This is a genomic window from Bradyrhizobium sp. (assembly GCF_052389815.1).
Lineage (GTDB): Bacteria > Pseudomonadota > Alphaproteobacteria > Rhizobiales > Xanthobacteraceae > Bradyrhizobium.
The window spans coordinates 55,185-109,740 of the sequence record NZ_JBQTHN010000030.1 but is presented as its reverse complement, the minus strand read 5'-3'; the positions used below and the strand labels follow the sequence as shown (position 1 = coordinate 109,740).

At 64.9% G+C, this 54,556-nt stretch carries 59 protein-coding genes (2 of these 59 only partly in view); 21 read left to right on the top strand and 38 right to left on the bottom strand.

Annotation, left to right across the window (positions count from 1 at the left end):
- Positions 1-18, bottom strand: partial view of an ABC transporter substrate-binding protein gene (locus tag ACT4OC_RS07085; protein ID WP_444838254.1) — the 5' end (the start) only. It extends 1,410 nt beyond the left edge of the window; 18 of the gene's 1,428 nt are visible here — the first part of the coding sequence; it begins with the start codon at positions 16-18; the stop codon falls past the left edge of the window.
- A gap of 345 nt (positions 19-363) precedes the next feature.
- On the opposite strand from ACT4OC_RS07085, the gene ACT4OC_RS07080 reads away from it, so the two are divergent.
- The 4 genes from ACT4OC_RS07080 to ACT4OC_RS07065 all read left to right on the top strand — a co-directional run bounded on the left by ACT4OC_RS07080 (position 364) and on the right by ACT4OC_RS07065 (position 4,403).
- On the top strand, positions 364-897 hold the full coding sequence (locus tag ACT4OC_RS07080; RefSeq protein ID WP_444838253.1) for a 2,4'-dihydroxyacetophenone dioxygenase family protein: 534 nt from the start codon (positions 364-366) through the stop codon (positions 895-897).
- Between the two features lie 9 nt (positions 898-906).
- Positions 907-1,956 (top strand): 2,3-butanediol dehydrogenase, encoded by a 1,050-nt coding sequence (locus tag ACT4OC_RS07075; RefSeq protein ID WP_444838252.1) that lies wholly within the window; start codon positions 907-909, stop codon positions 1,954-1,956.
- A 157-nt stretch (positions 1,957-2,113) separates the two neighbouring features.
- Positions 2,114-3,088 (top strand): helix-turn-helix domain-containing protein, encoded by a 975-nt coding sequence (locus ACT4OC_RS07070; RefSeq protein WP_444838251.1) that lies wholly within the window; start codon positions 2,114-2,116, stop codon positions 3,086-3,088.
- A gap of 439 nt (positions 3,089-3,527) precedes the next feature.
- Positions 3,528-4,403 carry a universal stress protein gene (locus ACT4OC_RS07065; protein WP_444838250.1) on the top strand — a complete coding sequence of 292 codons (876 nt, stop codon included), beginning with the start codon at positions 3,528-3,530 and terminating at the stop codon, positions 4,401-4,403.
- A gap of 142 nt (positions 4,404-4,545) precedes the next feature.
- Here the strand turns inward: ACT4OC_RS07065 and phnN are convergent, their stop codons facing one another.
- The 8 genes from phnN to phnG are packed head-to-tail and all read right to left on the bottom strand — an operon-like array spanning position 4,546 to position 10,843.
- The gene (phnN, locus tag ACT4OC_RS07060) at positions 4,546-5,130 is read right to left on the bottom strand and encodes a phosphonate metabolism protein/1,5-bisphosphokinase (PRPP-forming) PhnN (protein ID WP_444838249.1); all 585 of its coding nucleotides are present in this window, start codon (positions 5,128-5,130) and stop codon (positions 4,546-4,548) included.
- Positions 5,127-6,284 (bottom strand): alpha-D-ribose 1-methylphosphonate 5-triphosphate diphosphatase, encoded by a 1,158-nt coding sequence (locus ACT4OC_RS07055; protein WP_444838248.1) that lies wholly within the window; start codon positions 6,282-6,284, stop codon positions 5,127-5,129. The genes phnN and ACT4OC_RS07055 overlap by 4 nt, the downstream gene beginning before the upstream one ends.
- A gap of 12 nt (positions 6,285-6,296) precedes the next feature.
- Positions 6,297-6,995, bottom strand: a complete 699-nt coding sequence (gene phnL, locus ACT4OC_RS07050; protein WP_444838247.1) for a phosphonate C-P lyase system protein PhnL — start codon at positions 6,993-6,995, stop codon at positions 6,297-6,299.
- A gap of 8 nt (positions 6,996-7,003) precedes the next feature.
- Positions 7,004-7,798: a phosphonate C-P lyase system protein PhnK gene (gene phnK / locus ACT4OC_RS07045; RefSeq protein WP_444838246.1), complete on the bottom strand. Its 795-nt coding sequence runs from the start codon at positions 7,796-7,798 to the stop codon at positions 7,004-7,006.
- On the bottom strand, positions 7,791-8,675 hold the full coding sequence (locus tag ACT4OC_RS07040) for an alpha-D-ribose 1-methylphosphonate 5-phosphate C-P-lyase PhnJ (protein WP_444838245.1): 885 nt from the start codon (positions 8,673-8,675) through the stop codon (positions 7,791-7,793). The genes phnK and ACT4OC_RS07040 overlap by 8 nt, the downstream gene beginning before the upstream one ends.
- Positions 8,672-9,772 carry a carbon-phosphorus lyase complex subunit PhnI gene (locus ACT4OC_RS07035; protein ID WP_444838244.1) on the bottom strand — a complete coding sequence of 367 codons (1,101 nt, stop codon included), beginning with the start codon at positions 9,770-9,772 and terminating at the stop codon, positions 8,672-8,674. Before ACT4OC_RS07035 ends, ACT4OC_RS07040 begins: the two co-directional genes overlap by 4 nt.
- A gap of 3 nt (positions 9,773-9,775) precedes the next feature.
- A complete protein-coding gene (gene phnH, locus ACT4OC_RS07030; RefSeq protein WP_444838243.1) occupies positions 9,776-10,381 on the bottom strand; it encodes a phosphonate C-P lyase system protein PhnH in 606 nt (201 codons plus the stop codon).
- Between the two features lie 3 nt (positions 10,382-10,384).
- Positions 10,385-10,843: a phosphonate C-P lyase system protein PhnG gene (gene phnG, locus ACT4OC_RS07025; protein WP_444838242.1), complete on the bottom strand. Its 459-nt coding sequence runs from the start codon at positions 10,841-10,843 to the stop codon at positions 10,385-10,387.
- Between the two features lie 116 nt (positions 10,844-10,959).
- On the opposite strand from phnG, the gene phnF reads away from it, so the two are divergent.
- Complete coding sequence (phnF, locus tag ACT4OC_RS07020; protein WP_444838241.1) at positions 10,960-11,688, top strand: phosphonate metabolism transcriptional regulator PhnF; 729 nt, start codon at positions 10,960-10,962, stop codon at positions 11,686-11,688.
- Positions 11,689-11,712: 24 nt separating this feature from the next.
- On the opposite strand, the gene phnE is transcribed toward phnF, so the two are convergent.
- From phnE to phnC, 3 genes are all read right to left on the bottom strand, one after another.
- Entirely contained in the window at positions 11,713-12,546 is an 834-nt protein-coding gene (gene phnE / locus ACT4OC_RS07015; RefSeq protein WP_444838240.1) for a phosphonate ABC transporter, permease protein PhnE, read from the bottom strand.
- 43 nt (positions 12,547-12,589) lie between these two features.
- On the bottom strand, positions 12,590-13,705 hold the full coding sequence (gene phnD, locus ACT4OC_RS07010) for a phosphonate ABC transporter substrate-binding protein (RefSeq protein ID WP_444838239.1): 1,116 nt from the start codon (positions 13,703-13,705) through the stop codon (positions 12,590-12,592).
- Between the two features lie 65 nt (positions 13,706-13,770).
- A complete protein-coding gene (gene phnC / locus ACT4OC_RS07005; RefSeq protein ID WP_444838238.1) occupies positions 13,771-14,673 on the bottom strand; it encodes a phosphonate ABC transporter ATP-binding protein in 903 nt (300 codons plus the stop codon).
- Positions 14,674-14,998: 325 nt separating this feature from the next.
- Between phnC and ACT4OC_RS07000 the strand changes: the two genes are divergently transcribed.
- The 3 genes from ACT4OC_RS07000 to ACT4OC_RS06990 all read left to right on the top strand — a co-directional run bounded on the left by ACT4OC_RS07000 (position 14,999) and on the right by ACT4OC_RS06990 (position 18,204).
- Complete coding sequence (locus tag ACT4OC_RS07000) at positions 14,999-15,664, top strand: transferase hexapeptide repeat family protein (protein WP_444838237.1); 666 nt, start codon at positions 14,999-15,001, stop codon at positions 15,662-15,664.
- A 137-nt stretch (positions 15,665-15,801) separates the two neighbouring features.
- Positions 15,802-16,527, top strand: a complete 726-nt coding sequence (locus tag ACT4OC_RS06995) for a DUF1045 domain-containing protein (protein WP_444838236.1) — start codon at positions 15,802-15,804, stop codon at positions 16,525-16,527.
- Between the two features lie 102 nt (positions 16,528-16,629).
- Positions 16,630-18,204: an alkaline phosphatase D family protein gene (locus ACT4OC_RS06990; protein WP_444838235.1), complete on the top strand. Its 1,575-nt coding sequence runs from the start codon at positions 16,630-16,632 to the stop codon at positions 18,202-18,204.
- A gap of 42 nt (positions 18,205-18,246) precedes the next feature.
- Here ACT4OC_RS06990 and ACT4OC_RS06985 read toward each other — a convergent pair whose 3' ends face one another.
- Positions 18,247-19,185, bottom strand: a complete 939-nt coding sequence (locus ACT4OC_RS06985) for a LysR family transcriptional regulator (RefSeq protein ID WP_444838234.1) — start codon at positions 19,183-19,185, stop codon at positions 18,247-18,249.
- A 165-nt stretch (positions 19,186-19,350) separates the two neighbouring features.
- Between ACT4OC_RS06985 and ACT4OC_RS06980 the strand changes: the two genes are divergently transcribed.
- The 6 genes from ACT4OC_RS06980 (at position 19,351) to ACT4OC_RS06955 (ending at position 25,299) form a co-directional block, all read left to right on the top strand.
- Positions 19,351-20,502 carry an ABC transporter ATP-binding protein gene (locus ACT4OC_RS06980; protein ID WP_444838233.1) on the top strand — a complete coding sequence of 384 codons (1,152 nt, stop codon included), beginning with the start codon at positions 19,351-19,353 and terminating at the stop codon, positions 20,500-20,502.
- 22 nt (positions 20,503-20,524) lie between these two features.
- A complete protein-coding gene (locus tag ACT4OC_RS06975) occupies positions 20,525-21,439 on the top strand; it encodes a carbohydrate ABC transporter permease (RefSeq protein WP_444838286.1) in 915 nt (304 codons plus the stop codon).
- A complete protein-coding gene (locus ACT4OC_RS06970; RefSeq protein WP_444838232.1) occupies positions 21,436-22,272 on the top strand; it encodes a carbohydrate ABC transporter permease in 837 nt (278 codons plus the stop codon). Before ACT4OC_RS06975 ends, ACT4OC_RS06970 begins: the two co-directional genes overlap by 4 nt.
- A gap of 29 nt (positions 22,273-22,301) precedes the next feature.
- A complete protein-coding gene (locus tag ACT4OC_RS06965) occupies positions 22,302-23,582 on the top strand; it encodes an ABC transporter substrate-binding protein (RefSeq protein WP_444838231.1) in 1,281 nt (426 codons plus the stop codon).
- A 71-nt stretch (positions 23,583-23,653) separates the two neighbouring features.
- The gene (locus ACT4OC_RS06960) at positions 23,654-24,478 is read left to right on the top strand and encodes a phosphodiesterase (RefSeq protein ID WP_444838230.1); all 825 of its coding nucleotides are present in this window, start codon (positions 23,654-23,656) and stop codon (positions 24,476-24,478) included.
- Positions 24,475-25,299, top strand: coding sequence for a phosphodiesterase (locus ACT4OC_RS06955; protein ID WP_444838229.1), 825 nt, complete (start codon positions 24,475-24,477; stop codon positions 25,297-25,299). The genes ACT4OC_RS06960 and ACT4OC_RS06955 overlap by 4 nt, the downstream gene beginning before the upstream one ends.
- A 57-nt stretch (positions 25,300-25,356) precedes the next feature.
- Here the strand turns inward: ACT4OC_RS06955 and ACT4OC_RS06950 are convergent, their stop codons facing one another.
- The 4 genes from ACT4OC_RS06950 to ACT4OC_RS06935 form a co-directional block, all read right to left on the bottom strand.
- Complete coding sequence (locus ACT4OC_RS06950) at positions 25,357-26,589, bottom strand: HlyD family secretion protein (protein ID WP_444838228.1); 1,233 nt, start codon at positions 26,587-26,589, stop codon at positions 25,357-25,359.
- On the bottom strand, positions 26,582-27,037 hold the full coding sequence (locus ACT4OC_RS06945) for a hypothetical protein (protein WP_444838227.1): 456 nt from the start codon (positions 27,035-27,037) through the stop codon (positions 26,582-26,584). The genes ACT4OC_RS06950 and ACT4OC_RS06945 overlap by 8 nt, the downstream gene beginning before the upstream one ends.
- A 217-nt stretch (positions 27,038-27,254) precedes the next feature.
- Positions 27,255-28,385, bottom strand: a complete 1,131-nt coding sequence (locus tag ACT4OC_RS06940; protein WP_444838285.1) for a site-2 protease family protein — start codon at positions 28,383-28,385, stop codon at positions 27,255-27,257.
- 127 nt (positions 28,386-28,512) lie between these two features.
- A complete protein-coding gene (locus ACT4OC_RS06935; RefSeq protein WP_444838226.1) occupies positions 28,513-29,052 on the bottom strand; it encodes a VOC family protein in 540 nt (179 codons plus the stop codon).
- A 400-nt stretch (positions 29,053-29,452) separates the two neighbouring features.
- Between ACT4OC_RS06935 and ACT4OC_RS06930 the strand changes: the two genes are divergently transcribed.
- From ACT4OC_RS06930 to ACT4OC_RS06920, 3 genes are read left to right on the top strand one after another with little or no spacing between them, the layout of a single operon-like run.
- Positions 29,453-29,998, top strand: coding sequence for a TRAP transporter small permease (locus ACT4OC_RS06930; protein ID WP_444838225.1), 546 nt, complete (start codon positions 29,453-29,455; stop codon positions 29,996-29,998).
- Position 29,999: 1 nt separating this feature from the next.
- On the top strand, positions 30,000-31,307 hold the full coding sequence (locus ACT4OC_RS06925; protein WP_444838224.1) for a TRAP transporter large permease: 1,308 nt from the start codon (positions 30,000-30,002) through the stop codon (positions 31,305-31,307).
- Positions 31,308-31,321: 14 nt separating this feature from the next.
- Entirely contained in the window at positions 31,322-32,311 is a 990-nt protein-coding gene (locus ACT4OC_RS06920; RefSeq protein ID WP_444838223.1) for a TRAP transporter substrate-binding protein, read from the top strand.
- A gap of 124 nt (positions 32,312-32,435) precedes the next feature.
- On the opposite strand, the gene ACT4OC_RS06915 is transcribed toward ACT4OC_RS06920, so the two are convergent.
- From ACT4OC_RS06915 to ACT4OC_RS06870, 10 genes are all read right to left on the bottom strand, one after another.
- Positions 32,436-33,167 carry a CbiX/SirB N-terminal domain-containing protein gene (locus ACT4OC_RS06915; protein ID WP_444838222.1) on the bottom strand — a complete coding sequence of 244 codons (732 nt, stop codon included), beginning with the start codon at positions 33,165-33,167 and terminating at the stop codon, positions 32,436-32,438.
- 14 nt (positions 33,168-33,181) lie between these two features.
- The gene (locus tag ACT4OC_RS06910) at positions 33,182-34,741 is read right to left on the bottom strand and encodes a cytochrome D1 domain-containing protein (RefSeq protein ID WP_444838221.1); all 1,560 of its coding nucleotides are present in this window, start codon (positions 34,739-34,741) and stop codon (positions 33,182-33,184) included.
- Positions 34,719-35,927 (bottom strand): heme d1 biosynthesis radical SAM protein NirJ, encoded by a 1,209-nt coding sequence (nirJ, locus tag ACT4OC_RS06905; RefSeq protein WP_444838220.1) that lies wholly within the window; start codon positions 35,925-35,927, stop codon positions 34,719-34,721. The genes ACT4OC_RS06910 and nirJ overlap by 23 nt, the downstream gene beginning before the upstream one ends.
- A gap of 18 nt (positions 35,928-35,945) precedes the next feature.
- Positions 35,946-36,422, bottom strand: coding sequence for a siroheme decarboxylase subunit beta (ahbB, locus tag ACT4OC_RS06900; RefSeq protein WP_444838219.1), 477 nt, complete (start codon positions 36,420-36,422; stop codon positions 35,946-35,948).
- Positions 36,423-36,424: 2 nt separating this feature from the next.
- On the bottom strand, positions 36,425-36,877 hold the full coding sequence (locus tag ACT4OC_RS06895) for an Lrp/AsnC family transcriptional regulator (protein ID WP_444838218.1): 453 nt from the start codon (positions 36,875-36,877) through the stop codon (positions 36,425-36,427).
- On the bottom strand, positions 36,877-37,860 hold the full coding sequence (gene ahbB / locus ACT4OC_RS06890; RefSeq protein ID WP_444838217.1) for a siroheme decarboxylase subunit beta: 984 nt from the start codon (positions 37,858-37,860) through the stop codon (positions 36,877-36,879). The genes ACT4OC_RS06895 and ahbB (ACT4OC_RS06890) overlap by 1 nt, the downstream gene beginning before the upstream one ends.
- The gene (locus tag ACT4OC_RS06885; protein WP_444838216.1) at positions 37,857-39,032 is read right to left on the bottom strand and encodes a cytochrome D1 domain-containing protein; all 1,176 of its coding nucleotides are present in this window, start codon (positions 39,030-39,032) and stop codon (positions 37,857-37,859) included. The genes ahbB (ACT4OC_RS06890) and ACT4OC_RS06885 overlap by 4 nt, the downstream gene beginning before the upstream one ends.
- A complete protein-coding gene (locus tag ACT4OC_RS06880) occupies positions 39,029-39,292 on the bottom strand; it encodes a c-type cytochrome (RefSeq protein WP_444838215.1) in 264 nt (87 codons plus the stop codon). Before ACT4OC_RS06880 ends, ACT4OC_RS06885 begins: the two co-directional genes overlap by 4 nt.
- Positions 39,293-39,329: 37 nt before the next feature.
- Positions 39,330-40,109 carry a uroporphyrinogen-III C-methyltransferase gene (gene cobA / locus ACT4OC_RS06875; RefSeq protein WP_444838214.1) on the bottom strand — a complete coding sequence of 260 codons (780 nt, stop codon included), beginning with the start codon at positions 40,107-40,109 and terminating at the stop codon, positions 39,330-39,332.
- 67 nt (positions 40,110-40,176) lie between these two features.
- Positions 40,177-41,952: a cytochrome D1 domain-containing protein gene (locus ACT4OC_RS06870; protein ID WP_444838213.1), complete on the bottom strand. Its 1,776-nt coding sequence runs from the start codon at positions 41,950-41,952 to the stop codon at positions 40,177-40,179.
- A 131-nt stretch (positions 41,953-42,083) separates the two neighbouring features.
- On the opposite strand from ACT4OC_RS06870, the gene ACT4OC_RS06865 reads away from it, so the two are divergent.
- Positions 42,084-44,183, top strand: coding sequence for a 4Fe-4S binding protein (locus ACT4OC_RS06865; protein WP_444838212.1), 2,100 nt, complete (start codon positions 42,084-42,086; stop codon positions 44,181-44,183).
- The gene (locus tag ACT4OC_RS06860) at positions 44,180-45,178 is read left to right on the top strand and encodes an FAD:protein FMN transferase (RefSeq protein ID WP_444838211.1); all 999 of its coding nucleotides are present in this window, start codon (positions 44,180-44,182) and stop codon (positions 45,176-45,178) included. The genes ACT4OC_RS06865 and ACT4OC_RS06860 overlap by 4 nt, the downstream gene beginning before the upstream one ends.
- 21 nt (positions 45,179-45,199) lie before the next feature.
- Here ACT4OC_RS06860 and ACT4OC_RS06855 read toward each other — a convergent pair whose 3' ends face one another.
- From ACT4OC_RS06855 to ACT4OC_RS06815, 9 genes are read right to left on the bottom strand one after another with little or no spacing between them, the layout of a single operon-like run.
- The gene (locus ACT4OC_RS06855) at positions 45,200-45,583 is read right to left on the bottom strand and encodes a c-type cytochrome (RefSeq protein ID WP_444838210.1); all 384 of its coding nucleotides are present in this window, start codon (positions 45,581-45,583) and stop codon (positions 45,200-45,202) included.
- A 21-nt stretch (positions 45,584-45,604) separates the two neighbouring features.
- On the bottom strand, positions 45,605-46,003 hold the full coding sequence (locus ACT4OC_RS06850; protein WP_444838209.1) for a bacteriohemerythrin: 399 nt from the start codon (positions 46,001-46,003) through the stop codon (positions 45,605-45,607).
- A gap of 10 nt (positions 46,004-46,013) precedes the next feature.
- A complete protein-coding gene (locus ACT4OC_RS06845; protein WP_444838208.1) occupies positions 46,014-46,514 on the bottom strand; it encodes a hypothetical protein in 501 nt (166 codons plus the stop codon).
- On the bottom strand, positions 46,511-48,097 hold the full coding sequence (locus ACT4OC_RS06840) for a cytochrome b N-terminal domain-containing protein (protein ID WP_444838207.1): 1,587 nt from the start codon (positions 48,095-48,097) through the stop codon (positions 46,511-46,513). The genes ACT4OC_RS06845 and ACT4OC_RS06840 overlap by 4 nt, the downstream gene beginning before the upstream one ends.
- 18 nt (positions 48,098-48,115) lie before the next feature.
- Positions 48,116-48,913 (bottom strand): SCO family protein, encoded by a 798-nt coding sequence (locus tag ACT4OC_RS06835; RefSeq protein ID WP_444838206.1) that lies wholly within the window; start codon positions 48,911-48,913, stop codon positions 48,116-48,118.
- A complete protein-coding gene (gene cyoE / locus ACT4OC_RS06830) occupies positions 48,910-49,782 on the bottom strand; it encodes a heme o synthase (RefSeq protein ID WP_444838205.1) in 873 nt (290 codons plus the stop codon). The genes ACT4OC_RS06835 and cyoE overlap by 4 nt, the downstream gene beginning before the upstream one ends.
- 31 nt (positions 49,783-49,813) lie before the next feature.
- Entirely contained in the window at positions 49,814-51,535 is a 1,722-nt protein-coding gene (locus ACT4OC_RS06825; protein WP_444838204.1) for a cbb3-type cytochrome c oxidase subunit I, read from the bottom strand.
- A gap of 2 nt (positions 51,536-51,537) precedes the next feature.
- Positions 51,538-52,113, bottom strand: a complete 576-nt coding sequence (locus ACT4OC_RS06820) for a hypothetical protein (protein ID WP_444838203.1) — start codon at positions 52,111-52,113, stop codon at positions 51,538-51,540.
- A 45-nt stretch (positions 52,114-52,158) separates the two neighbouring features.
- Positions 52,159-52,332 carry a hypothetical protein gene (locus ACT4OC_RS06815; protein ID WP_444838202.1) on the bottom strand — a complete coding sequence of 58 codons (174 nt, stop codon included), beginning with the start codon at positions 52,330-52,332 and terminating at the stop codon, positions 52,159-52,161.
- A 119-nt stretch (positions 52,333-52,451) separates the two neighbouring features.
- On the opposite strand from ACT4OC_RS06815, the gene ACT4OC_RS06810 reads away from it, so the two are divergent.
- Positions 52,452-52,889: a hypothetical protein gene (locus ACT4OC_RS06810; protein ID WP_444838201.1), complete on the top strand. Its 438-nt coding sequence runs from the start codon at positions 52,452-52,454 to the stop codon at positions 52,887-52,889.
- 54 nt (positions 52,890-52,943) lie between these two features.
- On the opposite strand, the gene ACT4OC_RS06805 is transcribed toward ACT4OC_RS06810, so the two are convergent.
- On the bottom strand, positions 52,944-53,708 hold the full coding sequence (locus tag ACT4OC_RS06805; protein WP_444838200.1) for a Crp/Fnr family transcriptional regulator: 765 nt from the start codon (positions 53,706-53,708) through the stop codon (positions 52,944-52,946).
- A 346-nt stretch (positions 53,709-54,054) separates the two neighbouring features.
- Here ACT4OC_RS06805 and ACT4OC_RS06800 point away from each other — a divergent pair, with 346 nt between their 5' ends.
- Positions 54,055-54,447, top strand: coding sequence for a hypothetical protein (locus tag ACT4OC_RS06800; protein WP_444838199.1), 393 nt, complete (start codon positions 54,055-54,057; stop codon positions 54,445-54,447).
- Here the strand turns inward: ACT4OC_RS06800 and ACT4OC_RS06795 are convergent.
- A protein-coding gene (locus ACT4OC_RS06795; RefSeq protein WP_444838198.1) for a crotonase/enoyl-CoA hydratase family protein crosses the window boundary here: on the bottom strand, positions 54,444-54,556 show its final stretch. It continues 784 nt past the right edge of the window; the window shows 113 of its 897 coding nt (coding positions 785-897); its start codon lies off the right edge, out of view; its stop codon occupies positions 54,444-54,446. The two genes, ACT4OC_RS06800 and ACT4OC_RS06795, sit on opposite strands and share 4 nt — an antisense overlap.

The following is a 54,556-nucleotide window of genomic DNA, read 5'->3' as shown; positions in this document are numbered from 1 at the left end:
AGTAGGCTGGCTGCGCAAAACGCGTCTTGGACTCGGACGCAGCCCGGCTAGGACACAAACGAGTTGCACGCCGCTCCCCGATGTCCTGGCGCCACGCTCCCTCCTGCTTCGTTTTCCCCCTCACCCTTCGCCCTCACGGCGAAGCCGTCGCCACCTTGCATCTGCGAAGTCGCCGATTCAGAGCGGCGATCTGCAGCAGAATTCAGGCTTCTTAACTGAAGCAACCCGGGTTGTCCCTGCCCGGGGAAGGGTAAGTCGCTGTCAGCAAACCGATGTGTCCCTGTGGATCAAGCCGCGCGCAACAGTGCCGCCGACATTCGTGCAACAGTGATCGGGACAATTGAATTCGAGAGGAGGATTCCGATGCCTGAGGCGGCAACAACCGAGTTCTGGAAGATCATCAAGCCAATCGAGAAGGTCTTTCAGCCGGACGCACAGCCTGAAGTCTACATCCACAATGCTCCGATCGACGACGAACGCTACTATGTGCCGTTCACCGAAACCGTCTCAACTCGCCCCCTCTGGATCTCGCCTTCGCAGAATAGATGGTGCGATATCCTGATGGCGAAGAAGGCGGGGCTGGTGAATCGCCACTACCATCCCCATCAGGTTTTCGCCTACACGATATCGGGCAAATGGGGGTATCTCGAGCACGACTGGACAGCGACCGCAGGCGACTTCGTTTACGAGACTCCCGGCGAGGGACACACGCTCATAGCGTACGAGAGCGACGAGCCCATGCGGGTTCAGTTCAATGTCACCGGGCCACTGATCTGGCTCGATGAGAAGGGCGATCCGGATGGATATTTCGATGTCCATATGTACATCGATTTGGCACGCAAACATTACGAGAAAGTCGGCATCGGAGCAGCCTATGTCGATAAGCTGATCCGCTGAGGGCTTGTCGTGCAACACCGTCAGTTTTCCGCGGCAGTATGGTACGGAGCGCGCGACGTCAGGGTGGAAACTCGGCAGAGCGCAGCTCTTTTCGCGAAAGAGTTGCGCATCAGGGTCGCAAAATGCGGGATTTGTGGGAGCGACCTCCATGAATACGTCAACGGTCCTCACGCTATTCCGGTAACGGAGGAACACCCCCTTTCCAAGCGAAAGGCGCCAATCATTCTGGGGCATGAATTCTGCGGGACCGTGGCCGAAGTTGGAAGCGAGGTTACCGGTTTCCGCATAGATCAACGTGTAGCGATCGAACCGGAATACCGGTGTGGGTGCTGCGATGCTTGTCTACGTGGAGAGTACAATCTGTGTGTATCCATGGGGTTTGCCGGGCTGATGGGCGACGGTGGCATGGCCGAAGAGGCCGTGATCCCCGCCTACATGGCTCACCCCTTGCCGGATGAGGTGTCCTTTACCCAAGCTGCAGTTCTCGAACCGGCGGCGGTTGCCTTACATGCAGTCCGACGGAGCGGTTTGGGTCCTGGAATGCGTTGCGCCGTGGTGGGCGCCGGCGCCATTGGCCTGTTGATCGTCCAACTCGCCAAGGTCGCGGGAGCGCGCGAAATTGCGGTCAGCGATCTAACCGATGCACGTCTGCAACTGGCAAGTCGCCTCGGCGCGACGCTTACGGTAAATACTCACGACCAATCCCTCTCCGATCACGTACGGGACGTCGACATCTCCTTCGAAGCGGTCGGCGTGCAGTCCGCACTCACAAGTTCATTCAACGTCCTGCGAAAGGGAGGACGTCTCGTCCTCGTCGGACTGTTCGGCAAGCCGCCGACGATCGACGCTTTCCGTCTCGTCAACCGCGAGATTGATCTGGTCTCGAGTGTCGGCTACCGGCACGTCTACACGGATCTCATTGCCCTCGTCGCTGGCGGAGTGTTCGATCCCTCTCGCATCGTGACGCGCGAAATCGAGTTGGGCGACGTCGTTCGGGGTGGCTTCGAACGTCTGTTGAACGATCCAGCAAACATCAAGATACTCGTAGATCAGGAGTAAGGTCCCCGCCCTGCTCCAGGCCGCGGCCGGAGCACCGCCAGTTGTATCCCTGCCGGCTGCCAACCTTGAAGGCAGGCCGGAGGGGCTGCATTGCCGTTGAAGCGGTCTGCCCGACCGGCTAGCATGTTGGAAAACATGGCTAAGATCGGGAGGGGGCATGCAAGCACTTCGCCTTGCAGAGCGGCGCCGGGTGGGCGGGACGATCAAATTCGATACAGCGGCCGTTCCGGCGCGCCGTCGAATTAGCTTCTGGGAAGAAAAATGCGCCGACCGGGTCGTAGGGCTTCGATGCACATCGCTCGAGCCAACCGGGCTTAAAGCGCAGTTTCAGTACGTCGAGCTTGGAGCGACCAAGCTAATCGATATCGCGGGGGGCCAGCACGTCGTCGAGCGCACCCCGGAACTGGTCCGCAAGATCGAAAAGGATGCGGTTTTTCTCATTCTGCTGGTCCGCGGCAAGGCCTTCATCAACAGGGCCAACGACTGTCTCGTACTCAACGAGGGAGACTGCGTTCTATACGATACGAACCGGCCGTACATGCATGGTTTCCCGGGTGAGATGCGGCACGTCATATTCGAGGTTCGCGGCGAGGATTTCCGACAGCGCTTTCCGGCTTGGGATCTAACGAAGACATTTTGCCTTGACGCTTCGCTCGGCGCGGGCCGACATGTATCCGCCACCCTGCGGAAGATCCTGGCTCGGCATCATCCGTTCAGCGAAGTCGGCGGGCTCGATCAGATAGTAGAAGCGGAAGTCTGGAATGGGTTGGAACTTGCCTACGCGACCACGAGAAGCGAATGCACCAACTACCAGCTATTGATGATCAACCGAATCAAGCAGTTCATACTCGCCAATCTTCGCGATCCCAACTTGAGTCCTCAGCTGATAGCCGACGAGGTCGGACTGGGTGTGCGCCAAGTCCATCGGCTCTTTGGCCAAGAAGCGGAATCTCTCTCTGAAACGATTATCCGGTTGCGTCTACAACGATGCAAAGAGCATCTTCTGAGGCGCGATCGTCTGAGGGCACCCGTCTCGGAAATTGCCTATCATTGGGGTTTCAAGAGCCTCGCGCACTTTTCTCGGAAGTTTCACGAGCAGTTTGGATGCACTCCTTCAAAGATTCGCTCTTGATCGTGAAGCGCTGCGGAGCACCGCACCAGAAGCGCTGATTTTCGTTGCCTGCTGCCATGGTTTATGGCTCGGGATCAGAAACTGAAGGGCTCAGTGCGCAAATGATTCCCGCTTCTCATGCAATGGCCGAGCTCCCCCCGCCACGCCTTCCGACCACGACTGGATTCAGACACGCGACATGTCGTAGATTTGGCTACATTATCGCAAGCAAAGGCCGCACAGAGCGGTGCGCTTGTCGTCGAACGGCCCATCAACGGTCGACCCGCTTCGCAACATCCGCTGAACCGATAGCGGCCCCTATCGCGAAGTCGCGCTTTACCCACACCGGACATCGATGACCAAAGTCGGCAACTGGAACCTGCTGGTCTCCGGAACTTTGGGGTGATTCCGGGAGTTATGAATTGGGCGGGATTGCGCGGCGGCATCGGAGGAGGCTCTCATGAGTATCAAGCGAATCCTGGTTCCACTTCCCGGCTCGGCCAGTCACTCCGGTCAAATTGAAACGGCTCTGTCTGCCGCGAAGGCGTTGGGGGCTCACGTCCAGGCACTGTTCATCAGCGAGCCGCCACCGCCGCCGGTCACGCGTGGCGGCCTAACGGTCGCCGAAATGGGACGAACGGCGACCGCCGCGGTGAGCTGGCACGCCGAGGAACGGGAGCGAGCTGCGCGGGATGCGCGCGAGGTTTTCGCGCAAGCCTGCGCGGTAGTCGGCATCCCGATGCTATCGGCGAGCGACGAGCCCGGCAGCCCGCTCGCGGCATCCTGGCGCGAAGCCGAGGGATCGTATGTGGAAATCGCGGTGCGACGGGCCGCTGCCTTCGACCTAATGGTCGCCGCAAGCGCCACTGTGATGGAATCGCTGATGGCCATTGCCGAGCAATCGCTGCTGCAGACCCGTCGCCCCGTGCTGTTGGCGCCGGCTCGCCTGCAGAATGATCTGACCGACAGCGTGATGATCGCTTGGGACGAGAGCCCGGAATGCTGGCACGCGGTCTCGGCTTCCATACCGTTCATGCAACTCGCCAAATCAGTGCAGGTCATAAGCGTTGATCGGGCCGCCAGCAATCGCCAAGCCTCACAGGCCGAGCTGCTTGCCTATTTGCGCTGTCATGGCATCGGTGCGACCGCGCAGGTGGTTGCACCGGAATTGCGCTCGGTGGGCGATACGCTGCTCGCAGCGGGGGCAGAGCATGAAGCCGGCCTGCTGGTCATGGGCGCCTATTCCCATAGCCGCCTGCGCGAGATGCTTCTGGGCGGGGCCACGCGCCACATCCTTAAGAACGCTTCGGCGCGCCCCGTTCTCTTGGCGCACTAGCTCTCGTCACGAGCGCAATCCCAGCTCGGGTTGCCGCTGACGAGTGACCGCGCAAGGCAGGCTGTGCTGTTCGCCCTGGATCGCCCGGTTGTCCGATCGTCGGGATGACCGTCATGGCCCTCTCCGCACAGCGTGCCCGGTCTCACTCGCTTCTGCCGATGATGCGGAGCAACTGGCGCGCATGATATTCGGCGCTGGAGACATTGACGATGGCGGCGTCAGGCTCGATATCCTCGACGCTGCGAGCCAGCCGCCGCGCGATGTTGCCGTCGGTTCCGCGGCTGCGCATCGCGAGGCGCCGGGCAAGCACGTCCGCAGGCGCGGTGATCGAAACCACCACGACATTGGCGTAGGCCCGGCGCAACGCCGGGATCACGGTCCGCGAGACGTTGGCGACCACGGTGCGGCCGGCGCGGATGTCGTCGTCGATGCCGCGCGGCAGGCCGTAGGCATGGCCATGCGCTTCCCAATGGACGGCAAAGGTGCCCTGCGCTCGCGCCACGCGAAACGCGTCCAGGCTCATCTGCTCGTTGTCTTCGGCGCTGGAGGCTTCGCGCGTCACCACGCGACGCGCGAACACGATGCTGGAATCTTCGGCGCAGGCGGCCCGCGCAAGGCCCAGCAGCGTATCCTTGCCGGCGCCGCTCGGGCCCACGACCAGCACCAGCCTGCCGGGTCCGATCGCCGTGGCGGCGTGCGGTTCGCAGATCGACGGCGCCTCGCTCATGCCACGCGCCGCCCTTCCCGCCAGACGCTGCGCACGACCGGGATGTCGCGGGCAACATGTACGCGGATGATATCCGCACGCTTGCCGGTTGCGATCTCGCCGCGGTCGGCTAACCCCACGGCTTCGGCGGGCGTCTTCGTCACCGTGCGCACGGCGGAGGCGAGATCGATCGCCGGCACGTCGCGCGGCAGCTGCAGCGCCGCCATCAGCAGGCTCGAAGGGATGTAGTCCGAGGAAAGGATATCCAGCAGGCCCTCGCGGGCGAGATCGACCGCGGCAATGTTGCCGGAATGCGAGCCGCCGCGCACCACGTTCGGCGCGCCCATCAGGATGTCGATATCCGCCTCGTGCAGGCCGCGCGCAGCCTCCATCGTGGTCGGAAATTCCGCCACCGCCACACGATCGCGGATCGCATCCACCACGTTCTCCTCCGTCGTGTCGTCGTGGCTCGCAAGCGGAATCCCGTACCGATGCGCGAGCGCGACGATCGCGCGCATATTGGTCGCGGCATAGGCCTTCTGATAGGAAAACCGCCGCGCGAACAGCACGTCAAGCTCGGCGTCGGTCATGCCGCCGCTCTTGCCGCGGTAATAGTCGCGCAGCTTCACCTCGTCACGGAACTGGCGCTGGCCGGGCGTGTGGTCCATCAGCGACATCAACCGGACATCAGGTCGGTCGATCAGCTCCTTCGCTTCCTCGACGACGTCGGGCATCGGGATCTCGCAGCGCAGATGCAGGAAGTGATCGGCGCGCAGCAGGTCCGCCTCGCGCGCCGAAGTGATGGCGGCGGCAAGCACGCCCGCACGGCCATCGACATCCTCCGCGCCGTCCTCGCGCCAGACGCGCAGGGAATCCAGCACGGTGGTGATGCCGGAGGTGGCGAGCTGGCCATCGTAGGAGACGACAGCTGCCGTCGCGTCCCAAAATACCTTGGGGCGCGGCACGTAGTGTGCCTCGAGGTGATCGGTGTGCAGCTCGATCAGGCCGGGCATCACGAGGTCGCCGCGGGCGTCTTCGCTGCCGGCGGGCGCCTTGCCCTCGCCGAATTCGGCGATGCGACCGTCGGCAAGCGCGATCCAGCCCTGCTCGATCACGCGATCGGCAAGAACCAGGCGGGCGTTGCCCAGAACGGTTTCGGACTTCGTCGAAGTCATTTCAGTCTTCCCTCATCCCGCCGCGGCGAAAGCCGTCACGTCGACGACGCGATCGGCGATTTCCCGGCGGATTTCATCGTCGTGGACGATCGCAACCATCGCGACGCCCCTGCGCTTCTTTTCGTCGATCAGCTCGACGACAACGGCACGATTAGCGGCATCGAGCGACGCGGTCGGCTCGTCGAGCAGCAGGATCGGATAGTCGGTGACAAAGCCGTGGGCGATGTTCACGCGTTGCTGCTCGCCGCCGGAGAAGGTCGAGGGCGGCAAACGCCACAGCCGCTCGGGGATGTTGAGACGGCGCAGAAGCAGGCCTGCGCGCTCGCGCGCGTCCTCCCGGGTGACGCCATTTGCAATCAGAGGCTCGGCGACCACGTCGATGGTCGCCACCCGCGGCACCGCGCGCAGAAACTGGCTGACATAGCCGATCGTGGAGCGCCTGACGCCGAGCACCTGGCGCGGCTCGGCTCTTGCCAGATCGATCACCGCACCCCGATGGCGGATGCCGATACGGCCGCCGTCGCAGCGGTAGTTGCCGTAGATCATCTTCAGGATCGACGATTTTCCCGCCCCGGAAGGGCCGGACAGCACGACGCATTCGCCAGCGTCGACGCGAAGGGACACGCCGCGCACCACGGGCAGCTCGATGCCGCCCTGCAGGTGCATGGTGAAGGTCTTCTCGGCGTTTTCGAGTTCGATCATCGAGGTCATCGCAACGCTCATGGCGGCAGGATCGAGGAGACGAGCAGTTGCGTATAGGGCTCGCGAGGGTCGTCGAGCACCTGGTCTGTCAGGCCGGCCTCGATCGCTTGCCCGCCCTTCATCACCATTACGCGATGCGACAACAGGCGTGCGACCGCGAGATCGTGGGTGACGATGACGGCGGCAAGGCCGAGCTCGCCGACGAGGCCGCGCATCAGGTCGAGCAGGCGGGCCTGCACCGACACATCGAGGCCGCCGGTCGGCTCGTCCATGAAGACGAGGCGCGGCTCGGTGACGAGGTTGCGCGCGATCTGCAGACGTTGGCGCATGCCGCCGGAATAGGTTCGCGGCGCATCGTCGATGCGGGAAGTCTCGATCTCGACGCGCTCGAGCCAGTTCGACGCCGCCTCGCGGATGCGGCCATAGTGGTTCCAGCCGACCGCCATCAGTCGTTCGCCGACATTGGCGCCGGCGGAAACCGCCATTCGCAGGCCCTGCGCCGGGTCCTGATGCACAAAGCCCCAATCGGTGCGGAACAGGAAGCGCCGCTCGGCCTCGCCCAGCAACGCCAGGTCGCGCAGCACGCCGTCGCGCATGCGGTAGGAAACGCGGCCCGCGCTTGGGCTTAGCTGCGCCGACAGCAGCTGCAGCAGCGTCGACTTGCCGGAGCCGGATTCACCGACCACTGCCAATACTTCGCCGGGATAGAGCGCAAAGGAGATGTCGCGGCAGGCCGTCAACCGCCCGTAGTTCTTGCCGAGACCTTCGGCAACCAGCAGCGGCTCGTCGTTCCCGGCCAAACGCTCAGCCATGCGCCCTCTCCTTGTGCGGAGCCGCGCTCTCGGTGCCGCAATGGCCGGCCGCCTGCCGGCCGTCGCAGTAGTCGGTATCGGAGCAGACGAACATCCGGCTGCCCTTGTCGTCGGTGACGATCTCGTCGAGATAGGAATCATCCGCCCCGCACAACGCGCAGGGTGCGTCGAATCGATAGCGTGTGAACGGGTGATCCTCGAAGTCGAGCGACGCCACCCTGGTGTGCGGCGGGATGGCGTAGATCCGCTTCTCGCGGCCCGCGCCGAACAGCTGCAGCGCCGCGCAGTCGTCCATCTTGGGATTGTCGAACTTCGGCGTCGGCGACGGGTCCATCACATATCGCTCATTCACCCTGACCGGATAGGCGTAGGAAGTCGCGATGTGGCCGAAGCGCGCGATATCCTCGTACAGCTTGACATGCATCAGCCCGTATTCGCCGAGCGCGTGCATACGCCGCGTCTCGGTCTCGCGCGGCTCGAGAAAGCGCAGCGGCTCGGGGATCGGCACCTGATAGACCAGCACCTGGCCCGCATGCAGCGGCGCCTCGGGAATACGGTGCCGGGTCTGGATCACGCTCGCCTCTGCGGTCGAGGTCGTGGTGGCGACGCCTGCGGTCCTGGCGAAGAATTTCCGGATCGAGATCGCGTTGGTGGTATCGTCCGAACCCTGGTCGATCACTTTCAGGACGTCGTCGGGACCGAGGATCGCCGCGGTGACCTGCACGCCGCCGGTGCCCCAGCCATAGGGCATCGGCATTTCGCGGCTGGCGAACGGCACCTGATAGCCGGGAATCGCGATCGCCTTCAGGATCGCACGGCGGATCATCCGTTTTGTCTGCTCGTCGAGATAGGCGAAATTGTAGGCCGTCGCGCTCATTCCGCGGCCTCCTGCATCGGCTCGGCGCCCGCGGCCTCAAAGAATTCCGCACGAAGCTTGCGCAGCAGGCCAAGCTCGGACTGGAAGTCGACGTAATGCGGCAGCTTGAGATGCTCGACGAAGCCGGTCGCCTGAACATTGTCGGAATGCGACATGACGAATTCCTCGTCCTGTGCCGGCGCGGCGATATCTTCCGCAAGCTCGCGCGCGCGCAGTGAACGATCCACCAATGCCATTGACATGGTCTTGCGCTCGCTCTGCCCGAAGGCGAGACCATAGCCGCGCGTGAAGCACGGCGCTTCCGTGGCCGAGCCCTTGAACTGGTTGACCATCTGGCATTCGGTCATCGCAATCGCGCCGAGCGGTACGGCAAAGCCGGCGTCCTCGGCGACGAACTCGATCTCGACCTCGCCGAAGCGGATTTCGCCGGCAAAGGGATGGCTGCGGCCGTAACCGCGCTGGGTCGAATAGCCGAGCGCGAGCAAAAAACCCTCGTCGGCGCGGGCAAGGTTCTGCAAACGCAGATCGCGGTCGGCCGGAAAGCCGAGAGGCTCGCGGGTGAGATCGCCGACCGGCGTATCGGCATCCATCGGCGGCGAGGACTCGATCAGGCCGTCGCGGCCGAGAATATCGGTCACGCGCGGCATCGGCATCAGCGGTGCAGCGGTCGCGGGTACCTCGGGCGCGCCGCCTTCCGCCAGTTGCGGATCGAGCAGCCGATGGGTGTAGTCGAAGGTCGGCCCGAGCACCTGGCCGCCCGGAATGTCCTTGAAGGTCGAGGAGATACGGCGGCGCACCTGCATGGTGCCGGTATCGACCGGCTCGGTCGCCCCGAGCCGCGGCAACGTGGCACGGAAGGCGCGCACCAGGAAGATCGCCTCGATGAGGTCGCCGCGCGCCTGCTTGATGGCGAGCGCCGCCAATTCACGGTCGTAGAGCGACCCCTCGGTCATCACGCGATCGACGCCGAGGGCGAGCTGCTCGGCGATTTGCGCCAGCGAAATCTCCGCCACGCCGCGATCGCCGCGGCGCTCATGCGCCAGCAGGCGATGGGCGTTCTCGATGGCGCGCTCCCCGCCCTTGACGGCGACATACATGGCTCAGGCTCCATGCGCGGCGAGCCGCGTGGTTCTGGGGATCGCGACAACGGCGTCGTCATGCACCAGCACGACGTCGATGCCGCGCGGGAACAGGACCGCATTGATGGCGAGCCGCTCGAACAGGCCTGCCGGGAGCGTCGTCTGCAACAGCGCGGTGCCGTCGATGCCGGGACCGGTCAGCTCAAAGGCCGGCCCCGCGGTGACGCTGTCGACCTGCAGGATCAGCGTGGTGGAGCGGTCGGGATACTCGTTGCTCCCCAGGGAAAAGCGATCGAGCGGCGGCAGCTCCTGCGGGTCGCCGATCACGGCGAAGTGGCTTGCGGCGGTGTCCGCGACGACGGGCGCGCTGGTGTGGAATTTCAGCCATTTGCCGACATCGGGGGTCGCCGACATCGCGCGGTCGAGCCAGACCGGCGTGTCGTGATCGAACAAGGTGAGGGCAATCGCGGCCGTGCCGGGCATCATGGGACCGGGCGTTCCAGCCGCCGCCCGGACGCGCTGCACGCTCCCCGGGCGCGCCATCGCGTCCATCACGGAGCGGAAGGTGGATTGCGCGGACAGGACCTTTTCCGCAAAACCCGCCGGCATTTCAGCGACCGTCACCATCGCTCACCCCTCGCCGCGCACCATCGTATAGAAATCGACCCGCGTCGCCGCGGCCTCCGCGGACTTGCGACTGCGCGTCGCCAGCATCTGCTCCCGCAACGGCGCCAGCACAATCGCCTCCACTGCCTCGGCGTCTCGTGACTGCACCATGGCGTCGCACAGCGCGATCATCCGCGCCTTCTCGAGATCGCGGCCGAGCGTGTAGCCGAAGCCCACTTCGCCGCTGGCAAGCCGAACGGCCGCGCGAGACACCGTGGCTTCGCCGAGGTTGAACGGAGCCCCGTCGCCGCCGATTCTTCCGCGCACCATCACGAGTCCGTTTTCGGGTTCGCGAAGATCGACATATTCCGGCAGTTCGATCGCTTTCAGGCAGCGCTCGATCTCCTCGCCGCCGGCACTCGCAAGCACCGTCATCGCGGCCTTGCGCCGTACGTTGATGGCCTCGTCGGCGATTGCGCCCATTGCAGCCTTGCCGTCCTCAAGTTGTCTATGCTACTAGACAACTTAGATACCGACGCTGCATGAAGCTTTCGTGACAGGCCGATGATTTTCCCGGTTCGCGCTCGAGACGACGCGCCATGACGACGACCGACATCGCCTCCGGCGTGGCGCTGTGGCGCCAGGTGGCTGACGGCATCGAGCGTGACATCGCGGACGGCCGCTTTGTCGCCGGCGAAAAAATGCCCGGCGAAATGGAAATCGCCGAAACCTATCGCGTCAATCGCCACACGGTACGCCGCGCGCTCGCGGCGCTGGCCGAGCGCGGACTGGTGCGCGCCGAGCGCGGCAGCGGCACCTATATCGAGGCCCCTCGCCTCGCCTATCCCCTGCGCTCACGCACGCGCTTCTCCGAGATCGTCGGCGCCGGCGGCCGAGAGCCGCGCGGACAGTTGATCGAGGCGTCGGAGGAGATCGCCAGCCGCGATCTGGCGCGCGAGCTGGGATTGAAAGCCGGCGCGCCGCTGATCCGCATCGAGGCGCTACGCCTTGCCGACCGCACGCCGATCTGCATCGGCACGCACTGGCTATCGGCGGAAAGATTTCCCGACGCGGGCCGCGTCTATGCCGGCGCGCGCTCGATGACCAAGCTGCTGGCGCATTACGGCATCCGCGACTATCGCCGCGCCTCGACGCGGATCACCGCCGGGATCGTCGATGCGACCGATGCCGCGCGGCTCGACCTCGCGCTCGGACGCCCGATCCTCGTGGTCGATTCCACCGACGTCGATGCCGAAGGCCGGCCACTGATCACCAAGCGGGTGCGCTTCGCCGCGGAAAGGGTTCAGTTTCTGGTCGAGAGCACCTGAAGATCGGCGATTTTGCGCGAACGATCAAACCAGCGCCTTACGAATGCGGGCGCTGACGAGATCGAGCACGATCACGGTGACGACTACAATAATGATCTGCGCGGCCGTATCGGAGTACTGGAAACTACGGATGCTCTCGTACAGGGTCTGGCCGATGCCGCCGGCACCGACGATGCCGAGCGTCGTCGCCGAGCGCACGTTCGTCTCCAGCCGGTAGAGCGTGAACGAGCTCCACAGCGGCAGCACCTGCGGAATGACGCCGAAGATCACTTCCTGCGTGCGCACCGCGCCGGTCACGCGAATGCCCTCCACCGGCCGCGGATCGACCGCCTCGACCGCTTCGGAGAACAGCTTGGCAAACACACCGAGATTATGAACGAAAAGCGCCATCACACCGGCGAACGGACCCAAACCCACCGCCACGACGAACAACAGCGCGAACACGATCTCGTTGATCGCCCGGCAGGAGTCCATCAGTCGCCGCACGGGCTGCACGATCCATGCCGGACATACATTGACCGAACAGAGAATTGAGAACGGAATGCCGAACACGACTGCCAGGGCGGTGCCCCAGATCGCGATCTGGATCGTCACCACCATGTCGGCGAGATATTGTTGCCACTCGTGGAAATTCGGATGGAGAAAGGCACTGCCGAACTCGGCCATGTTGCGCCAGTCGGTGAATAGCGCCGACGCACGGAACATTTCGGCCGGAGCCCAGCTCCAGGCCAGCAGGCCGAAAACGAGCGCCCAGCCCAGCCAGCCACGCACCCGTCGTGCCAGGGGATAGTGCGGGATTGCAGGCTCTTCGGCCTGTCGTAGCGGCCGGTTTTCGATGGGTGCGACGGTGTCTGTCATGGCATTACGACCGAGGGGCGCCAGGCGGCGCCCCTCGCCAGCGTCAGTTGGTTGGCGCGGTCGCGGCGTTCGCCGCGAACTCGCCGATCAGCTTCTTGAGCTTGGCCTGATCGTTGGCCTTGTCAGCCTCGTTGAACTGCGCGACCTGTCGCATGAGTGCGCCCTTCTCGGCCTTATCGGCCGCTGCCTGGTACGCCTTGATATCGGCCTCGAGCGGGGCGATTTTTGCGGCTTTCGCTTCCGCCGACAGCTTCGCATCACCCTTGATTTTCATGATCGACTTGTTCGCTTCAAGGACGCGGATCGGAAGCAACTGGTCGTTCGACGACGGAATGAACGGCGCCCATTGCAGACCCGCCATGACCTTCTTCGCGGAAGCGATCTCTTCCGGTGTTCCGATCCGACCATAGCTCAAGAGCCAGGTGTAGAGCTTGGTCTTGACGTCCACGGCCAGATCCTTGCGCCAGACGAGCGGATCGCTCGGAATGAGCGGCGAGGTCCAGATCACGCGGATATTCTTGCGGGCTTCCGGAGCAGTGACTTCCAGGCGGCGCAGGCTTTCACTGTTGTTCGTCGCGGCTTCGACCTGCTTGTTCGCCACGGCCATGCCGTTCGCCTCATGCGAGGCATTGCGAACCGTCTTGAAGCAGGCCTTCGGATCGACGTTCTTGGCAGCAAAAATGTAGCTCGTCGGGACAAGAAAACCCGAGGTCGAGTTTGGATCGCCGATGCCGAAGTCGATCGACTTGTCGCATTTGAGGACGTCATCCAGATTCTTGTGCGGCGAATCCTTGTGGACGATGAGATGCGACCAGTAACCGGGGTTGCCGTCCGAATCGACCGACTTGGAAAAAATCTCGCCGTCCGAACGGTTGACCGCCTCCATCGCCGACTTGTTGCCGAACCAGGCCACCTGTACCTTCTTGAAGCGCATCGCTTCGATCACGCCGGCATAGTCCGAAGCGTAGAAGGCGTTGACCTTGAATCCCGTTCCCTTGGCCATCGCGTCGAGGAAGGGCTGCCAGACGGTCTTGAGGTTGGTGCTCGCTTCGGTCGCGATAATGCCGAAATTGAGTTCAGTCGTCTCGGCGCGGGCAACGTTGGCCGTGATGCCGGCCGCCGCGGCCAAGGCCATGCCGGTCAGAGCTAGCTTGCGCATATCGCTTCTCCTGGTTGAATGCGTTGCATTTCCTGGTGACGTCAAGAACGAGTCCGCGCCCGTTGTCAGGCGGACAGCCGTTCGATCTCAAAAGCCGGCAGCTTCGCCGGCATGCGTACCCCGGACAATCCGTCGCCGTCCTGGCGTTCCTGCCGCGTTCGCGCGTCGAACGAGGGCAGAAACAGCTCCTCGGACTCGGCACCGTAGATTTGATTGAGGAAAGCCGGTGTCAAAGCGCAGGACGGACCGTCATAGGCGACCTTGCCGGCCTTGAGCGCGATCGTGCGCGCGCAATACTTCAGGGCGTATTCGACCTGATGCAGCGAGATCAGCACCGTCAGCCCGTCATCGCGGTTCATGTCCGCAAGCAGATCCATGACGCGACGGGCGGAGGCGGGATCGAGCGAGGCGATCGGTTCGTCCGCAATCAACAGCTCGGCCCCCTGGACCAACGAACGCGCGATGGCCGCGCGCTGCTGCTGGCCGCCGGAAAGGTCGCTGGCGCGCTTCAGCGCATGTTCGGCGATTCCGACCCGCGCCAGCGCCTGCATGGCGACGCGCTTGTCGTCCGAACTGAACAGACCGAATGTTCCGCGCAGAACCGGCAATCGGCCCAGCAGGCCGAAGCAGACGTTGGTGAGCAGCGAAAGCCGCGGCACGAGATTGAATTGCTGGAAGATCACGCCCATGCGCACCCGCAGGCCACGATTCCTGTTGAGGCGACCGTCCTGCTGGATCGGCTGGCCCATCACTTCGATACGGCCGGCCGCGCCGCCAGTGCGGCCACCGTCGATCGGCGTCAGCCCGGCAATCGCGCGGATCAATGTCGATTTGCCCGAGCCTGACGCACCGATCAGCGCTACCATTTCGCCGCGCCGCAGCGACAGCGTGATGCCGTCGAGAACCGGCACGCCGCGGTGGTACGACTTCGAGACGTCTCTGGCATCGATCATCGCAAGCGATGTCAAAGCGGTACCCTCCTCGTGCATCTGCTGCCGTCGTCGCTAACAATGGTCTGTGACAGTCAGATGAACCAACGGATGGTTTTCAACGCTTTCCGCGGCTGCTTCGCAGCGCTCACCACCTCATTGGCCTGGCGATGCAGGAACGACGGCCTCATGGCGAGAACGATGCTCGTTGCATCGCCAACGCCTGTCCGAGCGCTGCGCAGCGGCGACCATCCACATTGCCGTCCACCGTCTTGCCGTCCACCGTCACCGAAGCGTCACGACATCGTCATCAAGCCCACTGATGACGAGACCCGCCGATATCGCTCGCGCAGGGAATATCCGGATGGCCGGCAAGCAGCTCTCAGTTCAACCGACCGTCAACCCTACCGCCTCGTTGAGCGACTGCAAGCTCGGCGCCTACTGCGAGGTCGGCTCCCGCACCATGCTCCTTGCAGTGACGATGGGCGACTACTCCTATGTCGTGAACGACTCGCAGATCACTTACACGACGATCGGCAAATTTTGCTCCATCGCAGCGATGACACGGATCAATCCGGGCAATCACCCGATGCAGCGCGCCTCACAGGCGCATTTCACCTACCGCGCCAACGCGTATTTTGCCGGCGAAAGCGACGAAGCCGAATTTTTTGCCTGGCGGCGCAAGCATCACGTCCATATCGGCCATGACGTGTGGATCGGCCATGGCGCGGTGGTGCTGCCGGGCCGCAACGTCGGCACAGGTGCCGTCGTCGCAGCGGGCGCAATCGTCACCAAGGACGTGCCGGCCTACACCGTCGTCGCCGGCAATCCGGCGCGGCCGATCAAGCGCCGGTTCTCGGAAGCCGTCGCCGGCCGCCTTGCCGATCTCGGCTGGTGGGACTGGGACCACGAGATGCTGCGCCGTGCGCTGCCCGATTTCAGGAAGCTCGCGATCGAGGACTTCCTCGACAAATACGAGGCAGCCTCCGCCGGATCTGGTCACGGCAAACGACGAAGTGCGACGTCGTGACCGACATCGTCATTGAACGCGTTCTGCTCGGCGACGAATTTGCGGATACGCTGCAGGTTGCCGGCCGCGTGACACGGGCGGCGCCGACCTCGCGCCAGGCGGTTGCCGCGGCCTGATGCGCCGCTACAGTCCCAGCGATGACGAATTTCCCGCGCTATGCAATCTACTTCGCCGCCGAACCCGGCAGCGCTCTCGACCGTTTCGGCGCGGAGCTGCTCGGCTATGACGCGCATCGCGGCATCGACGTCACTTTCCCGACCGGGATGGGGCTTCCTCCCGATTGGCGCGAGATGACGCATGACCCGCGCAAATACGGCTTCCACGCTACCTTGAAGCCGCCAATGGCGTTGCAGGCCGGCAAGACCGAAAGCGAGCTGATCGCCGCTTGCGCCGGCTTCGCCGGCACGCCACGCGCCATTCCTGCGATCAAGACCGTCATCGACAGCATCGCCGGCTTCGTTGCGATCTTGCCCGCCGCACCCTGCTCCGAACTCGAAAGCCTCGCGGCCGACTGCGTCCGCCAGTTCGATTCGTTTCGTGCGCCGCTGACGGAACAGGATCGCCTCAGGAGAAACGCTGCGGGGCTGACGGCACGGCAACGCTTCTATCTGGATCGTTGGGGATACCCGTATGTCTTCGACGAGTACCGCTTTCACATGACGCTGACCGGCCGGCTGGATGCCGATCGGCGGGCGTCCGTCCTGGCGATGTTGCAGGACCGCTTTCCTAATGCCGGCGCGAGCGTGCTGGCCATCGACAGCATCGCGCTGTTCCGTCAGGAGGAAGCTGGTCGACGGTTCCGTGTCATCGGACGCTGGCGGCTCCAGCGTAGGTCGGGTGAGCGCAACGCGCTGACGCAGTGATCCCAGCATATCGGTTGCGAGTCATCCGGCTGTCGCAAAACCTTCCGGGAACGGTCAATCGATGCAGGCATCCTCCGCCGCGATTCGGCGAGGGCTTGCAGAATGGCGATTGCGACACCTGACCGGCGCGGGATGACCCGTCGCCAACTGCTGGTCCGGTCGGCCTCGACAATTGCTTCCGCGGGGCTCGGCAGCATCGCGAAACCCTATCTCAGTCGGGCCGCGGACCGCCCGCAAATCGCGTGCGGGATTCAGTCCGGCGATGTCTCGGCCGATTCCGCGGTTGTCTGGGCACGCGCAGATCGCCCTGCACGGATGATGGTGGAATGTTCGACGGTCGAGAGCTTCGCCAGCATCGTCCACGCCGCCTCGGTCGAGGCGTTGCCTGAAAGCGATTTCGTTGCCAAGCTATCGATCGAAGGCCTGCCTCCGGGCCAGGACATCTTCTATCGCGTTCGCCTCACCGACCTGGACGCCGGCATTGCCGGACAGACACAAATCGGTCATTTCCGGACCGCGCCCGGACGAGGCAGATCCATCTCCTTCGTCTGGTCCGGCGATACCGCGGGCCAGGGTTGGGGCATCGATCTCTCGCGCGGCGGCATGCGGACCTATCGCACCATGCTGAACAATCGTCCGGACTTCTTCATCCATTGCGGCGACCACATCTATGCCGACTGCCCCATCGAGCGGGAACTGAAGCTGCCCGACGGCGGCATCTGGCGCAACATCGTGACGGAAGAGAAATCCGCCGTTGCCCACAGCCTCGAGCAGTTCCGCGGAAACTACAAATACAATTTCCTCGACGAGAATTTCCGCGCTTTCCACGCCTGGGTGCCGATGCTGGCGCAATGGGACGACCACGAAGTGACGAACGACTGGTCGCCGCTCGGGACTGTCGACGCGACGGGCCATGCCGAAGACGGCAGCTCGCTTCTGGTGGCGCGCGCCCGCCGCGCCTTCCACGAATTCATGCCGATCCGCGCGATTGCCGAACAGGACGGCCGCGTCTACCGCAAGGTCTCCTATGGGCCGATGCTCGACGTCTTCCTGATCGACATGCGCAGCTATCGCGATTCCACCTGGAACAACCGGGACGACCGCAGCGAAACCTGCATTCTCGGCGCAACACAGCTGGCCTGGCTCAAGCGGGGGCTGGCGACATCCGATGCGACCTGGAAGGTGATCGCGGCCGACCTTCCGATCGGGCTGTTCAGCGAGGATGCGATCGCGCTCGGCGACGGACCGCCGGAGCGGCGGGAGCATGAAATCGCCAACCTGCTGTCCTTCATCAAGCGGGCCGGCGTCCGCAACATAGTCTGGCTCACTGCCGACATGCACTACACGGCTGCTCATCACTACGATCCGAGCCGTGCCGTATTCACGGATTTCGAGCCTTTCTGGGAGTTCGTGTCCGGCCCGCTGCATGCCGGAACGTGGGCGCCAGGCCAGCTCGACAACACTTTCGGGCCGAAGCCGATGTTTCAGAAGGGCTGCCAGGGTGAAAACCTCGCCCCCTGCTTCGGGCTGCAATTTTTCGGGCGCGTCGACATCGACGGCCGGACGGGCACGATGACCGTGAGTCTGAAAGACGTCGACGATACCTCTCTCTGGTCGATAGACCTCGCGCCGCAACCGGACACCCGGCCTGGCCTGCTCGTCGCCCGGCACATCTGAGCCGTCGGCGTCCACGCCTGAGGGCCGTCGACGGCGGGAATGTCACGGCGGCGGAACGAGGTTCGGTCCTTTCGCCGCCTGTGTCGAGAAGCCGGTGGTTTCCCCATAAGGCGACATCCGGTACGCGTGGAAGAACAAATCCACCAGCCGGCCCCGCTTGCCGGACAGGCAGAAGATGTATTCCGGCGTTTCCGCTTCCATTTCCGCAATCACGACCTTTGCGATCCGATCGACGCGGCTCGAGCCGTGCTCCCAGCCGAAGCCGATGCCGAGCCGGTTGGCGACCGCCTCCAGCATGCCCTCGCGCGTATTGACCACAATCGCCGGCGTCGGACGCAGCGCTGCGGCACGGAATGCCTTGTCCACGGCACGTTGGGCAGAGGAATCGCGGGAGCGAAACACCAGCGAATGCTCCATCAGGCCCGCTATCGCCATCGGCGTCCGGCCCACCAGCTCATGGCCGGGATGGCAAATCGCCACCACGCGCTGCTGGATGCAGGCCTCGCGCCGGAAGCGGTTGTCGTCGGGCACCTCGGGCAATACGGCGACATCGACGCGCTGGTCCACCACCGCGGCGACGATCGTCGACCAGCTGCCGATCTCGATATTGATCTGGACCTTCGGAAACAACTTTCGGAAAGTCGCGACCAGCAGCATGCCGGGCATGGCATTGCCGAGCCCGACACGCAGCTCCCCTCCCGAAACTTCATCGCGCTGCTGCAGGATGGCGAGCGCCTCGACCTCTATCGACTGCACCTTGTTGGTCGCGGCATATAGCCTGCGACAAAGCGTCGTCGCGATCAGCGTGTGACCGTGGCGATCGAACAACGCCACATCGTATTCGGCCTCGAGCTCGCGCACGAGCTGGGCCACCGCAGGCTGCGAAACTCCTAGCCGGCGTGCGGCGGCGGCAAATGTGCCGGTCTCGAACACCGCGTTGACGGCGCGCACGCGCGACCATGTCAGGGCCACCGCAGACATTCCCAGGTTGCGGCCCATGCCCCGAGGTTTCGAACACGGCCAAAAGCATTTCCTTGGTCCAGCATAAGAATGGCCTTTGAACGTTATGTGACTGTCAGACCGCCAGCCTAACCCTGTGTGCAAGGCAACGAATGCAGCCCGGCACACGGGGACAGGTACGGGGCAATGGCGCGGATTGAACTCAGCGGTATTCGCAAGTCCTTTGACGCCACCGAGGTGCTCAGGGGCGTCGACCTCACGATCGAAAACGGCGAATTCCTTTCGCTGGTGGGTCCCTCCGGCTGCGGCAAGTCCACCTTGCTCCGCGTCATCGCGGGCCTGGAGCCGCAGAGCGCCGGCAGGGTGACGATCGATGGCAGCGCGGTGGACGGCGTCCGTCCCAGCGCGCGCAATCTGGCGATGGTGTTCCAGTCCTATGCGCTCTATCCGCATTTGAGCGCCTTCGACAACATGGCGGTGCCGCTGCGCATGCGCCGCCTCTCCACCGCCGAGCGCCTGCCGCTGCTCGGTAGTCTCCTGCCCGGCCGGCGGCGCCAGGAACGGAGCATTCGCGCCGACGTAGACAAGGTTGCATCCCAGCTCGAGATTTCGCACCTGTTGCAGCGCAAGCCCGCACAATTGTCCGGCGGCCAGCGCCAGCGCGTGGCGGTTGGACGCGCCATGGTGCGCCAGCCCGTGGCGTTCCTGTTCGACGAGCCGCTGTCGAATCTCGACGCCAAGCTGCGCGTACACATGCGCAGCGAGCTCGCGGAGCTGCATCGCAGCCTCAAGACGACGTTCGTGTACGTCACTCACGACCAGGCCGAGGCGATGACCATGTCGAGCCGGCTGGCAGTGATGATCGGAGGCGAGCTGGTGCAGGTCGGCAGGCCCGCCGAGATCTACGACAACCCCCGCGACGTCAGGGTCGCCGAATTCGTCGGCAGCCCGAAGATCAACATGCTGCCGGGCCGCGTCCGCGACGACGGCCGAATCGAGGCTCTCGGCCAAGTTATCCGGCTGGCCAGTTCTCACCCGCCCGGCAATTGCCGCATCGGGATCCGTCCCGAGCGGATCGTGCTCGGCAACGGTCCTTTCTCGGGTACCGTCATCCACACCGAGAACATGGGCGCGGAGGCTTTCGTGCATCTCGGTCTGAACGGCACCGATGCGCGGGTGGTCGCGCGCGTCAACGACGTCAGGCGATTGCCCGATGTCGCGAGCCACGTCCCCTTCAACTTCACCGCCGACGCGGTCCGCGCCTTCGACAGTGCCGGAAAGCGCATCGACGTCACGGTGGAGCAGGTCGAGCGGGCAAGGGAGCGCGCCATTGTCTGACAGCGCAGCCACCATCGGCGGCATGGCCATCCGCGCTCCCGTCGAGCGTCGGGCCGAGGCACGCCGTGGCCGGCTATCGCTGGCGCCGTACGGGCTGATGGCGCCCGCCTTGACGCTGATGCTGATGATGCTTCTCGGCCCGCTGGCCGCCGTAATCGCGCTGTCCTTCACCGACTACCAGCTTGGCGCGCCGAACCTGTCGTGGATTGGACTGGCCAATTACCACGAAATGTTCATCGACAAGGTGTTCTGGACCTCGCTGCGCAACACCCTGGTCTATGTCGGCGTCGTCGTGCCCGGCGCGGTCACCACGGGCCTTGCCATTGCGCTGCTGATCCAGAGCGGCGCCAGCCTGCGCAGCCTCTATCGCACCATCTACTTCCTGCCGGTCATGGCAACGCTGATCGCAATGGCCGTGGTGTGGGAATTCATGCTGCATCCGCAATTCGGCCTGGTGAACGGGCTGTTGCGCGAGCTCGGCGTCGCCGGTCCGAGCTGGCTCCAGGATCGCGGCACCGCGCTCTATGCGCTGTGTGCGATCGGCATCTGGCAGGCGGCAGGCTTCAACATGGTGCTGTTTCTTGCCGGCCTCGTCTCCATCCCGAAGCAGCTCTACGAGGCCGCGGAGATGGACGGCGCCTCCAGCGCCTGGGCGCGCTTTCGCCTGGTGACGTGGCCGCTGCTGCGGCCGGTGACGACTTTCGTCGTCGTGATCTCGGGTATCCGCTCCTTCCAGGTATTCGATACCGTGCACGTCCTGACCAAGGGCGGCCCCTCGAAGTCCTCCGAGGTGCTGATCCACACCATGTACACGGAAGGATTCGAATTCTTCCGATCCGGCTACGGCGCCGCGCTCACCGTGGTGTTCCTGGTCTTCATCCTGCTGCTCACCCTGGTCAAGTCGAGGCTCGCCGATCGCGGCGTGCAATACGCATGATGGCGCCGACGAGAAATGGTGTATGGGCGGCGATCCGCCATATCCTCCTGATCGCAGGCGCGATCGTGATGCTGCTGCCGTTCGTCTGGATGATCTCCACAGCATCGAAGCCGCCGTCGGAAGTGTTCTCCAGCGAGTTGCATCTCATTCCGCGCCAATTCGCGCTGTGGGACAATCTAGAGATCGCGTTCGCCAAGGCCAATCTCTGGCGTTTCCTGCTCAATGGCGTCATCGTCACGGTGTCGATCTTCGCGCTGCAGGTGCTGGTCGCGCTGCCCGCGGCCTATGCGCTGGCCAAGCTGCGCTTCATAGGCCGCAACGCGCTGTTCGCGCTGGTGCTGTTCGGCATCCTGATCCCGCCGCAGGCCACCGCCATCCCGGTATTCCTGCTCCTGCACAAGCTCGGCGTGCTCGACAGCTACGCGGCCCTCGTCCTGCCCTTCACGATCTCCGTGTTCGGCATCTTCCTGATGCGCCAGTTCTTCCGCAACGTGCCCGACGATCTCGTCGATGCGGCGCGGATGGACGGCATTTCCGAGTTCGGGATTGTCTGGCGGGTGATGCTGCCGGCCGCGATCCCTGCGGTGACCGCCTTCGGCATCTTCTCCGTCGTGGCGCACTGGAACGACTATTTCTGGCCGCTGATCGTGCTCAACAGCGAGCACCTGCGCACCCCGCCGCTCGCAGTCGCGCATTTCCGCAATGCCGAGGCCGGAACCAATTACGGGGCGCTGATGGCGGCGGCCATGGTGATCATCGCGCCGCTGCTCGTTGCCTTCCTGTTCGCCCAGCGCCGTTTCGTCGAAGGCATAGCGCTGACCGGAATCAAGTGATGCGTCGTCTCAAACAGAGGGAGTCTTCAATGCTTAAATCGTGGATCGCGGCAGCCGCCCTGTCGCTGGCGGCGAGTGCGGCGCTGGCGCAGGCGCAGACCGAAATCGTCATGCAATACCCCTATCCGGAACTGTTCGCCGAGACGCACAAGCGCATCTCGGCGGAATTCGCGAAGGTGCAGCCCAACATCAAGGTCACGGCGCGCGCGCCCTACGAATCCTACGAGGACGGGACGCAGAAGGTGCTGCGCGAGGCGGTTACCAACCAGATGCCCGACGTGAGCTTCCAGGGCCTCAATCGCGTCCGCGTGCTGGTCGACAAGAACATCCCAGCGCAGCTCGACGGCTACATCGCCGCCGAGAAGGACTTCGACAAGCAGGGCTTCCACCAGGCGATGTTCGACATCGGTACGGCGAGCGGCAAGGTCTATGCCCTGCCCTTCGCGATCTCGCTTCCGATCGTCTATGTCAACCTCGACCTCGTCAAGCAGGCCGGCGGCGATCCCGCCAACCTGCCGAAGACGTGGGACGAGCTGCTCGCGCTCGCCAAGAAGATCAAGGAGCTCGGCAGCGACATCAACGGCGTCACCTACGCCTGGGACATCACCGGCAACTGGCTGTGGCAGGCCCCGGTGTTCTCGCGCGGCGGCACCATGCTGAACGCCGACGAGACCAAGGTCGCCTTCAACGGACCGGAGGGGCAATTCGCGATCCGCATGCTCGCCCGGCTCGTGACCGAGGGCGGCATGCCCAATCTCGACCAGCCTGCGATGCGCGCGGCCTTCGCCGCCGGCAAGACCGGCTTCCACGTCACCTCGACCTCCGACCTCAACAAGGTCACGCAGATGGTGGCGGGCAAGTTCGCGCTGAAGACCCACACCTTCCCCGACGTGGTGTCGCCGACCGGCCGCCTGCCGGCGGGCGGCAACGTGGTGCTGATCCTCTCCAGAGACAAGGCCAAGCGCGACGCCGCGTGGGAAGTGGTGAAATTCTGGACCGGTCCGAAGGGCGCGGCGATCATGGCGGAGACTACCGGCTACATGCCGCCGAACAAGGTCGCCAACGACGTCTACCTGAAGGATTTCTACGTCAAGAACCCGAACAACTACACCGCGGTCAGCCAGCTGGCGCTGCTGACCAAATGGTACGCCTTCCCCGGCGACAACGGGCTGAAGATCACCGACGTGATCAAGGACCATCTGAACTCGATCGCAACCGGTGCGCGGGCAAAGGAGCCGGATGCGGTGCTCGCGGACATGACGGCTGACGTACAGAAGCTGCTGCCGAAGACCACCGGCGCAGCGCGCTGAGCCTCTGCGCGCATCTCACGGCAACGGCAGGGCGCCACAAGCGCCCTGCTTTTCATTCACGCGAGGCTGCCATGAAACTCATCCATATGAGCGACATCCACCTGACCGCGCCGGGCGCGACCATCGGCGGCCGCGACCCGCGCAGGAATTTCGAGCGCGCGCTGGCGCATGTTCTGCGCGACCATCACGATGCCGAGCTGATGGTGATTACGGGCGATCTGTCCGACTGGGGTGACCGCGAGGATTACCTTTGGCTCAAGGCGCAGCTGGATGCGTTCCCGGTTCCGGTGCGCCTGTGCATCGGCAATCACGACAACCGCGCCGCCTTCCTGGACGTGTTCCCCGATCTCGCGGATGAGGGCGGGTTCGTCCAGGGTATCCACGACACGCCTGCGGCGCGCTGCCTGTTCCTCGACACCAACTATGCGCAAACTCATGCGGGTCGGTATTGCGCCGGTCGCCTGCGCTGGCTCGCCGCAAGGCTCGACGAGCATGACGGACCGCTCCTGCTGTTCATGCACCACAATCCGATGCCGGTTCACCTGGCGCCGCTCGACCGGATACGCTTGCTTGACGATACCGCCTTCCGGGAACTGGCGGCCCGCCACAGGAGCCGCATCCGGCATATTTTCTTTGGCCATTGCCATCTTCCGCTGGCGGGATCGGTCGCCGGCATTCCCGTGTCATCGCTGCGCGGCACCAACCACGCGAGCTATCCGTTGTTCTCGGAAACGGTGATGCTGAGCGCATCGGACCTGCCGGAGTCATACGGCGTCGTCTTCCTGGGCGATGACTACGTCACCGTCCACATGGTGGAGTTCGGCTATGGCGGCCCGATCCGCGTCGAAGGCTCGCCCGACTACCAGGACTGGAACCGGGAGACCATGGCCCGATGAAATTCGTCATCCTTACCGATACCCATTTCGTGGCGCGCGGCCGCAGGATCTACGGCCTCGATCCGGCCGAGCGGCTCGCGGCTGCGATCGAGGCCATCAACCGCGATCATCGCGACATCGCTTTCGTCATCGTCACCGGCGACCTCGCCCATTGGGGCGAGGACGCAGCCTACGAAAATCTCGCCGGCGTGCTTTCCAGCCTGCATGCGCCGACCAATCTCTTGATGGGCAATCACGACAGGCGCGACGCCTTCGCCCGCTACTTCCCGGGCGTGAAGCGCGACGCCGCAGGCTTTGTACAGGCCATGCAGGTGTTCGACGAGGCGACGATCGTCACGCTCGACACCCTGAACGAGGCAGCGCCAAATCACGAAGGGCTGCTCTGCGCTGCACGCCTCGATTTCCTCGAGCATGCACTGCTCGCTGCGCCGGAGGACCGGCCGCTGCTGCTGTTCCAGCACCATCCACCGTTCGGCACCGGCTTGCGTTACATGGACACGATTCGGCTGGCCAATCCGCAAGCCGAATGGGAGGTGATCGCACGGACGAGGCGGCCGGATTACCTGTTCATGGGCCATCTGCACCGGCCGGTCGCCGGTCTCTGGAACGGCATCCCCTTCCACATCCAGCGGGCGCTGGCGCACCAGGTAGCCTTCGACCTCGAGACCGAGGGCCACATCCCGGGCTCGCACGAAGCCCCGGATTATTCCGATGTCGGCGTGAGCGACGGGCAGATCGTGATCCACCAGTGCTCGTTCACGTACGCCGGTCCGCGGTTCTCCCTGCACGACAAGGCCGCCCTGGATGGCATGCTCGGTTGACCGCGCCGCCGAGCGTGAGATCCTTGCTTGCCTTGCGACCCCGCTCGAGATTCTTCCTTAGTGACCGCTCAACACCAGCGTCTTGACCGGCAGCAGCAACGCCTGGATCCGCAGCAGCAACGCATGCACGAGCCCCGTTGCGTCGACGACGTGCAGGGCAATCCCCTTGAGCGTGCCCGTCTTCGGATCGGCGATCACGTCGTGATTGCTGGTATAGGCATTGACGATGCAGCTCGAGCCTGGCGCGACACCGTCAAGGCCGCCCTTGTACAGCGGCTCGAGAAAGGTAAGGACAGTGCCCGGCTGCCGCTGATTTTGCAGCTCGAGCAGCTGCTCGCCCGAGCGGACCTGGCCGGCCGCGATATAGTCCTGCACATTCGTGACCACGAGCGGAATGATGACCCAGGGCTTCGAGATGCAGGTCGCTTCCGCGACCATTCCCGGCTTCATGACCTGCGCCTCGATCTGGCCGAAGCCGGCTTGCAGCCCGTTTCGTCCTGCTTCGATCGGAATCAAGACGCCGGCCGGCCGCATCATCTGGTTGACGACGTCGCCGGTGCGAACCAGGAACTGCTCGACCCGCCCGTCGACGCCGGCGCGAACATAGGTCTTGTCGAGATCGACCTGCGCCTCCGCCAGCGCGGCCTCGGCGCTCGCCTTCTCGGCCGGCAACAGTGTGGAGACGCGCAAGACAGCGGATTCCTTCACGGCATTCGCCGCATCGAGGCCGGACTGCCGCTGCTCGACGATCACCTGCAGCTTCTCGATGTCACGCTGCGGCACGATGCCGGGATTGCGGCGTTGCAGTTCGCTCTTGACGTCCAGCTCGTCCCGGGCCTGCTGCAAGGAAGCCTTCGCCTCCCCGGTCTGAGCCTCCGCTTTGACGATATCGGCGCGCGCGCTGATCAGCGTCGCATCCACCTCGGCGATCTTGCGTCTGGCGGTCTCCAGCGCCGCTCGCTGCTTCGAGCTGTCGAGCCGGAACAGGACGTCGCCGCTCTTCACGGCCTGGCTGAAGCCGACATTGACCTCGGCGACGCGGCCGGGAGCTTCGGGCAGAATCGGCACGGTGCGGAAATAGACCGCCGCCGAAGTGGAGGAAGGGTGGTAGTAGAAGATCATCGTGATCAGCGCGATGGTAAGCATCAGGCAGCCGGTGATACCCCAGCGCAGCTCGTACCAGACGGAGAAGAGCGTGATCTCCTGGCCGAAACGCTTGCCCTGGCCATAGCGGCGGTAGAGGTAATCGGGAAGAATCGTCACGAGCGAGCAGATCATCAGCTCAAGCATGGCCGTGCGCCTCCTGCCTGGTGGCGGCTTGCTTTGCCGCGCCGTGACCATCGGCCTGCATCGGTGCGGACTCGACCTCTTCCTTGGCCGACGGGGCGCCCGGCGTGGCGTCGGCGATGCGTTCGACCGATCCGGCGATAGTGCGCAAGGGCGTACCGAAATCCGGCAGGTCGATCATGGCGAGCAACAGGCCGGCGATCCAGAAGACATGCATATGCGTGAAGAGCGAGATCAGGCCGAGCACGGCCACAATCTCGAACTGCAGCTTGTGCGTCCGGTGCGCCATGCGCTCGGGCAGGCTGTGCAGCTTCCAGTACAGCGTGCCGACCCACAGGATGGTGCCCACCAGGAAGAGCCCCATCACCACCATCAGCGTGTCCGATCCGTCGGGACCGGGCACGAAGAACGGCAGATGGTGGGGGGCCGCCGGATGCATCTGTTCTGCCAAAATATCTACTCCAGTCGGAAGCCCCCGGGGGCCCCGCAGTGCCATCACAGTGGGGGCATGGTCCCCCAATGCTTGATCAGAATCAAGGAGCGGCTGGTGGCGGGAACGGTCAACCGGCCGATGACGATCGGCGCTGGTCCTGCTCCTGACCAAAATGTCGAAAACAACCCCATGCAAAGTAGCTGGGCAGCCCCATTCGGCACCGCTTCCGGCAGGCCTACTTGTGGTTCGGAAGATTCCTGGATGACTCGGAAGCCAGCTCCCGCCATCCTCGGCTCGCAGCATCGACCATCATGTACTCGGCCAGGTTCTCGAGCGTGATGATGCCGACGACATGCGCCTCATCGTCGATGATGCCGACGAGCGGGCGGCCGCTCGTTTGGAGCGCTGCGACCGCCTCCGAGAGCGGTGCGCGGCAGTTGATCGTCACCACATCGTGCTCCATCACGTCGAGCACTGGAGTATCCGGCCCGGTCGCCGCCAAGGCACGGATTATGCCATCGCGAGTCAGGACGCCGCGAAGCCTCTTGCCGCCATCGGTGATCGGGAACTCGGTCTGCGTCGTCGCAAGCAGCGCATCGACCGCTTGTCGGACGGTCGCCTGGGTGTCGAGCGTGGTGAATGACGTGATGGTGGCCCTGCGCGTCGCCACGCCCTTGGTGGCCTCCCCGAGTTCGACCGCGTAGGTCTCGTGGCTCGCCGCAAGAAATACGAACAGAGCGATGAACAGCAGCAGCGGGTTACCGAACAGCCCCAGGAATCCGAGGCCGAAAGCAGCCGCTTGCCCAATGGTTGCAGCAATGCGAGTCGCGCGCGCCCGATCGAGCCGATAGGACAGAAGAGCACGCAACACGCGGCCCCCGTCCATGGGAAAGGCCGGGATCATGTTGAAGACGACCAGCATGACATTCACGACGGCGAGCCGCGTTACGAGGTCGATCTTCTGGTCCTCGACGGCCGCCACCGCCCTTTCCGGATCGAGGCGTGCGCCGAAGACCGTGAAAAGCAAAAGAGCGATGACGACGTTCACCGCCGGCCCGGCGAGCGCGATCAACAGCTCCTGGCCAGGCTTTTCCGGCATCCTTTCGATGCTTGCGACGCCACCGATGGGAAGCAGCGTGATATCGCGAGTCCCGATGCCGAAGCGCCGCGCCGTCAGAACGTGACCGTACTCGTGGGCCACGACGCATGCGAACACCGCCAGAATGAAAACAACGGCCTCGATGGCCGCAGCTAACCCATCCCTCGATCCGGCGGCAAAAGCGAACCACGCAACGAGCAGGAAGAATGTGAGGTGGACGCGCACCTCGGTACCGGCAATACGCCCGAGCGATATGGACCACCCCATCACGCCGCCTTGCTCCGGATACTTGCGCAGGTCGCCTGCTGCTGCGAATAGCGCGATCGCGGCGAAATGGCAACGTCAAGGGCGCCATCCTCCGCGGAAGATGCGGAAAGCCGCCGCCAGGCTTCGCCTAGGTCGCCGCGAATTCTTCGGCGTGCAGCCATGCCGTGTGGCGCGGCGGCTTCTTGGTTTGCGCCCACTCCTCGACCATCGCGCCGGCCACGTCCTGCATCCGGTTCCACTGTTCGGAAGTGGCGGTATCGCAGGCGAGCTCGAGGCGGTGGCCGGACGGATCGAAGAAGTAGATCGACTTGAATATCGTGTGATCGGTCGGACCGACGACGTCGAGCCCCGCGGCCAACACCTTGTCGCGCGCAGCTTCCAGCGTCGCCATGTCCTTTACCTTGAAGGCGATGTGCTGGGTCCATTCCGGCGTGTTGGGATCGCGACCCATCGGCGGCGAATTCGGCAGCTCGAAGAACGCCAGAATGCTGCCGCCACCGGCGTCGAGGAAGATGTGCATGTAGGGATCGGGCTCCTTGGTCGAGGGAACGCGATCCTCGGCGATGGCGCCGAGCAGCTTCATCCCGAGAATGTCCCGGTAGAACGCCACGGTCGCCTTGGCGTCCTTGCAGCGATATGCGACGTGATGAAAGCGTTCGACGATCATGGACGTTTCCTCCGGCCAGGTGTCTGCCCGGTCGATGCCGGGCGACGGAAATCGGCTTCTGCCCGCGCGGCAAGCGGCACGGGATTATTTGCTCCATGCCACCACGACCGGAAGCGGCGGACCTTGCGGAAGATCAACGTTGGCGAAGATCGGCGGACGATCGGACCGCCTCGACGGCTCGAGGAAGCGGCCCGATCGTCCCTTTCGGACCGTCGGGAAGGCCGGGGTGTCCTGCCGCACGGCATCGCCGACGGGGCTTGCCGTCTTGACGGTCCGGCACAACTTCGAAAACCTGCCTGCGCGTTCCGGGGCCGGGGTGCCACCCGAAAGTCGACCGTCGCCCGGAAACGGCACATCTATTGCTTCCGGGCAATATGCGTGCGAGGGGGAAGGACCGATCATGATCCGCGTGTTGCTCGACCGGCTGTATCTTTTCTCCGGCTATCTCGCCGGGCTCTTCCTCATTGCGATTTTCGTGCTGATGATGCTGCTTTCGGGCGGCCGGCCGCTCGGCCTCAATATCCCCGCGGGCGACGATTTCATCTCATGGTGCATGGCAGCAACCGCCTTCCTCGGGCTTGCGCACACCTTCAAGCATGGCGAGATGATCCGCGTCGGCCTCCTGATCGACCGCCTGGGCGAAAAGACCCGCCATTATGTCGAGATCGCCGCCCTCCTCACGGGCTGTGGCTTCATCGGCTTCTTCGCCTGGCATGCGGCCGTGATGACCTGGCAGTCGTGGAAATTCTTCGACATCTCGCAGGGCGTCATTGCCGTGCCGCTGTGGATCCCGCAGCTGGGCTATAGCGGCGGCCTCGCCATTCTCTTCATCGCCTTCGTCGACGAGCTGATCCACGTGCTGCGCGGCTACCCGCCACGCTACGAATTGCCGCCGCCGAGGAGCGCCGAGGAGATCGTCGAGCGCGCCATGCAGAGCGGGGTCTGACATGGATCTGCTCGCGATCGCCGCGATCCTGCTCGGATTTCTCGCACTGCTGCTCGGCGCCGGCGTCTGGATCGCGGTGGCCCTGATGGCGACGGGATGGGCCGGCATGCAATTCGCCGGCGGCAACATTCCGGCCGGCAGCGTGCTGGCGACGACGGTGTGGGGCAACAGCGCCTCATGGTCGCTCGCGGCCCTGCCGCTCTTCATCTGGATGGGCGAGATTCTGTTCCGCACGCGCCTGTCCGAGGAGATGTTCCGGGGGTTTGCGCCGTGGCTGAACTGGCTGCCGGGCCGGCTGATGCACGTCAACGTGCTCGCCTGCGGCGTGTTCGGCTCGGTGTCGGGATCGTCGGCCGCGACCTGCGCCACGGTCGCCAAGATCGCGCTGCCCGAGCTGAAGAAGCGCGGCTATGACGAGAACCTCAGTCTCGGCTCGCTCGCCGGCGCGGGCACGCTCGGCATCCTGATCCCGCCGTCGATCACCATGGTGATCTATGCGGTGCAGGCCAACGTCTCCATCATCCAGGTTTTCCTCGCCGGATTCCTGCCGGGCGCCCTGGTGATGCTGCTCTATTCCGGCTACATCGGGCTCTGGTCGCTCGCCAACCCGAAGCGCACGCCGCCGGCCGAACCGCCGATGAGCTTTCGCAAGCGCATCTCCGAATCGCTCAACCTCATTCCCTGCCTGCTGCTGATCATCTTCGTGTTCCTGTCGCTCTTGATGGGCTGGGCGACCGCGACGGAGTGCGCCGCCTGGGGCGTGCTGGGATCGCTGGCGATCGCATGGTGGCAGGGCGCGCTCAGCTGGGAATCCTTCTGGGCGAGCGTGATGGGCGCCACGCGCGTCAATTGCATGATCCTCCTGATCCTCGCCGGCGCCTCCTCCATGGGCACGTCGATGGCCTATACCGGCATCCCGATGGCGCTGGCGAGCTGGGTGAACAGCCTCCAGCTCAGCCCCTACGCGCTGATCGCCGCGCTCACCGTCATGTACGTCGTGCTCGGCACGGCGCTCGACGGCATTTCCATGATCGTGCTGACCACCGCCATCGTCATTCCCATGGTGCAGCAGGCCGGCTTCGACCTCGTCTGGTTCGGCATTTTCCTGATCCTGGTGGTGGAAATGGCGGAAGTCTCGCCGCCGGTCGGCTTCAACCTGTTCGTGCTGCAGACCATGAGCGGCAAGGATTCCAACACGGTCGCGAAGGCGTCGCTGCCGTTCTTCTTTTTGCTCGTTCTGGCGGTTGCCCTCATCACCGTCTTTCCTGATATTGTGATGGTGCTGCCGCGGATGGCGTTCCCTGGCTAGAGAGAGGTGTTATCATGCTCAAGCTTCTGAAGACGTGCGTTCTCGCCGCCGGCGTCGCGGCGCTTGCCGCTCCGGCGTTTGTTGGTCCCGCAGCGGCGCAGACCAAATGGAATCTGCCGGCGGCCTACCCGGCGGACAATCCGCATTCGGTGAACCTGGTCGCGTTTGCCAAGGACGTCGCCACCGCCACCGGCGACAAGCTGCAGATCACCGTGCATCCCGCCGCATCCCTGTTCAAGGCGCCGGAGATCAAGCGTGCGGTTGCAACCGGGCAGGCGCAGGCCGGCGAGGTGCTGATTTCGCTGCACGAGAACGAGGACCCGATGTTCGGCATCGACGTCATCCCGTTCCTGGCAACGAGCTACCCGGCGGCCAAGAAGCTGTGGACCGCATCGAAGCCTGCGATCGAGAAGAAGCTCGCCTCGCAAGGCCTGAAGCTGCTGTTCGCGGTGCCGTGGGGACCGCAGGGCATCTATGCCAAGAAGGACCTCAACAGCGTCGATGACATGAAGGGCCTGAAGTTCCGCGCCTACAATGTCGGTACCTCGCGCATCGCCGAACTGGTCGGCGCGCAGCCCATCACCATCCAGGCCGCGGAATTGCCGCAGGCGCTGGCGACCGGCGTGGTCAATTCGTTCATCACCTCAGGCTCGACCGGCTACGACAGCAAGGCCTGGGAAACCATGACGCATTTCTACGATGCGCAGGCGTGGATTCCGAAGAACGTCACCTTCGTCAACAAGGCGGCGTTCGACGCGCTCGACAAGGCGACCCAGGATGCGATCCTCAAGGCGGCAGCGGTCGCCGAGGAGCGCGGCTGGAAGCTCTGGGAGGAAAAGGCCAAGTGGTATGTCGAGCAGCTCAAGGCCAACAAGATGCAGGTGCAGCCGCCGCCGCCCGCGCTGAAGGCTGGCCTCGAGAAGATCGGCGAGCAGCTGACGGCCGACTGGTCGAAGAAAGCCGGCGCCGACGGCGAAGCGGTGATCGCGGCGTACAAGAAGTAGGACGATCGTCCCATCCGTCATTGCGAGGAGCGAAAGCGACGAAGCAATCCATCTCACCACAAGCGGATAGATGGATTGCTTCGCTTCGCTCGCAATGACGGGGACTAATTCGACGTTTCCCTCATCACGCGCCGGCCGTCGCGAGCGTTCCGCTGAGCGCTTCCTCGACCGCGCGGGCGACCACATCCTCGATCCCCGGCGCATTGCCGATCACGCCGGCGTAGGCGACGTCGGGCCGGCCGAGTTCCGCGATCAGGCGCGACGCATCGCGCGCGCCGTGCAGGCCTTCGCCCGAAAACATTCCGACCACGACCGTCGGCCCCGTGCAGGCCTTCGCGACGTCCTCCAGCGAAGGGCGCTCCTCCAGAAATGCCGTCTTCACCTGCCGGCACGCGCCGAGCTTTGCGACCTCGCCGGCCACCCATTCGGTCGCCTCGCGGGAGGCCGGGTTGCGGCGCGAGCCGTGGGCGAGAAGGACGACGCTGAACGCCTCCTGCGAAAAGCCGTTGGCCGCCGCGATAATCCTGGCGCGATCGGCGATCAGCCCTGGCAGGCCGCGGTCGAGGCCGAGCGGCGGCAAAAGTTCGATGCTGCGGCTGTGTCCACTCGCCTCGTCGATGATCCGCACCAGGCGATCCCGGGTGAAATAGCCGTTAGCGGCGAACAAGGGATAGACGAAGATCCTGCGGGCGGCGAGCGCGCCCAGCGCCTCACTGACGCTCGGCGCGCCATTGATGAAGCCGACCGCAACTTCCGCCACCAGATCGCGCGCGGCAATGGCGCGCGCGATCCGCAGTGTGCTGGCATTGCCTGCACGCGGCTGCCGCTCGCCATGCGCCGCGATCAACAGTGCCATGTCGGGCCCGCGCGTCAATGGCTGGTCCCGTCGGAGAAGTTGATCTTGTTCCACACGTTGTACTTACCCGACGGCTTCGACATCGGCAGCCGCTTCACTTCGGCGAAGGTCGCGGCGTCATAGACCACCAGCGCGCCCTTGTCCTCCCAGACCGACACCAGAACGTGGCGGCCGTCCTTGTCGAACTCGACATGCGCGGCGGTCTTGCCGGGCTCGGGCGTGACGCCGCGGACGATTTCCAGCGTGCGCTTGTCGATGATGGTGAGCGTGTCCTTCTTGGTGCCCATCATGCTGTCGGTCCAGGCATAGGGCGAGTTCTCGTGGCTGCGCATGAAGAAGCCCGGCCCCGGCGTCTCGATCGACTTGAGCAGCGACCAGTCCTGCATGTCGAGCACGTTGACCCTGCCCGCCTTCAGCAGCGGCGTCGCCATCACCGGCCGGCCGTTCCAGTTCCAGGTGATGCCGGAGCCGAGATGCGGCAGGCCCGGCATTTCCAGTTGCTTGACGGCGCGCCGGATCACGAGATCGACCACCACCGCTTTGCCCTCGCGTGCCGAGCCGACCAGATGGTCATAGGGCGGGTCGAAGAAGAAATCGTCGAGCGGCTCCGACACCGTGATCCGCCGCAGCGCAAACAGGCCCTTCGACGACGGCACCCCCTCCTCCATGCCGCGCTCGTAGGAATGCACGAAGCCGGAATAGACCGGGGGCGCATTCGGATCGGTGGCGACCTCCCAGATCTCCGGCACGTCCTTCAGCGCGGCGATGAAGCTGTCGCGGGGACGGGCCTGGTACACGGCGGACACCCGCGAGGGATTGCCGTTCTTGTCCTTGACGTCGAAGATCTTCTCGACCGAAAGATCCTCGGCCGACAGCATCACCAGCGTGCGCGGCAGATAATTGGCGACCGCGATGTGCTTCCCGTCGCGGGAGATCGCGATGTTGCGCGCGTTGATGCCGGCACGCACCTCGGCGAGCATGGTCAACGTCCACAGATCGTATTTGCTGACCCAGCCGTCGCGCGACATGAAGAAGACATAGCGTCCGTCGGGCGTGAATTTCGGGCCGCCATGCAAGGCAAAGCGGGTCTGGAACCGCGCCAGCGGCTCGAAGCGGTCGCCGTCGAGGATGGTGGCGTGGTGGTCGCCGGCCTCGACCACGACGAACAGGTTCTTGGGGTCGGCATCGAAGCGCGGCCGGTCCAGCGCCGGCGCGGACGCGTGGATGACGCGGCTGGCGGCAATCTCCCCGGCGCCCCACGCCGGCACCGAGGCCAGGGGCTTTGCGATATAGGCGGCGAGCGCCGCGATCTCCTCCTTGCCGAGGGTTGCGGCAAATCCCGGCATCTGCGTCGCCGCGCGGCCGTCCGCGATCACGGACGTTGCACGCGCGCCGGTGAGACGGCCGAGATTTTCCGGCAGTAGTGCCGGCCCAAGCTGGCCGAGGCGATCGGCGCCATGGCACTGCGCGCAGTGTTCGCCGTACAGTTTCGCCGCGTCCGGCTCGGCGCGCGCAGGCGCCGCAAGGAGCGCGAGCGCAATGAGGGCGACGCTAATAAGACATCGGCGCTTCATGACGGGCTCCGCGATAGGCGCTGGTGCGGACGCGCTCGGCCGACTGGGCAAGGCCGATCTCCGCATCCGTGAGGTAGCAGCCGGGATCCTCGGCCCAGGGATTGCCGGTCATCCGCAGCGCACGCACGCGCGTGTTGCCGCCACAGATCGCAAAATGCGCGCAGGCGCCGCAACGCCCGCCGATCTGCCGCGGCCGCCGCTTCAGGCCGGCCATCACGGGATCGGAGATATCCGACCAAATCTCCGAGAACGGCCGCTTCTTGACGTTGCCGAGATTGTAGTGCCACCACATCGTGTCCGGATGCACGTTGCCGAGATTGTCGATGTTGGCGACGTTGACGCCGGAGGAATTGCCGCCCCAGCGGATCAGTTTCTCGCGCAGGCTCGCCACCGCATGCGGCACGGTGCGCGCGGCCCATTGCAACAGGTAAATCGCATCGGCATCGTTGTTGCCGGTGACGATCTCCATCTCGCTGCCGGCACGCGCCCAGCGCCAGGCGCGCTCGATCACCATGTCCATGGCCTCGCGCGTGGTCTGCCAGGCCGCATCGGTGCCGCGGTTCTTGTTGCCGCGGCCGGCATAGACCAGGTGCGACAGATAGAACTTCGAAAAGCCTTCCCGCTCCACGAGGTCGAGCAGGCGCGGCAGCTCGGCGGCGTTGTCCTCGGTCATGGTGAAGCGGACGCCGACCTTGATGCCGCGGTCGCGCAGCAATCGAAGCCCGGCCAGCGCCTCGTCATAGGCCCCGGTGCGGCCGCGGAAGCGATCGTGCGTCGCGCCGATGCCATCAAGGGAAATGCCGACATAGTCGTAGCCGATGCCGCGGATACGGTCGGCGAGATCGGCGTCGATCAGCGTGCCGTTGCTGGAGAGTCCGACATAGAACTTCATCGTCTTGGCGCGCTCGGAGATCTCGAAGATGTCGGGCCGCATCAAGGGCTCGCCGCCGGACAAGATCAGCACCGGCACGCGGAACATCTTCAGATCGTTCATGACGTGGAAGACGTCTTCGGTGGTGAGCTCACCGGGAAAGTCGACGTCGCCGGAAATCGAATAGCAGTGCTTGCAGGTCAGGTTGCAGCGGCGGATCAGGTTCCAGATCACCACCGGACCCGGCGGCTGCCGCACCGGCCCTAGCGGCGCCGGCTCGTCGATCTCGCGAAGATAATGGCTGAGGCGAAACACGTGAAAAGCTCCTCCGCTTCAGGCAGCGATGCGCAAGCCGGTCTTCTTCAGGATGCGGGTCGAGAACAGTACGTCATGGCCGCGCGACGCGGAGCCGATCAGCTCTGCGATCTCGGCGCCCTTGGCCCGCACCTCGTCGCGCGTTCGCCCGTGCACCATGGCAAAGAGATTGTAGGGCCACAGCGGCAGGTGCCGCGGCCGTTCGTAGCAATGGGTGACGAACTCGAGCGCGCCGACCTTGGCGCCGACCTCCGCGACATCCCCGTCGGCGATATCCCACACCGACATGCCGTTGGCGGTCAGGCCGAGCGCGTAATGATTGGGGATGGCGCCGATGCGGCGGATCGCGCCGCGATCCAGCAGGTTTTGCAGGCGCGCCAGCACGTCGGCCTCTTCGAGCCCGAGCTGCTCGGCGAGCGCGCGGTAGGGCTGGCGGGTCAGCGGAAGGCCGCCCTGGGTCGCAGCGATCAGCCGGCGGTCGGTTGCATCCAGCATGGTCAAACCTCGACCTTGAAGCCGACGAAGAATTCGCGCGATTTCGGCATGGCGTGGACTGCGAGACCGGTCTCGTGCTCGATGACAGCGATCACCTGCTGGACTTTGCGCGGATCGTCGGCGGAGATCACGAACCACATGTTGAGCACGTGAGCGCGCTCGTAATTGTGCGCGATTTCGGGATGCGCGTTCACCTTGTCCGCGACCTCCTCGAACCGCTCCCGCGGCACCGCCATCGCCGCCAGGCAAACCGCGCCGCCGAGCTGTTCGGCATTCCACAGCGGGCCGAAGCGGCTGAGCGCACCGGATTCGGTCAGATCGCGCACGCCATCGATCAACTCGTCCTCGGTCAGCCCCAGTGCGCGGCCGGCATCGCGGAACGGCCGCGACGTCAGGGGAAACTCGCCCTGCAGGCCGTTGACGATCGCGCGCGCGGTGGGATCGAGCCAGGCCATCAGTTCAGCCCCGCCTTGTCGGAGAACACCGCGCCGCGCTGCTTGAAGCAACGCCTGGAGAACAGCACCGCCTGCCTGAGCAGGCCGGTATCGGCCTCGAGGTTGATCTCGTCGATCACGGCAAGGGCGTCCCAGCGCGAGCGTGCATGCGCCATGCAGAAGATGTTGTAGGGCCAGAGCGGCAGGCAGCGCGGCCGGCGATAGCACAGCGTGACCATGGGATGGCGGGCAAAGCTTTCGACGACATCGTCAAGGCGGTCGCCGGGCACGTCCCACACCGCCATGGCGTTGGACCGGTAGCCGAGCTTCTCGTGCCGCACCACGCAGCCGAAACGCGTGACGATGCCGGAGGCCTTCATGTGGTCGAGCCGGTCGATGACGTCGGACTGCCTGATATCGAGTCGGTCGGCGACCGCACGATAGGGACGTTCGATCAGCGGCAGGCCGTCCTCGATCGCGGCAAGGATCGCCTTGTCGCGCGGATCGGGGCGGTAGTCGGCGGGGCTGCCGACCTCGCGCCGCTGCGGCGGCGCGGCGCCGAGCGAAAAGCCGAGGCCGAGGTGATAGGCCTGCAGCATCGGCAGATCGACGACGTCGAGGCCGGTCTGATGGCGGATGCGCGCGATGGTCGAAGCGATTAATTCCGGACCTGCGCCTGCAATCACGAACCAGAGATTGAGCGCGTGCTCGCGCTCGTAATTGTGGGTCACCAGCGGCTCGCGGCTGACGATCTCGGCCACCTGCTCCAGCCGCGCTGCCGGCACCTGCATCGCCGCCAGCGTGCTGGCGCCGACGGTATTGGGCCGCACCACGGCGCCGACCCGGGAGATCACGTCGTTCTCGCGCATCTTGCGGAAGATGCCGATGGTCTCGTCCTGGTCGAGCGCGGCGAACCGGCCGACCACCTCGAACGGCCGTTCGACCAGCGGAAAGCCGTGCTGCCAGCGATCGATCAGCGCGAGCTCGGTCGGGTTCGGCGTCATTGCCCGATCCTCGTTGAGCGCGCGGTGAAGAAGATTCCCGACGGCTTTTCCGCCGCGATCTCCGCCTTCTTGGTGAAGGTCGCGGTGTCGTAGATGTCGATGCGGTTGGCATCGCGGACCGAGATCCACACCTCGTTGCCGCGCGGCGTGAATTCGAGATGCAGCACGGCGGGCCCCGGCGCGAAGCGATGGATCAGCTTCATTGACTGCACGTCGATGACGTCGATAGTGTCGTTCTTCGGATGGGCGAAATTGACCCAGACCTGGCGGCCGTCCGGCCGCGCCACCGCAAACACCGGCTGGCCATGGGTCGCGACGCGGCCGGCCTCGGCAAAGCTGCGCATGTCGACGGCGATCAGCTCGTGGCGGCCGACCGCCGGCAGCAGCAGGCGGTCGCCGACCGCGGCCCAGCCTTCGAGATGCGGCATCTTGTAGACCGGCAGGGCTTCCTCGCCGCGGCCGTAGCGGTCGAGGATGCGCCGGGCCTGCAGCGGCGCCTGCCAGGTGTCGACATGCACGACGCCGTCCTCGCCGAACAGGCCGGCGAGATAGTGCCTTCCGTTCGGCGTGACGTTGCCGTCATAGGGCAGCTTGCCGACGCCGGTGAGCTTTTCGACGGTGAGCGCTTCGGGCGCCGAGAGGTCGGCGACCCAGATTTCGCCGGCGTCATATAGCGCAAAGGCGAAGCGGCGGCCGGGAAGATCGACGAGACCGACGGTCTTGGAGGATTTTCCGTCGGCGCCGATGGCTGGAATGGTGCCGACCGGCTCGAGCGTATCGGCGGCGAACACCCGCACGCCGCCGGGCTCGTAGTTCGAGACCGCAATCAGCGTGCCGTCGTCCGAGATCGCGCCGCCGATCGCATTGCCGGCCTGCACGACGCGCCTGGCGATGGAAGCCGTCAGCAGGTCGACCTTGGTCAGCCCGCCATCGCGCCCGAACACATAGGCATAGCGCTGGTCCGGCGAGAACACGGCGGAAGCGTGCGAGAGATCGCCGAGGCCCTGGACGCGGCCCACGGTCCGCCGCGCCATGAAGTCCACGATCAGCACCGAGCCGGCAGCGCGCTCGATCACGAGGCCGAGGCTGCCGGTGCCGCGCAAGTCGCTGGCATGGGCAATCGCCGGCAGGACGAGGAAGAACGTGAGCAGGATGCGCATGGCCGCTTTCATGGCAAATTTCCCTCTTGCAACCGCTCGGCAATCCATTGCGCATCGGCTTCGCTGATCAGCGCGCGCCAGGGCGGCATCGGCGTGCCCGGCACACCGTCGAGAATGATGCTGACGAGCTGCTCGCGATTCCAGACTTTCAGGCTTTCGGACGTCAGCGGCTTGCCGAGGCCTCCTTGCAGCGTGAGGCCGTGGCAGGAGCCGCAATCCTGGCGCACCAGATTGGCGAGCTTGCCGGCGTCGGGGGCGATCTCTCCGGCCATGGCGGGCGCGGCGGCCGCGACCAGGACGACAGCCAGGTCAGGCCATAACCGATAACGCTTCGGCAATCGTCGCACCGTCATGCCCGCTCCGCTCAAGGGCCAGCCCGGCGACCCGGCCGATGATGAACAGGACGGGGCCGGAGAACGCTGCCGCGTGCGCCGCTTCCGCCAGCGCACCGAGGCGGGTGCATAGTCGCCGCTCCCCGGGCGTCGTGCCTTGACACACCGCAAGCACCGGCGTGCTCATTGCAAGCCCGTGTGCGACGAGTTGCCCGACGATCTCCTCGATGTTGGAAAGACCCATGTAAACGACGAGCGTCGTGTCGGGGTCGGCAAGGCTCGCCCAGTCCAGGTCGAGCGGCTCGTTGGCCTTGCGATGGCCGGTGACGTAGCGCACGCCGCTGGCGAGCCCGCGATGGGTGAGCGGGATGCGCGCCGCGGCCGCACAGCCCTGCGCCGCCGTGATGCCGGGAATCACCTCATAGGGAATTCCGGCCGCCTCCAGCTCGGCCGCCTCCTCGCAGCCGCGCCCGAAGATGAAGGGATCGCCGCCCTTCAGCCGCACCACCAAGCGGCCGGCGCGGGCAAGGCAGATCAGCGTTTCGTTGATTTCGGCCTGCGGTACCGGATGGAAGTCCGCCTGCTTGCCGACATCGATCCGCACGACGCCGGCGCCGACTGTTTCCAGAATGCGATTCGATACCAGCCGGTCGTAGACCACGACATCGGCCCTGGCGATGACGCGGATCGCCTTCAGCGTGAGAAGCTCGGGATCGCCCGGACCCGCCCCGACCAGATAGACCTTTCCGACGCTCATGGCGCGCGCTCCGTTGCCGCGATCGGGGCGGTGCGGTCACGCCGCGCCACCCCGCCGTCTTCAGACCTCAGTAGACGTCGTTACGCGTGTTATAGACGTTGAACTTGCCGGTCGGCGTCACCAGGCGCCGGTCCTTGATCACCGCCTTCAACTGCAACGTCTTGTCGTCGACGACGACGATCGCCGAGTCCTGTGCCTTGTTGTTCCAGACCGAGAACCAGATCTCGGTGCCGTCCTTGTTGAACTCGCCCTGCACGACGCGGCGCGCGCCTTCCGAGATACCGGACCACTGGCCGATCGGCAGCACCTTGTACGCAGGCTTCTCGTTGGCGAGGTCCTTGATCTTGAACACGGCGACCGAGGCGGAGATTTCGGCGTCGGGGTTCAGCGGCGTATCGACGTAGAGATTCTCCGACTTCGGATGGGTCTTGATGAAGAGCGAGCCGCCGCCCTGGCCCTCCACTTTCTGCACGACCTTCCAGGCGTTCTGCTTGTTCTTCTCGGGATCGGTGCCGATGAAGGAGATGGTCTCGTCGCCGAGGTGGCTGGTGGCCCAGACCGGACCGAACTTCGGATGCGTGAGGTTGGCGCCGCGCCCGGGGTGCGGGGTCTGGCCGCCGGAATCGACCACGCCGACCAGCTTGCTCTCCTTGGTGTCGACGATCGCGATGCGATGCCGCGCGTTCGCCGCAACGAGGAAGTAGCGGCCGCTCTTGTCGAAACCGCCGTCATGCAGGAACCGTTCGGCGGCGATCGACGTCACCTTCAGGTTATCGAGGTCCTTGTAGTTGACCACCAGGATCTGGCCGGTCTCCTTGACGTTGACCACGAATTCCGGATTGTAGTGCGAGGCAAGGATCGAGGCGACGCGCGGCTCAGGATGATACTCCTGGGTGTCGTAGGTCATGCCGCGGGTCGACACCACCTTGATCGGCTCCAGCGTCGCGCCGTCCATCAGCACGAATTGCGGCGGCCAGTACAGGCCGGCGATGGCGTACTTGTCCTCGAAGCCCTTGAACTTCGAGGTTTCGACCGAACGCGCCTCGGTGCCGACCTTGAGCTCGGCTACCGTCTGAGGCGGGTCCATCCAGAGATCGACGAGGTTGAGCTTGGCGTCGCGGCCCACCGTGTAGAGGTAGCGGCCCGAGGCCGACATGCGCGAGATATGGACCGCGTAACCGGTCTTGAGAATGAGCTCGATCTTCTTGGTGTTGCCGTCGATCAGCGCGACCTCGCCGGCATCGCGCAGCGTCACCGCGAACAGGTTGTCGATGTCGAGCTTGTTCATCTTCCTGGTCGGCCGCTGCGCGACCGGAACGATGACCTTCCAGGTCTCCTTCATCTCCTTCATGCCGAACTCCGGCGGCGCCGCCGGCTCGTTCAGCAGGTAACGCGCCATCAACTCGACGTCGACCTGCTGCAGCTCGCCCGAGCTGCCCCAGTTGGGCATGCCGCCCGGCGAACCATAGGTGATGAAGTCCCGCAGATATTCGAAGCCGAGCTTCTTGGTGAGATCGGGCGTCAGCGGCTTGCCCGTCGCGCCCTTGCGCAGCACGCCGTGGCAGCCGGCGCAGCGCTCGAAATAGATCCGGCTGGCCCTGTCGAACTCCGCCTTGGTGAGCTGGGGGTCGCCCGGCCTGGTTCCCGGCTGCTCCGCCGGCTTCTCGCCGAGTACGTCGAGGCTCGGCGAGTACTGGCCGCCGGGCGTCGTCTTGTGCTTCTGAAGGTCGGCAGGCTTTGGCGTTGCGGGCTGCTGCGCCTGTACCGCCGTGACGCCGAAACAGATGATGCCCACAGCCGCGATCCCGCTCAGCGAGGCGAGTCCAAAGGTACGATTTCGCATCAGGCCCTCAAACTTCTGGAATCCGATGCCGAATTATCCACATGGGGAGGTTCCCCGCCTTGACTATGGTTAAGCGGGCGACTTGACCCTGCTCAATGCGCGCTTGCCCGGAATCTGCCTGATCGCTCCTCATGCGAAATAGTGCCGAGAAAGGATGGTTTGCGCTGCGCTCGGCGCTCTGCGCGTTCGCAGCCCTGCTTGTCTCGGCAAATGCGGCCAATGGCGCCGATCTGTCGGTCGCCTCGAGCTTCTTTCCCTCCGGCGCCGTAACGGTCGAGCCGTCGCAGGGTAATCCGCCCGCCGCGGCGCTCCGCGCCGGGGACGGAAAGCTGCTCGGCTACGCTTTCTCGACGTTCGAGGTGTCCGGATCGGTCGGATACGCCGGACGCCCTCTCGACATCGTCGCCGCCGTCACGCCGGAAGGGATCATCGCGGGCGCCCGGATCGTGGCGCATGAAGAGCCGATTCTGGTGATCGGCATCCCCAAGGACGCGCTTGCCGCCTACGTGAAGGATTTCGCCGGTTTCGATACAAGGGCGGGCGGCGGCCTGAAGCCGGCCGCGGAGCTGGCGCGCGGGCCGCATGCCGTGGCCGGCGCGACCATCACCTCCACCGTGATTCGCGATGCCATCCTGCGCTCGGCGCGGGCGGTATTGCGCAGCCGCGCCGCTGCCGCCGATGCCTCGGCGCGGCTGGACCGCGAAACCTTGCGGCGGTCGAGCTGGCAAACGCTGCTTGCGGAAGGCGCCGTGCAGCGAAGGCTGGTCACGCGGGGCGAAGCGGCAAGAATGCTCGGCACGCAGGACAGCGAGCCCGACAAGCCCTTCATCGACCTTTGGCTGGCGCTGGCGACTCCGCCGCCGATCGGCGAGAGCCTGCTCGGCCAGCGCATCTACGAAGGCGAATTGGCCAGGATCGGCCCCGATGACGACCTGGTCCTGATCGGCGCCAGCGGCCTGTATTCCTTCAAGGGCACGGACTGGCGGCAAACCGGCACGTTCGGCCGGATCGAGCTCATCCAGGGCGACAAGACGTTTCGCCTGAAAGCCGCCGATCACACGCTGGTCGAAGCGCTGCGGGCGGCGGGCGCACCCGAACTGCGCGAGGTCGCGGTGTTCCGACTGGCCCGGGCCAGCGGATTCGATTCCACAAGGCCGTTCCGGCTCGACATCGACCTCGGCAAGCCGGCGGCCGGCAGCGGCCCGGCCGTCGTGTCGCTCGACTACCGCGTACCGGAGCGATATTTGATCGCACCGCCTGCTGCGCCATCGCGCGCAGGAACACAGGCAGAGCCGGCGTCCAGCCAAACCTTGTGGCAGGACATCTGGTGGGCGAGGCGTTTCGACATCGCGGTGCTGGGCGTCATGCTCGTCGTGCTGGCGGGTATCCTCGTGTTCCAGGATAGCGTCACCGCCCACGGCAAGTTCTACTATCGGCTGCGCACGGGTTATCTGCTGCTGACCCTGATCTTCCTCGGCTTCATCGCCAATGCGCAACTGTCCGTGGTCAACGTCCTCACCTTCATCCACGCCCTGCTGTCGGGGTTCCGCTGGGAGCTGTTCCTGCTCGATCCGCTGGTGTTCGTGCTCTGGAGCTTTGTCGCGGTCAGCATGCTGTTCTGGGGACGCGGCGTGTTCTGCGGCTGGTTGTGCCCGTTCGGTACGCTGCAGGAACTCACCAACCAGCTGGCCCGGAGGCTCGGAATCAAGCAGATCGAAATTCCCTTCGGGCTGCACGAGCGGCTGTGGATGATCAAGTACGTCGCCTTCGTCGGCATTCTGGCCGTCTCGCTGCGCTCGATCCTCGGCGCGTTCCAGCTTGCCGAGGTCGAGCCGTTCAAGACGGCGATCACCATGAAATTCATGCGGGAGTGGCCGTTCGTGATCTATGCCGGCCTGCTGCTGCTTGCCGGCCTTTTCGTCGAACGCTTCTATTGCCGCTATCTGTGCCCGCTCGGCGCCGCGCTGGCAATCCCGGCGCGCATGCGCATGTTCGAGTGGCTGAAGCGCTACCGGGAATGCGGATCGGAATGCCACGTCTGCGCGCGACGCTGCACGGTACAGGCGATCCATCCGCTCGGCGAGATCAACCCGAACGAATGCATCTATTGCCTGAAGTGCCAGGCGAACTATTTCGACCGCGACATCTGCCTTCACCTGAAGAAGCGGGCGCAGCGGCGGCAGCCAGTGCCGCCCGCGGGCCCGGCGGACGAAACAGGAGGGCGGCCATGACCATCCCGCTGCCAAGGCCGACCCGGCGACGCGCAATCGGCATTTTCGCCGCGGCGGCGGCCGGCGCATTCGTCGGAGGCCCCGCCCGTTCTGCCGCCGATCACGCGTGGCATGGAACGGCGATGGGCGCCGATGCGACGATCCTGTTCAACGGCATCGATCGCGATAGCGCGCGAAGTGCCATCGAGCTGGTCGTGGCCGAGATCGACCGGCTGGAGAACGCACTGAGCCTGTTCCGGCAAGAATCCGAGCTTTGCCGCCTCAACCGAGATCGTCGCCTGCGGTCGCCCGGCGCCGATCTGAGGCGCGCGCTGACGCTTGCGATCGATACGGCAGCGGCCAGCGGCGGGTTGTTCGACCCGACCGTGCAGGCGCTGTGGGAAGCCTATGTAGACTGGTTCAGGGCGGCTCCGGATGCCGGAACACCGCCCGAGAAGTTGATCGCGCGCGCCCGGATGACCGTGGACTGGCGCAAGATCACCATCGATGCGGATTCGATCGGCCTCGGAGACGGCCAGCGCCTGACGCTCAACGGCCTCGGACAGGGTTATGTCACCGACCGCATCGCCGACTTGCTCGCTGCGCGCGGCCTCAAGCACGTGTTCGTCGACCTCGGCGAGCAGCGCGCCGTCGATGCGAAGCTGGACGGCCAACCCTGGCTGGTCGTCCGCCCTCATGCAGCGCCGCTCCGGCTGCGGAGCGGCGCGCTCGCCACCTCCGAAGGCGCGGGCTGCGTTCTCGGCGCCGGCGGCGCCGCGCATCATCTGTTCGATCCTCGCAGCGGACGAAGCGCGGCCGGCTGGAAGACCGTCACCGTCCATCATCGCTCAGCGGCCGTCGCCGACGCGCTGTCCACCGCCTTCTACGTTGCCTCGGCGGACGAAATCGCAGCCCTGCTGCCGCGCTTCCCCGGCACCGTGGTATGGGCGCGCGACCACGCCAACACCGAACGGCGCTGGATCGCAGCACCGGTCGATGGCGTCGCGGACGCCTGAGCGGAGCCGGACCGGCTCGCCCTACTTGATCTTGCCCTCGGCGTCGTACTGCTTGATGAAGGCCCACAGCGACTTCGCCTCGCCCTCGTTCTTGATGCCGGCAAAGATCATCTTGGTGTTGGGGATCTTGGCCTTGGGATCCCTGATGTATTCGAGGAAGGTCGCCTCGTTCCAGGTGATGCCGGACGACTTGTTGGCTTCGGAATAGTTGTAGGCCGCCATCGTCCCGGACTTGCGGCCGTCGAGGCCGTTGAGCGGCGGTCCGACCTTGTTTTTCGCGGTCGGGCCGACGTCATGGCAAGTCACGCATTTCTTGTAGGACGTGGCCCCGGCGGTCACGTCCTGCGCGCAGGCCACGCCCGCTCCCGCGACCGAGATCGTAGCGGCAATCAACAGCTTCCTCATTCTCATCTCCTTGTCGAAACTCTAGTGGTAACCCAGCGCGTTGTGCAGGCGCGCATCGTGACTCTCGAAGTGCCGCGAGAACCAGGCGTCGAGGCGCTGCGCCAGCCGCCGGTCGTCGAAATGATCCGTCACCTCGTAATCTTCCATGATGTCCCTGATTTCATCGAGCAGCCGCTCGTGGTCGTTCTTGTGCTGGACGAGCTGATCGTAGCCACGCTCGCGCATGAAGCGCTCCTCGAGCGCAAAATGCGAAGATATCGCCTTGTAGAGATCGCCGAAGAAGCCGAGGACCGAAACCTTCGATCCATGCGCCATCGCCGTGTCGTGCAGGCGGTTGATGAGGCCGACCAGCTCGCGATGCTCGTGATCGACGGCCTCGATGCCGACGCTGTAGCGATTCTCCCATTTCAGCAGGCCCATCGAAACCTCCTCAGCGAAAGACGAAGCTGCCGCTTTCCGGCCGGTAGTCGATCACGAGCATCTGATCGGTGGAAAGCTCGACGCTGTCGCGGCGCTCGTGGTCGAACCCATCGGCGCGCGCCGTGTCGCGCATGCGCACGGCGACGTCGTGCTTGCCGGCGGGCAGGACGAAGCGCTGGTAGACCCGCGACGGCCCGTCGCCTGCGATGCCCGTGGGCGGCAAGCTCGCCTTGAAGACGCTGCTTCCGTCGACATCGAGCTCGACATAGATCGGGCGCCGGCCACGCGGGCAATCCTGTACCCGCCGCATGTTGGGCGGCAGCTTGGCGATCTCCTCCGGGGTGAGGCGGCGGCACTCGCCCTTGCGGTCGGCGCCGTGGACGAAGGTCAGCATCACCACGCCGGTGTTCTTCGGAATCTGGCTATAGACCGGCCAGTCCGACAGCGCCGCAACGCCGGCGAACAGCGCCGCGATGACGATGAACTGTCCCGCCAGCCGCAGCGCCATCATGTCGCGCCCTCCTCCGTCTCGAGGCGCTTCGCGGGCCGCTTTGCGGGACTGACCGGCAATGGCGAGCGCAGCCGCTTCGGTGGCATCGCCGCGACGCGCGCGGCAAACTCGGCGATGTCGGCTTCGGTCTTGTTCACCGCCAGGGTGGATGCCCACAGCGTGGCAATCCGTTCCCGCGGCACGCGTGCGCGCAGGTAGGGATCGCGCTTGGCCGCAAAGCGTTGCTCGGTCCACTGCACGCCGAGGCGGTTGTAGCAGGCGCTTTCGGCGCAGCCGGCTACGACGACGCCGTCGGCGAGATCGCGGCTGAGGATGAAGTCGATCAGCGAGGGCGGCGCCATCGCGACACATGGCATGACCACGGTGTCGCCGAGCCGTCCCGCCGCGGCGCCGTGCTCGCAGGCCAGCACCAGCACCCGCCCGGGACCGCTGAGATTGCTCGCCGTGTCCATCACTTTCTCGCGCAGCTCCCGCAGCGAGTATTCCGGCAGGTCGATGCCGGTCTTCAAGTCCTCGGTGCGGCGGAACGGCGTCGACGACGGACAGGCGCCGACGCAGATGCCGCAAGACACGCACAGCGACGGATTGACCTCGGCCTGCGTCGGGAACGGCAGATTGTCGGTGCGGTTCACCATCCTGATCGCCTCATAGGGGCAATCTTCCGCGCAGCGGGCGCAGCCGTTGCAATGATCGAGATCGATCTCCGCGACCTTGGCCCGGCGCAGCGGCGGCAGCCACGGCATCATCGCGATCATCAGCGAGAACGCGCCGAGGAACGCCCAGACCGCGCCGTTCCCCCACAGCTCGGTGAGCGGATAGAGCGGCAGGTAGAACCAGTCGAGGCCGACGTCGTTCGGCACCTTGGCGAGGTCGGCCGGCCCCTGCGACAGCGCCGGCTTCCAGATCGACACCGCCAGGAGAGCGGCGAGCGACATCAGCGCCAGCGCGCGCGGCGGATTCACCTTGGGCCGCGAGATGCGCAGGATATGCACCCACACGATGAACAGCAGGAACAGCGGCACCGCGACGTGCATGAACACCATCAGCGAGAAGAAGCGACTGGTCAGCGTGCCGGTGGCGACGAAATTGCGCGCGATCGGCTCGCCGAAGATCGGCAGCCAGTCGAGAAGCTCCGACGATACCAGCGCCACGAACTGGGCGAGCTTGTCCCAGACCAGCCAGTAGCCCGTGATCCCCGAGGCATAGAGCAGCCAGATGATCGGCAGTCCCGTAAACCAGGAAAACCAGCGCACCCCGCGGTAATGATCGAGCGAGAACTCGCGCAGCATATGCACCACGACCATCACCACCATCAGGTCGGAGGCATAGCGGTGAAAGCTGCGCATCACGCCGGCATGAAACCACTGATCGCGCGAGATGTATTCGACGGACTGATAGGCCTGCTCGATGCCGGTGTCGAAGAAGATGAAGAGATAGATGCCGCTGACGGCAACGATCCAGAAGAAAAAGAATCCGAGCGCGCCGAGCTGTGCCAGCGGGTTGAGTGCAGGGCTGAACAGCCGGTCGAACGGCCGCTCGATCAGCTCAAACCCGGCCCTGAGGACTTTGCGGATGGCGTTCACGTCGACTCCCTACCCGGGCTAGGCCTTGCCCGTCGGCGCATGCCCCGCCCGCAGCCATTCCCGCAGAACCAGGCCGCCCATGATCAGCAGCGAGAAGGCAGCGATCACGCTGCCGAACACCAGGCCGTAATCGATGCGATAGCGCCCTGCGCCCGGATCGTAAGCCGTGCAGATGAACTTGATGCGGTCGACGATGCCGGTGAAGCTGAACGGCGTGGAGGTCCCGTAGACCACGTCCTTCATCGGCTCCATGAACATGCGCAGCGGAAAGGCCTCGCCATAGACCTGGCGATAGACCTTGCCGTCGCGGTCGAGGATCGTGGTCTGGGTCGGATGATCGAAGCCGCCGGCGACCGCCCGGTAGCTGAAGCCGATGTCGTTGAGCAGCGCGGCGATGGTCGCGGCATCGCCGCTGGCCACCCGCCAGTTGGGCAGCTTGATGCCCTGCTGGGAAGCGAACTGCGCCATCCGCGGCACGGTGTCGTTGCGCGCATCGAAGCCGATCGTCAGCACGGCAAAGCGGTCGAGCCCGAACATTCGCCCGGCCTCGGTCACCGCATCGATGGTGTGCTGCGTCGTCGGCGGGCACACCGAGCTGCACGACGAATAGACGATGCTGATGATCAGCGGCTTGCCGCGGTAATCGGCCAGCGAGAACGGCGTGCCGTGGCTGTCGGTGAGGGCGTGGTCGCCGACGGTTCGCCCGACCGCCTGCGTCGATTTTGCGATCGCCGCAGCCGGATCGAGCGCCGGCGCGGCCGTAGCCGGCGCCGCCAGCAGGGCTAGCAGCACGGTTGCCGCACGAAGTCGTTTCATGACAGCAATCCGGCCGCGCTCGACAGCAGCGCACCGGCGACCAGTAGCGCGAGCTGCAGCAGCGAAGCGAAGAAGTTGCCCATCGCGTTCTTCTTCGACGGATCGCGGTGGAGCACGACGCTCTTCCAGACGAACCAGGAGCCGCCGACCGCAGCGCAAATCCCGTACAGCATGCCCGCCCCGTACCAGACCGGCACCAGCGAGATCGCGGCCAGCGCCACGGCGTGGACGAGCACTGCAGACGTCCAGGCATAGGCCGGCGCCACCACCGGCAGCATCGGGATGTTCGCCCGCGCGTAGTCGTCGCCCTTGGCCGCTGCAAGGCTCCAGAAATGCGGCGGGGTCCACAGGAACAGCACCACCGCGAGCACGGTCGGCACCACCTGCGGCGACGGATCGACGGCAGCCGCGCCCGCCAGCACGGCGAAGCTTCCGGCAAGCCCTCCGACCACGATGTTCCAGGTGCTGCGGCGCTTCAGCCAGACCGTGTAGACGATGCCGTAGGTGAAGGCGCCGAGGAACACGTAACCAGCCGCGACATGCCCGGCCGTCGCCACGGCCAGAGCGAGCGAGGCCACCAGCAGTGCGAGAAAGGCGGCGAGCCACCATGGGCTCGGCTTGAGCGCGCCACTTGCGAACGGGCGGTTGCAGGTCCGCCGCATCAGCTTGTCGACGTCGCGCTCATAGTAATGATTGAAGGCGCCTGCCGCGCCGGAAGCGCCGAGCACGGCAAGCGTCAGGCCGGCGATCTGCCACCAGGCCAGATGCGGGCCGCTGGCCGCCGCCACACCGGCCAGCGCGCTGGCCGCAATCGCGACGCCGATCCTGAGCTTCAGGAGCGAGATCGTCATTGAGGCTACAGCGCGCATGGTTCTCTCCAATTCGGTTGCAGGTTGTCGATCAACGGAACAGCCAGAGTTCGGAGAGGTACTTCCAGTTGATGAAGTAGTAGAGGACGAAGCAGACGAAGAAGATGGTCACGAGGACGACCGTGCCCGGCAGCTTCGGCGTCTTCTCGCTGCCGTAGTGCGAGGCGACGGCGCCGCCGCCCGCAAACAGCGGGAAGGTCAGCTTGTGTCCGCTGGTGATCCTCTTGCCGAACAGCGCGGTGCCGACGACGACCAGCACGAACATTATGCCGCCGATTGCCGCGATGACGGCGAAGATTCCGTTCAGACCCATCATAAGGAACGCGCCTGCCGAGTGGGCAAACCCGACGCTGGCGTCAGTGAACGTCATGTCCCAGTGCCGACGCGACACGCCGAGCGTCCCCGCGCCCATCATGAACAGCGAGATGCCGGCAGCCCCGATTCCGAACAGATAGGGCTGCATCTTGGCAAGCTTCGGTAACACGATCTCGCGCTGGAAGATCAGCGGCAGCACGAGATAGGTCGCGCCCATGAAGGCCAGCGTCGTTCCGGCGACGACCGTGCCATGGAAGTGGCCGGGCACGTAGATGGTGTTGTGCATGAGCACGTTGAGCTGCTCGGTGCCCAGCACCACGCCGGAAATACCGCCGATGAAGCCGAAGAAGACCAGCGACAGGAACATTCCGGCGAACGCAGGATGCCCCCACGGCGCCTTGCGCAGCCACTCGAACATGCCGCGGTTGAAACCGTTGCGCCGTTGCGCCGCCTCGATCGCGCCCGGCACGGTGAGGCCGTGAACCATCGAGCCCAGCACCGCCAGGTACATCATGTAGCTGGTGTTGACGATCTTCCAGCTCGCATCCAGGCCGGGCTCGGCGAGCAGATGGTGGGCCGAAGCCAGTTGCAGGAACAGGATGTACATGAAGAAGGCTGTGCGGCTGACCTTCTCGCTCAGCGGCTTGGCGCCGACCAGGAGCGCCGCGGTGAGGTACCAGAGCGAGACATGCGCCGAGACGTTGATCTGTTGCGAGGAGTGCCCCATCGCCCACCAGACCACCTTGTACATCAGGGGATCGATGTCGGAGATCAGACCGAGCGACCACAGCCAGGTCGGGATCAGGATGATGGCGCCCGAAGCAATGGTGAAAACGGCGATGATGGCGGCGGTGAGCGCGCCGAACGTCACCAGCGGGATCGAGCCTTCATAGGTGCCCTCTTCCTTGGCGATCACCAGCGTCGCGAAGAACAGCCCGCAGCCGATCAGCGCGCCGACGGCGAACAGGATGATGCCGAGATAGAAGTGCGGCTTGGCCATCATCGGCGGATAGGAGGTGAACATCACGCTCGAATCGCCCTGTAACACCGCCACGTTGGTGGCAAGCGCGCCGACGATCATCAATATGAAGCCGAGCCAACCGAGTTTCGGCGCCGCCAGCCGCGAGTTCAGCAGCACGGCGGAGGCGAAGTAGAGCACGGCGATCTCGAAGAAGATGATCCAGAACAGCAGCACGTTGGCGCCGTGGCCGGTCAGGATCAGATAGAACCAGTCGGCCGGCAGCAGGTGCACGGCCGGCCAGCGCGTCAGGGCCACCAGCAGGCCCATCAGGCCGCCGATCGCCAGGAAAACGACGGCCGCCACCGCATTGGCGATGATCAGCTTCTGGGCGGCGACGTCGACCTTGAGCCCGGTATACTGGCAGGTGCGGAATTCGGCCTTGGCGGGAATGGCGCCGACTAAGGTTTCTGCGGTCATGTCTATCTCCCATCCGCCAGGCGCTGTTCGGCCTCTGCCTTCTTAGGTTCGGTCACGTAGATCTTGCCGGTCATGGTATGATGGCCAATGCCGCAGAATTCGTTGCAGATGACGCCAAACTCGCCGCTCTGAGTCGGCGTTAGCGAGATGATGTGCTCAATTCCGGGATAGACCGAAATGTTGACGTTGGTCGGCTGCAGCGAGAAGCCGTGCATCCAGTCGATAGTCGAAAGGTGGATGCGATAGCTTTGCCCCTTCTCCAATTCGAGGATCGGCCACCATTGCCACAACCGTCCGAGCATATAGACATCGCTGCCGGGCTTCGGCCTCACCACGGGCACGCCGGCCTCCTCGCGCACCTGGAACTTCTTGGCGAAGTCGTCGACCTTCGCCTCATAGGCGGAAGGCTGGATGCGATAGGCTTCCTTGCTCAGGTTCTGCTCGCCAATGAAATGCCAGGCAATCATGAAGGCGAACATGAACAGCCCCCAAAGGAAGGCGATCACGATCCATACCAACTCGACCCGTTCGATAGGCTCGTTCCACCAGATGCGTCTCTCAGGCGGTGTGGCTGCCATTTTCGATTCCCCTTTGTCAGATTGCGTTGATGTGCCCGGCGGAACTCATTTCGCGAGCGGGATCGACGCGACTTCCATCACGCCCCAGATCAGGTAGAGCACGGTGGGTATCGTCACGCCGAGGAACAGCAGCAGGAACGGATTGTCGAGTATCTGCTGCATGACGGGCACGCGTTCGACGGCACCTTTGGACGGTGCATTCACTTCGGTGGGCGGCATCGGCGGTCTCCCGGCTTTTAAAAATCTGCGGTAAATCTATCCGGTCCGTCGCTGGCATCCTTGACCGCGGTTAAGGAAGCCGCGCCCCGCAACAGAAATAATTGGCCATGGAAGATGCGATGACATTCGACCGTGCCCGTCGGCATGCGCAGCGCGTTTGGCTCTGCCTCGGAATTGCCGCAGCCGCCGCTGCCATCGTGGCGGCGACGCTGGTCGCGAAGGCGCCGGCGCGGGCGAGCGACCTGCTGCTGATCTATGTCGGGGCGGAAGACTGCGCGCCATGCCGCGCCTGGCAGAACGGCGAGGGGGCGGAATTCCGCAAGTCCGCCGAATTCGCCCGCATCGGCTATCGCGAGGTGAAGTCGCCGCGTCTGCACGACGTGCTCAAGGACGAGCACTGGCCGGAAGACATCCGCGCCTGGCGCAGCCGCCTGAAGCGGAGCGACGGCGTGCCGCTGTGGCTGGTCGTTTCCGGCAACGACGTGCTGGCGCAACGCCACGGCGCGGCTGCCTGGCAGGCGAGCGTCATGCCGACGCTGCGGTCGCATCTGCGCTAGAGCGAGATGATTTCTCCTCGAATTGTCGTCTCGCTCCAGCTTGTTGTTTGGGCCTCAGGCAGGCAGTCCCAGCGGGACCGCGTGTTTCGGCGAAAGCTTGCCATTGAAGGCGAAGGCACCCCGCGGCTTGACGCGATCGCCGGCGACGAGATCGAGCAGCGTCACCACATCGTCCACGACGACGTCGGAGGCGCGCACGTCGACGCCCATCGTCCTCAGCTTGGCGAACACCCGCGAGAGCGACTCCGGCTTCAGTCCGAGCCGGCCCGCGATCAGCGACTTGTCGTAAGGCAGCGCAATCGTGCACGGTCCCTTGGCGCAGGGCGTCAGCGAGATCAGGAAGTCGGCGACGCGCTGCATGCCGCTCTGCGCCGTCAGCTGCTCGACGCGGCTTATCATCAGGTGCAGGTGCTGCGAGGTGGAGGCGATCATTGCGATCGCGATCTCCGGCATCTTGCGGATGCAGTCGACGATGTGATCGGCGGGAATCAGGATCAGGCGGGTGCGCGTCACCGCGCTCGCCATGGCGGGATAAGAGCCGGAGGTGAAGGTCACCGCCTCGGCGAAGCTCTGGCCCTGGGCAAAGACGTTGAGCACGGCCTCGTCGCCGGCCGGCGTAATGCGGTAGAGCTTGATCCAGCCCTCGACGATGATGAAGAACGAGCTCGCCGGCTCGCCCTGCCGGAACAGCATGCTGCCCGGCCTGAGATTGATGACCCTTGCCTGCGCCATCAACACATCGAGCGCCCCCGGCTTCAGCCCCGAGAATACGGGGATTCGCGACGCGATGAGCAGATCGGCGGGATTCGGCGCGGTCATGTCATGGCCCTCAACGGTTTCCTCCGCACGTGTGTTCTCGTCGTGTCGCCACGGCACTGCCGTACGGTGGCGGGATGTTCGAATTGACGGACTTCTCGACACGCATGCGGCCTCCGCTGGCACTTCCCGGAGATGCGCTACGCTGGCGTCTGCCGGCTTCGTTGGCGGCTCATGCCCAATCATTAATCGCCCATCCGCCGGCGGAGACTTTGCGAAATGTCAAACTCCCGTGGTTTTCCGAGTCCGCTGATTTTCCTCAAGCGGCACAGGCAGTTGCCGTGGTCCGGCCGATCGGCTAAGTGAACGCTTCGCTGCATTCCGCGAGCCCGAAGAGAGCGAATCAATCATGGCTGAAGCCGATCTCGACGCCGTCATCCGGCAAATTGCCAAGGCGCAGAACAGGAGCCTGATGGCCGCCGTGAAGAAGCGGCGCGACCGGATCATGGCACGCGCCGCCAAGGCCAAGGACGGCGCGCAGCGGGACCAGCTGCGCGTCGTCGCCCGCAGCACGCTGGAGCTCGGGACGGCAGCGGCCAGGCGGCTGCAGAACTCGGCGGAAATCGCCGCCGATGCCTATGCCAGGGCAATTCGCCATGCGGCCGAGGAAGCCGCCGCGAAGGCGGCGGCGGCGAAGACCGCGAAGAAAAAGGACGGCGGCAGGGACTCCGGGCGCAAGGCTCCCGGGATGAAGGCCGGGAAAGCCAAACAGGCTCGGAGGGAACGCCGCGGCTTGGACTAGCCGCCCTCCCCGAGCCGCTGGATTTCCGCCCGCGCCTCGTCTCCTTCCGGAATCGGCCGCCCGGAATCGCGCCACTCGATCGCCGCCTTGAAGCCGTGCTTCTGGGCGT

Excerpts from the sequence above, each read along its gene's own strand:
- ACT4OC_RS06990 (WP_444838235.1), top strand. The coding sequence starts at position 16,630 with ATGGCGATTGCGACACCTGACCGGCGCGGGATGACCCGTCGCCAACTG.
- ACT4OC_RS06975 (WP_444838286.1), top strand. The coding sequence starts at position 20,525 with ATGGCCATCCGCGCTCCCGTCGAGCGTCGGGCCGAGGCACGCCGTGGC.
- ACT4OC_RS07000 (WP_444838237.1), top strand. The coding sequence starts at position 14,999 with ATGGCCGGCAAGCAGCTCTCAGTTCAACCGACCGTCAACCCTACCGCC.
- ACT4OC_RS06910 (WP_444838221.1), bottom strand. The coding sequence starts at position 34,741 with ATGAAGCGCCGATGTCTTATTAGCGTCGCCCTCATTGCGCTCGCGCTC.
- cyoE (WP_444838205.1), bottom strand. The coding sequence starts at position 49,782 with ATGCGCGCTGTAGCCTCAATGACGATCTCGCTCCTGAAGCTCAGGATC.
- phnN (WP_444838249.1), bottom strand. The coding sequence starts at position 5,130 with ATGAGCGAGGCGCCGTCGATCTGCGAACCGCACGCCGCCACGGCGATC.
- ACT4OC_RS06805 (WP_444838200.1), bottom strand. The coding sequence starts at position 53,708 with ATGACCGCGCCGAATCCCGCCGATCTGCTCATCGCGTCGCGAATCCCC.
- ACT4OC_RS07055 (WP_444838248.1), bottom strand. The coding sequence starts at position 6,284 with ATGACTTCGACGAAGTCCGAAACCGTTCTGGGCAACGCCCGCCTGGTT.
- ACT4OC_RS06885 (WP_444838216.1), bottom strand. The coding sequence starts at position 39,032 with ATGAAAGCGGCCATGCGCATCCTGCTCACGTTCTTCCTCGTCCTGCCG.
- ACT4OC_RS07070 (WP_444838251.1), top strand. The coding sequence starts at position 2,114 with ATGCAAGCACTTCGCCTTGCAGAGCGGCGCCGGGTGGGCGGGACGATC.
- ACT4OC_RS06950 (WP_444838228.1), bottom strand. The coding sequence starts at position 26,589 with ATGCTTGAGCTGATGATCTGCTCGCTCGTGACGATTCTTCCCGATTAC.
- ACT4OC_RS07065 (WP_444838250.1), top strand. The coding sequence starts at position 3,528 with ATGAGTATCAAGCGAATCCTGGTTCCACTTCCCGGCTCGGCCAGTCAC.
- ACT4OC_RS06960 (WP_444838230.1), top strand. The coding sequence starts at position 23,654 with ATGAAACTCATCCATATGAGCGACATCCACCTGACCGCGCCGGGCGCG.
- ACT4OC_RS06935 (WP_444838226.1), bottom strand. The coding sequence starts at position 29,052 with ATGATCGTCGAACGCTTTCATCACGTCGCATATCGCTGCAAGGACGCC.
- phnE (WP_444838240.1), bottom strand. The coding sequence starts at position 12,546 with ATGACAGACACCGTCGCACCCATCGAAAACCGGCCGCTACGACAGGCC.
- ACT4OC_RS07040 (WP_444838245.1), bottom strand. The coding sequence starts at position 8,675 with ATGAGCGCGACGGCCTACAATTTCGCCTATCTCGACGAGCAGACAAAA.
- ACT4OC_RS06860 (WP_444838211.1), top strand. The coding sequence starts at position 44,180 with ATGACCATCCCGCTGCCAAGGCCGACCCGGCGACGCGCAATCGGCATT.
- phnG (WP_444838242.1), bottom strand. The coding sequence starts at position 10,843 with ATGGGCGCAATCGCCGACGAGGCCATCAACGTACGGCGCAAGGCCGCG.
- ACT4OC_RS06850 (WP_444838209.1), bottom strand. The coding sequence starts at position 46,003 with ATGGGCCTGCTGAAATGGGAGAATCGCTACAGCGTCGGCATCGAGGCC.
- ACT4OC_RS06925 (WP_444838224.1), top strand. The coding sequence starts at position 30,000 with ATGGATCTGCTCGCGATCGCCGCGATCCTGCTCGGATTTCTCGCACTG.
- ACT4OC_RS06895 (WP_444838218.1), bottom strand. The coding sequence starts at position 36,877 with ATGGCCTGGCTCGATCCCACCGCGCGCGCGATCGTCAACGGCCTGCAG.
- ACT4OC_RS06920 (WP_444838223.1), top strand. The coding sequence starts at position 31,322 with ATGCTCAAGCTTCTGAAGACGTGCGTTCTCGCCGCCGGCGTCGCGGCG.
- ACT4OC_RS06955 (WP_444838229.1), top strand. The coding sequence starts at position 24,475 with ATGAAATTCGTCATCCTTACCGATACCCATTTCGTGGCGCGCGGCCGC.
- ACT4OC_RS06810 (WP_444838201.1), top strand. The coding sequence starts at position 52,452 with ATGACATTCGACCGTGCCCGTCGGCATGCGCAGCGCGTTTGGCTCTGC.
- ACT4OC_RS06825 (WP_444838204.1), bottom strand. The coding sequence starts at position 51,535 with ATGACCGCAGAAACCTTAGTCGGCGCCATTCCCGCCAAGGCCGAATTC.
- ACT4OC_RS06970 (WP_444838232.1), top strand. The coding sequence starts at position 21,436 with ATGATGGCGCCGACGAGAAATGGTGTATGGGCGGCGATCCGCCATATC.
- phnK (WP_444838246.1), bottom strand. The coding sequence starts at position 7,798 with ATGGCTGAGCGTTTGGCCGGGAACGACGAGCCGCTGCTGGTTGCCGAA.
- ACT4OC_RS06815 (WP_444838202.1), bottom strand. The coding sequence starts at position 52,332 with ATGCCGCCCACCGAAGTGAATGCACCGTCCAAAGGTGCCGTCGAACGC.
- ACT4OC_RS06880 (WP_444838215.1), bottom strand. The coding sequence starts at position 39,292 with ATGGCCGGAGAGATCGCCCCCGACGCCGGCAAGCTCGCCAATCTGGTG.
- ACT4OC_RS06870 (WP_444838213.1), bottom strand. The coding sequence starts at position 41,952 with ATGCGAAATCGTACCTTTGGACTCGCCTCGCTGAGCGGGATCGCGGCT.
- ACT4OC_RS06995 (WP_444838236.1), top strand. The coding sequence starts at position 15,802 with ATGACGAATTTCCCGCGCTATGCAATCTACTTCGCCGCCGAACCCGGC.
- ACT4OC_RS06820 (WP_444838203.1), bottom strand. The coding sequence starts at position 52,113 with ATGGCAGCCACACCGCCTGAGAGACGCATCTGGTGGAACGAGCCTATC.
- ACT4OC_RS07080 (WP_444838253.1), top strand. The coding sequence starts at position 364 with ATGCCTGAGGCGGCAACAACCGAGTTCTGGAAGATCATCAAGCCAATC.
- phnD (WP_444838239.1), bottom strand. The coding sequence starts at position 13,705 with ATGCGCAAGCTAGCTCTGACCGGCATGGCCTTGGCCGCGGCGGCCGGC.
- phnH (WP_444838243.1), bottom strand. The coding sequence starts at position 10,381 with ATGGTGACGGTCGCTGAAATGCCGGCGGGTTTTGCGGAAAAGGTCCTG.
- ACT4OC_RS06915 (WP_444838222.1), bottom strand. The coding sequence starts at position 33,167 with ATGGCACTGTTGATCGCGGCGCATGGCGAGCGGCAGCCGCGTGCAGGC.
- ACT4OC_RS06800 (WP_444838199.1), top strand. The coding sequence starts at position 54,055 with ATGGCTGAAGCCGATCTCGACGCCGTCATCCGGCAAATTGCCAAGGCG.
- ahbB (WP_444838219.1), bottom strand. The coding sequence starts at position 36,422 with ATGCTGGATGCAACCGACCGCCGGCTGATCGCTGCGACCCAGGGCGGC.
- ACT4OC_RS06980 (WP_444838233.1), top strand. The coding sequence starts at position 19,351 with ATGGCGCGGATTGAACTCAGCGGTATTCGCAAGTCCTTTGACGCCACC.
- ahbB (WP_444838217.1), bottom strand. The coding sequence starts at position 37,860 with ATGACGCCGAACCCGACCGAGCTCGCGCTGATCGATCGCTGGCAGCAC.
- ACT4OC_RS06855 (WP_444838210.1), bottom strand. The coding sequence starts at position 45,583 with ATGAGGAAGCTGTTGATTGCCGCTACGATCTCGGTCGCGGGAGCGGGC.
- ACT4OC_RS06845 (WP_444838208.1), bottom strand. The coding sequence starts at position 46,514 with ATGATGGCGCTGCGGCTGGCGGGACAGTTCATCGTCATCGCGGCGCTG.
- ACT4OC_RS06940 (WP_444838285.1), bottom strand. The coding sequence starts at position 28,385 with ATGGGGTGGTCCATATCGCTCGGGCGTATTGCCGGTACCGAGGTGCGC.
- ACT4OC_RS06965 (WP_444838231.1), top strand. The coding sequence starts at position 22,302 with ATGCTTAAATCGTGGATCGCGGCAGCCGCCCTGTCGCTGGCGGCGAGT.
- ACT4OC_RS06865 (WP_444838212.1), top strand. The coding sequence starts at position 42,084 with ATGCGAAATAGTGCCGAGAAAGGATGGTTTGCGCTGCGCTCGGCGCTC.
- phnF (WP_444838241.1), top strand. The coding sequence starts at position 10,960 with ATGACGACGACCGACATCGCCTCCGGCGTGGCGCTGTGGCGCCAGGTG.
- ACT4OC_RS06985 (WP_444838234.1), bottom strand. The coding sequence starts at position 19,185 with ATGTCTGCGGTGGCCCTGACATGGTCGCGCGTGCGCGCCGTCAACGCG.
- phnL (WP_444838247.1), bottom strand. The coding sequence starts at position 6,995 with ATGACCTCGATGATCGAACTCGAAAACGCCGAGAAGACCTTCACCATG.
- ACT4OC_RS07035 (WP_444838244.1), bottom strand. The coding sequence starts at position 9,772 with ATGTATGTCGCCGTCAAGGGCGGGGAGCGCGCCATCGAGAACGCCCAT.
- ACT4OC_RS06835 (WP_444838206.1), bottom strand. The coding sequence starts at position 48,913 with ATGAAACGACTTCGTGCGGCAACCGTGCTGCTAGCCCTGCTGGCGGCG.
- cobA (WP_444838214.1), bottom strand. The coding sequence starts at position 40,109 with ATGAGCGTCGGAAAGGTCTATCTGGTCGGGGCGGGTCCGGGCGATCCC.
- ACT4OC_RS06930 (WP_444838225.1), top strand. The coding sequence starts at position 29,453 with ATGATCCGCGTGTTGCTCGACCGGCTGTATCTTTTCTCCGGCTATCTC.